The organism is Mesorhizobium sp. CNPSo 4688, from assembly GCF_057784295.1.
Window position 1 is genome coordinate 227470 of the sequence record NZ_JBWLUY010000004.1, and the last position, 56988, is coordinate 284457.

Sequence of the window (56988 nt, forward strand, 5' to 3'; positions counted from 1 at the left end):
GAGCAGGCGCGCAACAGCCGCCGCATCGCTCGGCTGCAGGCGGCCGAGTAGTCTTGGCCGCGCGCCGCAAAGCGACGACGCAGACCTCGCGGCTGGCGCACCGCGCCAGCGGCACGACCTCGGCCAACCGAATGGTGCCGGAGGAGACGCCGGTGGCGTTCTCGTTCGCCGGCACCACCCATGCGGTGATGATGGCGAGCCCGGCCGATTTCGAGGATTTCGCGCTCGGCTTCTCGCTGACCGAAGGCATCATCGCAGATCCCCAGGAGATCGAGGCGATCGAGGTCGAGGACCATGGCGCCGGCATCGACATCCAGATCCGGCTGAAGGATCAGGCCAACACCCGCTTCGAGGCGCGGCGCCGGCGCTTGGCCGGGCCGGTCGGCTGCGGGCTGTGCGGCATCGAATCCATCGAGGAAGCGATGCGCTCGGTCGACAAGGTTGGTGCGTCAAAACTTACGCTTGCGACTGACGATATCGTTCGCTCGGTCAGGCTGTTGTCCAAGGTGCAGCCACTGCATTCGGAAACCGGCGCCGTGCATGCCGCGGGCTTCTATGTACCGGGCAAAGGCGTCGTCATGGCGCGCGAGGATGTCGGCCGCCACAATGCCCTGGACAAGCTGGCCGGCGCGCTGGCCAAGGCCGGCATCGGCGGCGCCACCGGCGCTGTTGTCGTGACCAGCCGCGTTTCGGTCGAGATGGTGCAGAAAACGGCGGCCATCGGCTCGGCTTTCATCATGGCCGTCTCTGCGCCGACAGCACTTGCCATCCGCACAGCGGAAGAGGCAGGAATGACGCTGGTGGCGCTGGTGCGCGGCGACGATTTCGATGTTTTCACCCACCCGGAACGGGTGGTCTTGGGAGTTGCCCAGCATGTCGCATGACGAAGACCACATCACGAGCACCAGGGAAAAGCTGGTGCGGATGGCCAATCAGATCGCCGCCTTCTTCCATTCAAGGCCGCGCGAGGAAGGCTTGGCGGGTGTGGCCGAGCACATCAACAAGTTCTGGGAGCCCAGGATGCGCCGCCAGCTCTTTGAGCTGTTGGACAGCGGCGACGAAAATTTCGACGAGCTCGTCGTCGAGGCCTCGGCTAGGATCAAGCGGCCAAAGACCGAGGAGCAGGCCGATATGAGCATAGGCTACGTCCAGCCCACGGGTGCAGAGAGCGCCGCTCCCCAGAAATAGGCTGTCCCGAGAAGGGGCCGGGCGAAAGCGGTTCGGACCGCAAGGCTGTATTCCTGTTTTCTAAAGTTTGACTGCCGCATCCGGCAGGCGTCTGCTATGGTCAGCGATCAGATATCGTCTGGCCGGGCGGGATGAAGTCGTGAGGCCGATCGAGACGCGATATGCCCTCAGCGGCGACGTGCGGATCGCCTATCAGGTGGTCGGCCAGGGATCGTTCGACCTGGTTTTCGTGCCCGGCTTCATTTCCAATCTCGACCTGCATTGGGAAGACGAGGGTTATACCAGGCTGTTGAAACGGCTCTCGGCGTTCTCGCGGCTGATCCTGTTCGACAAGCGCGGCACCGGCCTGTCCGACCGCGTCGACCCACGCCATCTGCCCAGCTTGGAGACCCGCATGGACGATGTGCGCGCGGTCATGGATGCCACCGGCAGCGGCCGTGCCGCCCTGCTCGGCGCCTCGGAAGGCGCGCCGCTGGCAATGCTGTTTGCCGCCACTTATCCGGAACGGACGCGGGCGCTGGCGCTCTATGGCGGCTATGCGCATTTCCACAAATGGGTGATGCCGCCGGACCGCCTGGAGGCCTTCATCGCGACGGCCGGCACCGAGTGGGGCACCGGCGCCACTTTGCCCAACTTCGCGCCGGGCCGGGTCGATGACCCGCATTTCACCCAGTGGTGGGCGCGCTTCGAACGGCTGTCGGCCAGCCCGACGGCAGCGGCGGCCCTGGCCCGGATGAATGCTGACATCGACGTGCGCGATGTGCTTTCGGCGATCGGCGCACCGACGCTGCTCATCCATCGCCGCAACGATGTGCGGGTCGACCCCGCTGCCAGCCGCTTCCTGTCGAAAAAGATCGCGAATGCGCGACTGGTCGAAATCCCCGGCCGCGATCACCCGATCTGGACCGGCGATGTCGACCGGGTGGCCGACCTGATCGAAGAGTTCCTGACCGGCGAGCGCGCCGTGGCCGAAGCGGAACGCGTGCTTGCCGCTCTTCTGGCGACACGTATCTACGACACGGCGCGGGTGGGCGACCGCATGTGGAACGAACGCAGCCAGCGCTTCCAGGAGACCTGGCGGCAGCTGGTCGGCCGTCATGGCGGACGCATCGCCGGCATCCAGGGCGAGTTGATGATCTCGCGCTTCGACGGGCCGGCGCGGGCCATACGCTGCGCGGCGGCGCTGCGCGATGCGGCGCAGCATATGGGCATTGCAAGCGCCCAGGGCGCGCATGTCGGCGAGGTCGAAATGCGCGGACCGCCGGTCGGGCTGATGGCCCGGGTGACGATGCAGATCGCCGCCCATGCCGGGCGCGGCGATATTCTGGCGTCGCAGCTGGTCGCCGACCTGGCGGCTGGTTCCGGTCTGCATTTCATCGATGCCGGGCGTGTCACGGTGGACGAGCTGGACGAGCCGCTGGCGCTGGTCCAGGCGACGTCGGAACAGCATCTCGAGCCGGCCTGTCGTCACAAGGCCAGGCCTGCCGAGCCGGCTCAACTGACGGCGCGCGAAAGCGAGGTGGTTGGCCTGATCGCCGACGGCAAGAGTAATGCCGCAATCGCTGCCGAGTTGAGGCTGAGCGAGCATACGGTCAAGCGTCATGTGGCCAACATATTGCTGAAGCTCGACCTGCCGTCACGGGCGGCGGCAGCTGCATTTTCCGCCAGGCACACTGGCCCGGACGGGCCATAGCAGCCATGGCGCTTTCGGGCGAAGCGGCCAAGGCAGCCTCGGCGCTACCAATTCTCTCCATGCAGCCCAGGCGAATGTCGCCGGGAAGGCGCTGCGAACGGAGGATGCAATGCTGAAGTCAAACAGGTCGATCAAATCGCTGGTGATAGCGGCAGGCGTTGGCGCGCTGTTCACCATCGCCCCTGCCAAGGCCGAGGATGCCGCGGCGGCCGCTGCTTACAAGGACATCGAGGCGACGCTGGGCTCGGTGCCGGACATGTTCAAGACGCTGCCGGATGTCGCGATTGCCGGCGCCTGGGCCGAGATCAAGGGCGTGCAACTCAACCCCAAGACCGCGCTCGACGGCAAGACCAAGGAGCTGATGGGGCTGGCCGTCGCCTCGCAGATCCCCTGCCAGTACTGCATCTATTTCCACACCGAGGCGGCCAAGCTCAATGGCGCGACCGATGAGGAGATCAAGGAGGCGATCGCGATGGCGGCCATCGTGCGCCACTGGTCGACGATGCTCAACGGCAGCCAGGTCGATTTCGCGACCTTCAAACAGCAGACCGACGGCGTGTTCGCGGCCGTCAAAGCCAAGTCGCAGTGAAAGACCCTGCCCGGCGCTCATCGCCGGGCAGTGCTTCCGATCATCAACCGCCCGACCAACGGGCCATGGAGGAAAAAATGCTGACCAAGACGCAAAGCGTGGACGGCGCGGCGATCAAGAAAGCGATCGAAGGACGGGACGGCAGGATGCTGGCGAGCTTCTATGCCGACGATGCGCTGGTGCGAGTGATCGATCGCAACAACCCGCCGAGCAAGCCGCGCGAGATCCGCGGCCGGGCTGCGATCAGCACGTTCTGGGACGATATCTGCAGCCGGGCAATGACCCACAAGGTCGACACCACCATCGCCGATGGCGACAACCTCGCCTTCACCCAGGCCTGCGCCTATCCGGACGGAACGAAAGTGTTCTGCGCAGCGATGCTGGAGTTGAAGAACGGCCGCATTGCACGACAGACCGTCGTGCAAGCCTGGGACGAGTGAGGAGGCCGACATGTTCAGCGCCAGATGGCAGATCGACGCCAAATTCGGGCACAAGCAGACCGTGCTTGAACTGCTCAAGAAATGGGAGCGCGAAATCGGCTCTCAGGTCGGCATCGCCGACCTCAAGTTCCAGATCATGACCGGCTCGATCGGCGCGCGGGAGGCGACGGTCGAGTCGCATCACCAGGTCGAGAGCCTGGCCCAGTTGGAGGCGTTCTTCGCCAAGATCGGCAAGATCGATGCGCACGCCAAATGGGGCAAGGAGATGGAGCCCTATGTCGTGTCAGGCACCAGCCTCTGGAACATCTACCGCATCGTGGAGTAGTGGCTGACGCCCTTCTCCCCGGCAACGAAGGGGCCCACCCCTAACCCTTTCCCACAAGGGGAGAGACTTCCGTTGGCGCTGACATCGGCAGATTGCCGACGTTTTGACGCCGAGTAAGAGCGCGGCAGCATTCCCTCCCCATTGTGGGGAGGGTTAGGGTGGGGGGTCTATCTTCGTAAGAATCCATATGCGATCGCCCCGCCGGCAACGGGGAGAAGGGAAGCGGCGCTGCTACATAAGGCCAAGCTGCTTGTAGAAGCCGAGCGCGTCGTAATAGTCGCTCTGGGTCGCGATCTTGCCGTCCTTGACCGAAAACATCGAGGCACCGGTGAAGGAGAACTTCTTGCCGGTGGCGGCGGTGCCGTCGGCCCAGGCGCCGGTATTGGTGCCGGCAAACTCCCATTCGAACGAGACGCGATCGCCCTCCACGACGGGCGCACCCTTCATCGTCCAGACGGCATCTGGAACGGCCTTGAGGAAATTGTCGATGACGCCGGTCTTGGCGGCCTCCTTGCCTTTGACCGGTTTGCCGACCGAGGCGTCGTAATAGGTGACGTCGTCGGCGAAGTAGCCGGCGGCCTTGGCCGAGTCATGCGCATTCCAGGCGGCGAGATAGGCTTCGACCACCGATTGCGCAGTATCGGCGGCTAAGGACGGCGCCGTGGCGAAAAGCGTCGCGGCGATGGCTGCAGTTGTCAGAAACTGGCGGCGATGCATGGTTATTTCCTCCCTGGTTGAATGCTTGTATTGCGCGCTCAAGCGCTAGCCGTGGGCTACCATCACATGCCGCACGGCGGTGTAGTCCTCCAGCGCATAGAGCGACATGTCCTTGCCGTAGCCTGATTGCTTCAATCCGCCATGCGGCATCTCGTTGGTCAGCATGAAATGGGTGTTGATCCAGGTGCAGCCATATTGCAGGCGGGCGGCCGTCGCCATGGCGCGTGATACGTCCTTGGTCCACACGGATGACGCCAAGCCGTAGTCGCTGTCATTGGCCCAGTTCACCGCTTCATCGACTTCCGTGAAACGCGTGATCGAGACGACCGGCCCGAACACTTCGCGGCGCACGATCTCGTCCTCCTGCAGCGCTCCGGCAACGACGGTCGGCTGATAGTAGAAACCGGAGCCCTCGCCCGGCTTGCCGCCGGTGGTGATCTCGATGTGCTTCAGTTCAGAGGCGCGCTCGACGAAGCTCGACACGCGGTCGCGCTGGCGACGCGAGATCAGCGGCCCGATCTCGTTTTCCGTGTCATCCGGACGATTGTACTTGATGGTCGAGACGGCCGACGACAGGTCGGCGACGAGCTTGTCGTAGATCTTCTTGCCGGCATAGATGCGGCAGGCGGCGGTGCAGTCCTGGCCGGCATTGTAGTAGCCGAAGGCGCGCAACCCGTTGACCACCGCACCGAGGTCGGCATCGTCGAAGACGATGACCGGCGCCTTGCCGCCAAGTTCGAGATGCGTGCGCTTGACCGATTTGGCGGCCGCCTGCAGCACCTTCTTGCCGGTGGCGACGTCGCCGGTGATCGAGATCATGTTGACCTTGGGATGGTTGATCAGCGTGTTGCCGACGCTGTCGCCACGGCCGAGCACGACATTGACGACGCCTTCGGGAAGGATGTCGGCAAGGATCTTCGCCAGCTTGAGCGAAGTCAGCGGCGTCTGTTCCGACGGCTTGAAGACGACGGTGTTGCCGCCGGCGATCGCCGGCGCCAGCTTCCAGGCCATCATCATCAGCGGATAGTTCCACGGCGCGATCGAGGCGACGATGCCGATTGCATCCCGGCGCACCATCGAGGTGTGGCCGGGAATGTATTCGCCTGCAACGACGCCCGGCATCGAGCGGACGGCGCCAGCAAAGAAGCGGTAGCAGTCGACGATCGCCGGGATCTCGTCATTGAGCACGGCATTGATCGGCTTGCCGCAGTTGAGCGCCTCGAGCGTGGCGAACTCCTTGGCATCGGCCTCAATGCGGTCGGCGATCTTCAGGAGATAGCCGGAGCGCTGAGCCGGCGTGGTGCGCGACCAGGTGACGAACGCCTTCTCGGCCGCGAACACCGCCGCCTCGATCTGCGCCTGGCTGGCTTCGGGCAGGTTGAGGATCGTCGCTCCGGTCTTCGGATTGAGGATCGGCTCCTCGGTTTCGGTACCCTTCTCGAATTTCGAGCCGATTAGCATCTGGGTGTCCATGGAAGTCTCTCCCTTGGGAACTCTTGAAATCATTTGCCCGAACCGGCGATCTGGTCGCCGTCGCGGGTCAGGTAATAGGCGGCGAGGATGGGCAGCAGCGTCACCAGCACGACGACCATGGCCACGACATTGGTGACCGGGCGCTGGCGCGGCCGGATCAGTTCCTCCAGCATCCAGATCGGCACGGTCTGCTGCTGGCCGGCGGTGAAGGTGGTGACGATGACCTCATCGAAGGACAGCGCGAAGGCGAGCATGCCGCCGGCAAGCAGTGCAGTGGCGATGTTGGGCAGCACGACGTGCCTGAAAGTCTGGAAACCGTCGGCGCCGAGATCCATCGAAGCCTCGATCATCGAGCCGGAGGTGCGACGAAAGCGGGCGACCGCATTGTTGTAGACGACGACCACGCAGAAGGTGGCGTGGCCGAGCACGATCGTCCAGAACGAGAACGGTATGTCGGCCAGTGAGAAGGCCGAGCGCAGCGCGATGCCGGTGATGATGCCGGGCAGCGCGATCGGCAAGATGACCAGCAGCGAGATGGTCTCGCGGCCGAAGAATTTTGTCCGCGACACGGCGGCGGCGCACAGCGTGCCCAGCACCAGCGCAATCGCCGTCGAGATCGCGGCGACACGGACAGAGAGCGACAGCGCCTGCCAGACATCCGGCCGGTTCCAGGTGACGGCGAACCATTGCGTGGTCAGCCCGGGCGGCGGCCAGACGAAGCTCTTTTCCTCCGTGGTGAAGGCGTAGACGAAGATCAGCAGGATCGGCAGATGCAGGAAGAGCAGGCCGCAAGCTGCTGCGATCTTGAGGCCAGGCGGGGCGGATTGCGAGCCGTCAGAGCGCATCGAACGCCCCCATGCGCTTGGCGCCCCAGAGGTAGAAACCCATGATGATTATGGGCACGACGGTGAAGGCGGCGGCGAGCGGGATGTTGCCGGCGGTGCCCTGCTGCGAATAGACGGCCTGGCCGATGAACAGCCGCGACGTGCCGATGATCTGCGGGATGATGTAGTCGCCCAGCGTCAGCGAGAAGGTGAAGATCGAGCCGGCGACGATGCCGGGCAGTGCCAGCGGGAACAGCACGTTGCGGAAGGTCTGGCCCGGCGACGCCCCAAGATCGGAAGACGCCTCGACCAGATTGCCGGGCACGCGCTCCAATGCCGCCTGCACCGGCAGGATCATGAAGGGTAGCCAGACATAAACGAAGACGATGAAGGTGCCGGTGGCCGAGACGGACAGCGAATTGCCGCCGACGACGGGCAGCGACAGCCAGCCATCGAGCACCCAGAGCAGGTGCAATTTGGCGAGCAGCCAGGTCAGAATGCCTTCCTTGGCCAGGATCAGCTTCCAGGCATAGATCTTGACCAGGTAGCTCGACCACAGCGGCAGCATGACACCGAGATAGAACAGCGCCTTCCAGCGGCCACGGGCATAGCGCGCCGCGTAGTAGGCGATTGGGAAGGCGATGATGGCCGAGGCTAGCGTGACCAGCGCCGCCATCGTCACCGTGCGCAGGATGATGTCGAGATTGGCGGCCTGGAACAGGTCGCCATAGGTCTTCAGCGTGAACTCACGGTTGATGAGGCCGGAGAATTCGTCGATCGAGAAAAAGCTCTGTGCCAGCAGCGCGAACAGCGAGCCGATATAGACGACGCCCAGCCACAGCACCGGCGGCAACAGCATGAGGAAGAGCAGCAATTGCGGCCGACGCCAGAAAAGGTCCGACAGCGCACCGCGCATACCGCCGCTGCCGGGCAGGATGGCGGGTGCGGTGGCGCGCGGTATGGCGGCGTCGATGCTCATGCCGGCTCGTCCATCAGATGCAGATGCTCGCGGTTGAAGGTCAGCACCACCGCTTCGCCTTCCGCCGGCAATTTTGTGCCGGCCGGCACGATGGCGTGCAGCCGCAACCCATCGGCATCTAGCGCCAGTCTTGTGGTGGCGCCGAGATAGTTGGTTCCGACCAGGCGGGCAGCAACGCCATCGCCTTTCGCAGCGCGGCCTATGCGGATGGATTCAGGGCGCAAGCTGCCCCAGCGGTGCTGGCCGGAGTAACGCTGGACGAAATCCGGCGGCAGCACGTTGGACGAGCCGACGAAATCAGCGACGAAACGGGTCTTCGGACGCTGGTAGATGTCTTCCGGCGTACCGATCTGCATGATCTTGCCGTCATTGAAGACGGCGACGCGGTCGGCCATCGACAGCGCTTCGCCCTGGTCATGGGTGACGAAGACGAAGGTGATGCCGAGCGCCTTCTGCAGCGACTTCAGCTCTTCCTGCATGTTCTCGCGCAATTTGAGGTCGAGCGCACCGAGCGGCTCGTCGAGCAAAAGTACCTTGGGCTGGTTGACCAGCGCACGGGCAAGCGCGACGCGCTGGCGCTGGCCGCCGGAGAGCTGGCCGGGACGACGGGCGCCATAGCCGGGAAGCCGCACCAGCGACAGCGCCTCTTCCGCCGCCTTCTGCCTTTCGGCCTTGCCGACGCCCTTGACCATCAGCCCGTAGGCAACGTTGTCGAGCACGTTCAGATGCGGGAACAGCGCGTAGTCCTGGAACACGGTGTTGACGTTGCGACGATAGGGCGGCACGCCCTCGGCGCGCTCGCCGAAGATCGAGATCGAGCCCGACGTCGGCTGCTCGAAACCGGCGATGAGGCGCAGGCACGTCGTCTTGCCGGACCCGGACGGGCCGAGCATGGCGAAGAACTCGCCCGGCACGATGTCGAGATCGACCGCATCGACGGCACGCACGCTGCCGAAATGGCGAGACACTTTCTGGAAGGAAACGGCCGAGGTCATGGGTTTTGCCAGTCTGTTGCCTGGTTGATCTTCTGATGTCGCGCGCGACCCTACCTCCCCCTCGATGGGGGAGGTCGCGGCGAAGCCGCGGGTGGGGGTGATTAGCACCAATGTCCGCGCCGCCCCCACCCCGACGCTACGCGTCGACCCTCCCCACAAGGGGGAGGGTAAGGGAGCTCAACGCCCGCCGATGACGCCGATATAGTCCGACACCCAGCGGTAATAGGGCACGCACTGGTCGTTCTGAGTGGCGCACTTCGAGACCGGGGTCTTCCAGAACTTGATCTTGTCGAAGTTGTCGTAGCCGTTGGTCTTGCAGCCCTCGTCGGTCAGAAGCTCGTTGCCCTTGCAGGCAGCGGGGACGACCGGCAACGAACCAAACCAGGCCGAGACATCGCCCTGCACCTTGGGCGACAGCGAATGTTCGAGCCACATATAGGCGCAGTTCGGGTGCGCGGCGTCGGCCTCCATCATGGTGGTGTCGGCCCAGCCGGTGACGCCTTCTTCCGGCACCGTCGAGGCGACCGGCTTCTTGGCGGCGACCAGCGTGTTGACCTGGTAGGGCCACGAACCGGAGGCGACGACGCCTTCGTTCTGGAAGTCGTCGACCTGGATAGCGGCGTCATGCCAATAGCGGCCGACCAGCGTGCGCTGGACGCGCAGCAATTCGAGCGCCGCCTTGTACTGGTCTTCGTTCAGCTCGTAGGGGTCCTTGATGCCTAGCTCCGGCTTGTGGAACATCAGATAGTTGGCGGCATCGGCGATGTGGATCGGGCCGTCATAGGCCTGGACGCGGCCTTTGTTCGACTTGCCGTCAGGCAGGTTCATTTCCTCGAAGACGACGTTCCAGCTCTTGGGCGCTTCCTTGAAGACATCGGTGTTGTACATCAGGATGTTCGGACCCCACTGATAGGGGACGCCGTAGTGCACCTTGTCGACGGTGAACCAGGGCGCATCCTTCAGCCGGTCGTCGACAGTCTTCCAGCTCGGGATGAGATCGGTGTTGATCGGCTGCACACGCTTGCCGGCGACGAGGCGCAGCGAAGCGTCACCCGAAGCGGTGACGAGGTCGAAGCCACCCTCATTCATCAGCGAGACCATCTCGTCGGACGTATTGGCGGTCTTGACGTTGACCTTGCAGCCACTCTCCTTCTCGAAGGAGGTCACCCAGTCATAGCCCTTGTCGGTTTCGCCGCGCTCGATATAGCCGGGCCAGGCAACGATGCTGACCTCGCCTTCGCCCTTGCCAAGCTCCTTGACCTGGGCGACGGCCTGACCGGAAAAGGTCAGCGCGACCGTCAAAGCCGTCCACGTCTTCAGAAATGAATTCATCGTCAATCTCCCATTTTGGCGCCTGACTGCGAAGCCGGTCTTCGCTGCGGTCAGCCGCAGGCTGAAAAGTGTCAGTTCGTCCGATGGACGCTTACCGCTCTAGCGGCGGTTCGGTCCCTGAAATGAAAAGTGCTTGGAAAATTCCGGTTTCGCAAATTGATTTATCAGAAACACGATATCGGTTTTTCCGATAGATGGCGCACATCCGATCAACGCTGCTGGCGTACCGTCCGCTGCGATTGGGCAAGGCCGATGAAGTCGCGCGCCGCCTGCGGCAGGCCGGAGCCGCGGCGCCAGACCATGCCGACCTGGACCACCGGCAAAGTGCCGGAAATATCACGCGACTCTATGCGGTCGCCTTCCAGCGACCAGGGCCGATAGACGAGGTCGGGCAGCAGCGCCACGCCGGCGCCGGTGGCGACGAGGCTGCGCACCGCTTCGACCGAGCGGGTGCGGAAGGCGACATGCGGCTTGGCGCCAATCGCCGCCAGAAGCTTGCCGGTGCTTTCCTCGATCTCGTCGACGGTGAGCATGATCAGCGGTTCGCCGGCAATATCGCCAATGCCGATAATGTCGGCGCTGGCCAGTTTGTGGCCGAGCGGCACCCACAACCGGTAGGCCGAGACTTCGAGGATTTCCGACTGCAGCGCCGTGCGGTCGCGCAAATTGGAGGTGACCATGACGGCGATATCGAGCTTGCCGCCGATCAGGAGGTGCTCGAGATAGTCGCCATTGTCCTCGATGGCCGAGACATCGACGCCGGGATAGGCGCGGCGGTAGCGCGCCAGAAGGTCGGACAGCACATAGCCGGCGACCAATGAGGTGACGCCGAGCTGCAGGCGTCCGCCGGCCACCACCTGATCGTCGGAGAAAGCGCGGCGTGCATCGGAAACGTCGGCCAGGATCTTGGTGGCATGGCGCAGAAACTGGTGGCCTTTGTGGGTGATGTTGAGGCCGCGTGGATGGCGCTCGAACAGTTCGACGCCAAGATCGCTTTCCAGTTCCTTGATCGCTTCGGTGACCGAGGATTGCGAGATGGAGAGGTTTTGTGCCGCGCCAGACACCGTGCCTTGCTCGGCGACGGCAATGAAGAACTGCAACTGGCGGATGGTGAAGGCCATGGCCGGACTAAACACCGGCGCAGCAGGGAAGGAAAGCCGGTGCCGGGCTTGTCCCTGGCAGGATATCTGGCGCCGCGCGCTCAGCCGAGCAACAGCCTGATGCGCCGCCGCCACGCCGGGCCATAACGCAAGGCAAGCATGAAGGTCGCTTCCAGCGCCACCACGATGACGATGATGCGAAAGCCGATGGCATAGGAATCCCTGCCGCTGCCGCGCATGAGGTAGCCGGTGATGAGAAAGCCGGTGTTCCACAAAGTGGCGCCGAGGAGCGTCGCCGCCGCGAAGGGCAAGAGCGGCAGGCGCAGCGCGCCGGCCGCGATCGGCAGGTAGTTGCGAACCGTCGGAATGAACTGCGCCAGCAAGGAGACCCGCACGTGATGGCGGCGATAGGCCTCGCCGAGCCTGGAATAGGTCGCATAGCGCAGGCAGACATATTTGCCGAAACGCTCGACCAGCCTGTCAGCGCGATCCAATCCAATCCGCCGTCCCACTCCATACCAGACAAGGCAGCCTGTAATGGCGGACAGCGTCGTCACCAGGAGCAGGACCGCCAGCCTCGATAGATCAGGCGCTGCCGTCATACCGAGAAAGAGCAGCAGCACATGCGAGGGCGGCAGCGGCAGGATCTTTTCGGTAAAGGCGAGGCAGGCGACGCCGAGCAGGCCGAGGCCCAGGATCGCCGACAGCGGATCGGTCATGAGAAGCGCCAGTCATAGGTTTTGAGGTTCTTGATCCTGGACACCTTATACACCACATGGGTTTGACACCGCGCCACGCAACATATGCGCCCGCATGATGCACAACATGGCCTTTGCGGTATCGGGCGGCGGCATGGCCGGGATCGCGACGCACCAGTCGCTGGTGTTTGGCTAGAACTGGTCCACTGGAATTGCGCTAGGCCGCCGCGATGCTGAGGCGCGCTCCCGCCTCGGCGAGTGCTGCGGCAATGTCGCGCGGCGGCGGCTGGTCTGTGGCGAGTTCGGAAAAACCGTCAAAGCCGCAGACCTGGACCAGACCCTGGCGGCCGAATTTGGTGTGGTCGGTGATGACCAGCGAGCGCTGGCCGCGCGACAGCACCATGCGGGCGAACTCCGCCTCTTCCAGGTCATAGTCCGCCAGCCCCGCGGCGGCGTCCACCGCGCCGATCGAAATCACCGCGTGGCTGACCGAGAAGCGGCTGACGAAGTCGATCGCCGAGACGCCGAAGGCTGCCCCGGAATCGCTGCGCAGCTCTCCGCCCGCCATATAGACCTTGTTGCCGTTGACGGTGGCTAGCGTGCGGGCGATGTCGGACGAGTTGGTGACAACTGTCAGCCGCCGGTGGCCAAGCAACTCGCGGGCCAGGAACGAAGTCGTGGTGCCGGTGTCCAGCATCACCGACTCGCCGTCGCGGATGGTGGCGGCGACCATGCGGGCAATCAGCCGCTTGGCATCGGCATTGTCGCGCATGCGCCGCTCGAACGGCGCTTCGCCGCTCATCGACGGCAGGCCGATGGCGCCATGCATCTTCAGCACCGAGCCGTTGCCGGTGAGCGGCTTGACATCACGGCGCACGGTTTCAAGCGAGACCCCCAGCCGGTCGGCCAGGCTGGCGATGGTGACGGTGCCCTCTTCCTTCAGGAGGCGGAGGATTTCGCCATGCCGTTTCGAATGGATCATGTGGCCTCTCGAATTCAGCGATCTGCCCGATTTTAGGGCAATACAGACGTTTTTAAAGGAATTGCAGGCGGTTTCGGGCAAAACACCCAAAAAAAGTCACAACATTTGATTGACACCCGGGCGGCACTGGCGTGACATTGATGGCGTGACAGGCTTCGGAACTGCCACGGGAGGGTGATGGCAGAGCCGCAATTCACGGACCGGACCGTCTGGCCAGACCGTCTGGGATTGATCTGGCACAAAGGCTTTTCAAATCCGCGGGGGCGGAGACCGGGTATCAAAACCTGGCCAAAGGGGCTCGTCGGTGCGGCGCGGGACGAGAGAGTCCCGGCGTCCCGCACCGACGAGATTTTTGCGTTCCCCCAACCCTCTTTGCGCGGCGCGCCGCCTTGTCGAAGCTCCGCCAAATCAGGGGTGGCCAGTGACTGCTGAAGATCGCATCCGCGCCCTGCCCTGCTGGAACGGCAGCGTCGATATTGCACCGCTGCCGGGCGGGCTCAGCAACGCAAACTACCTGGTCAAGGACGCGGCCGGGCGGCACGTCGTACGCTTCGGCCAGGACTATCCGTTCCACCACGTCTTTCGCGACCGCGAGGTGATGACATCGCGGGCTGCGCATGAAGCGGGCTTCGCGCCGGCGGTTCTATACTCCGAGCCCGGCATCATGGTCACGGAATTCCTCGGCGCAAAAACCTATGTCGCCGAAGACGTGCGCGCCAATATCGGCCGGGTGGCAGCGCTGATGCGCGGGTTCCATCGCGAGATGCCCAATCACATCTCCGGCGCCGGCTTCATGTTCTGGGTCTTCCATGTCATCCGCGACTATGCGCGCACACTGAGCGAAGGCGGCAGCCGCAAGCGCGACGAGCTGCCACGGCTGCTGGCGCTGGCCGACGAGTTGGAGCGGGCGCAGAAGCTGCTGCCGATCGTGTTCGGCCATAACGATCTTTTGCCGGCAAATATTCTTGACGACGGTGACAGGTTATGGCTGATCGACTTCGAATATGCCGGCTTCAACACCGCGATGTTCGATCTTGCCGGCGTTGCCTCCAATGCCGAGATGAGCGACGCCGAGTCCTTCGCCTTCCTCACCGCCTATTTCATGCGCGAGCCGGATGAGGCGATCCGTCGTTCTCATGCGGCCATGCAATGTGCATCACTGTTGCGCGAGGCGATGTGGAGCATGGTTTCCGAGCTTTATCTCGATGCGCCGGGCATCGACTACGTCGCCTATACCGCAGAGAACCTGACGCGGCTCGACGCAGCGCTGGACAATTACCGCACGAAATACGGAACACGGCCATGACCTTGCCAACGCAAGCCGGCATCGTCGTCATCGGCGGCGGCATTATCGGCTGTTCGACGGCCTATCATCTGGCGCGCGACCACAAGGCCGATGTCGTGCTGCTGGAGCAGGGCAAGCTGACCTCCGGCTCGACCTGGCATGCGGCCGGGCTGGTCGGACAGCTGCGCTCGTCGGCCTCGATCACCCGGGTGCTCAAATATTCGGTCGAGCTATACAAGGGGCTGGAGGCCGAGACCGGGCTCGCCACCGGCTGGAAGATGACCGGGTGCCTCAGGCTTGCCACCAACGCCGACCGCTGGACCGAATACAAAAGGCTGGCGACGACAGCAAAAAGCTTCGGCATGGACATGCAGTTGCTGTCACCGGCTGAGGTGAAAAGGATGTGGCCGCTGCTGGAGACCAGCGACCTCGTCGGCGCGAGTTGGCTGCCGACCGACGGCCAGGCCAGCCCCTCCGACATCACGCAGTCGCTGGCCAAGGGCGCGCGCATGCATGGCGCGAAGCTGTTCGAGGATGTCCGCGTGACCGGCTTCGAGATGAAGGAAGGGCGCATCACCACTGTGAAGACCAACAAGGGCGACATCGCCTGCGACAAGGTGGTGAACTGCGCCGGGCAATGGGCGCGCCAGGTCGGCGCCATGGCCGGCATTTCCGTGCCGTTGCAGCCGGTCAAGCACCAATACATCATCACCGAAAAGATCGAAGGGTTGGCGACCGACGCGCCAACCATCCGCGACCCCGACCGCCGCACCTATTTCAAGGAAGAGGTCGGCGGGCTGGTGATGGGTGGCTATGAGCCGAACCCTCAGGCCTGGGCGACCGGCCTGCCCGGCGGCGATGTGCCTGACGAGTGGGAATTTCGCCTGTTCGACGACGATTACGATCACTTCGAGCAGCACATGAGCCAGGCGATCGCGCGCGTGCCGGCGCTGGAGCGGGCCGGCGTCAAGCAGATGATCAACGGACCGGAAAGTTTTACGCCGGATGGCAATTTCATCCTCGGCGTCGCGCCCGAATGCGCCAACATGTTCGTCGGCGCCGGCTTCAACGCCTTCGGTATTGCCTCGGGTGGCGGCGCCGGCTGGGTGCTGGCGCAATGGGTGGTCGACGGGGAAGCGCCACTCGATTTGTGGGTGGTCGACATCAGGCGCTTTTCCGGCCTGCACCGCGACCGGCAATGGGTCAGCGACCGCACGCTGGAGGCCTATGGCAAGCACTACACGATCGGCTTTCCGCATGAGGAGTACCTATCGGGCCGGCCGCGTATTGTCTCACCGCTCTATGAGCGGTTGAAGCAGCATCGCGCCGTGTTCGGCTCCAAACTCGGCTGGGAGCGTCCGAACTGGTTCGCGCCCGAGGGCACCGAGCCTGAAGACATCTATTCGATGGGCCGTCAGAACTGGTTCGCTCCCGTCGGCGATGAGCACCGGCATGTGCGCGAAAAGGTCGGCATCTTCGACCAGTCGTCCTTCGCTAAGTATGAGATGACGGGCGCCGATGCAGCTAAGGCGCTGGACTGGATCTGCGCCAACGATGTCGCCAAGCCGGTGGGACGGCTGACCTACACGCAGCTTCTCAACACGCGCGGCGGCATCGAAGCCGACCTGACGGTGGCAAGGCTTGCCGAAGACAAATTCTACATCGTCACCGGCACCGGCTTCCGCACGCACGATCTCTCCTGGATCGGCGACCATGTCGGCAAGGAACTCGACGTGACGTTGAAAGATGTCACCGAGGATTTCGGCACGCTGTCGCTGATGGGGCCGCAAGCGCGCAACGTGCTGGCAGCGGTCACCGAGGCGGATGTCTCGAATGCCGCCTTCCCGTTCGGCCATGTGCGCGAGATCGCGATCGCTGATCACACAATCCGGGCGCTGCGTGTCACCTATGTCGGCGAGCTTGGCTGGGAGCTGCATGTGCCGATCGCCGCCACCGGCGAAATCTTCGATGCGCTGATGGCGGCGGGCGAGCCGCACGGCATCCGCCCGGTCGGCTACCGGGCGCTGGAATCGCTGCGGCTGGAGAAGGGTTACCGCGCCTGGGGCTCCGACATCACGCCCAACGACACGCCGCAGGAGGCCGGCCTCGGCTGGGCGGTGAAGCTGAGGAAGAACACCGATTTCGTCGGCCGCCGCGCGCTCGAACAGGTCAATGGCGCGACGTTAAAGAAACGCTTTGCCGGCTTCACCGTCGACGACCCCGATATCGTGCTGGTCGGGCGCGAGACGATTCTGCGCAATGGCGAACCGGTCGGGTACCTCACCAGCGGCGGTTATGGCTACACGGTGGCTAAGAACATCGGCTATGGCTATGTGCGCAATGCCGATGGCGTGAGCGACGATTTCCTCAGCTCAGGCGACTATGAGCTGGTGGTGGCGATGGAGCGGACGCCGGCCGAAATCCATCTCGAGCCGATGTACGATCCGGCGATGAGCAAGATCAAGGCATAGGCCGAGCCAGAATCAATTCACCCGCAGGACAAGACCCCGGCTGGGCACGGTGTCGGCTTCGCCCGGCATAGAGACATAGGGCGCAGTCTCCTCGGCGCGGACCACCCTGCCCTCGGCCTCCAGTGCTGCGATGCGCTCGGCAAAGCCGGCGTTCCACAGCGTGTTCTTGACCGTCAGCACGATGACGCCGCCCGGCCGGCAGATGCGGATCAGTTCGTCCAGCCCCTCGGCGCCGACATGGCCGGAGGTGAAGACGCCGGCCGAAACGATACTGGCATAGGCATTGTCGGCAAAGGGCAGCGGGCCGCCGAGCGCCAGGCAATGCAGCGCCGAATAGACGCCCTTTGCCGCCGCCTTGGTGAGCATGCCCTGCGAAATGTCGAGCGCCTCGACCTGGGGGTACCCGGTAATGGCCAGCCATTCGCCGATCAGCCCGGTGCCTGCGCCAGCATCGAGCAGCGGGGCGGCGCCACGCGGCAAATGGCGGGCGAGCAGGGCCAGGCAGATCGTTGGGTGGCGGTAGCCGGCGGCCGACATGTCGGCATCGTAGGTTTCCGACCAGTTGTCATAGATCGCGGCCACGTCCTCGGGCCGTTGCGCCGCATAGGCGGCGCCGAGCCCGCCATGATCCTTGTTTCCCGCCATCGCTGTTTCTCCGCCAGCTCGATGCTCACCCTCGAACCGATGATAGCCAAACGGCGAAAACTGTGGAACCGTTATCGAAAGAAATAACACGCCAGGGGCAACAGGCATGGGGACCGACGAGGCACGCGCAACACTTGCGGCGATTCCGGCATTGGCCGGCTATGACGGACCGCTGGAGCGGTTGGGGGGCATGACCAATCTCGTCTTCCGGGCCGGCGATGTCTGCCTGCGTATCCCCGGCAAAGGCACTGAAGAATACATCAACCGCGCCAATGAAGCCGTGGCGGCAAGCGAGGCGGCCAAAGCCGGCGTCAGTCCAGAAGTGCTGCATGTCGACCCCAAGACGGGCGTGATGGTGAGCCGCTTCGTTGCCGGCGCCGAGACGATGTCGCCGGAAAAATTCAAGCTGCGTGCCGGCAGCCCGGCCCGCGCCGGTGAGGCCTTCCGCAAGCTGCACACGTCCGGCGCAGTGTTTCCGTTCCGCTTCGAGCTGTTTGCGATGATCGACGACTACCTCAAGGTCTTGTCGACCAAGGACGTGGCCTTGCCTCCCGGCTACCACGATGTCGTGCGCGAATCTGAAACCGTGCGTTCTGCCCTTGCAGCTCACAAGCTGCCGCTGGCGGCCTGCCATTGCGACCCGCTGTGCGAGAATTTTCTCGATACGGGCGAGCGGATGTGGATCGTCGACTGGGAATATGCAGGGATGAACGATCCGCTCTGGGATCTCGGCGACCTCTCGGTCGAAGGCAGGTTCGATGCAGCGCAAGAGGAAGAGCTTATGCGCGCCTATTTCGGCGGCGAGGCAAAACCGGCCGAACGCGGCCGTGTCGTCATCTACAAGGCGATGTGCGACCTGTTGTGGACGCTGTGGGGGTTGATCCAGCTTGCCAACAACAATCCGGTCGAAGATTTCCGCGCCTATGCCGACGGCCGTTTCGCTCGCTGCAAGGCGCTGATGGAGACGCCGGAGTTTTCACGGCACCTGGCGGCCGTGCGCAGAGGCTGACGCAGAGCGCTCAGCTCCTTTGCCGGTTATTTGAAAACCCGCTCTATTTCACTCATCGTCACTGTGTCGTCGGACTTTTTGCAGTACCAGACGATCAGCGCGATGGTGCCGATGGGAAACAATCCCGCAAGGAGCTGATGCCAACCGCTTCTGTTGATGTCGTGCAGCCGGCGCGCGGTCATGGCAAGTGTCGGCAGAAGAACGGCAAGATTCCAGAGCGAGGAGATGATTTCATTGTTCACAACAAGGTCAATTACCGAGGCAATCACAGCGACAATGATGAGAAAAAGATAGGAATACCAGAACTCGGAGCGGCTGGCCCTGCCGGAAAAATTCACATAATTTTGGAAAAAGCTCGAAATAGCTTCCGTAAAACTCATCGGGGGCGGCATGTCTCCGAAACGATTGCTACCAGCCGGCGGGGCTCTTAAAACAAATATCAATGGCAGGCCAATAAGGACCAAAACGATCAGCCAATGCCATATAGAAAAGCTACCCATTGTCCCCCCAATCACAGTTTCCCCGGAGATATTGGTCTTGGCCTATCCCACCAAGAATCAATCCGAGATTGCGCCCGGCAGGAAATTTACTCCGCGAAATATCGATGTAAATACCGAAATTTTTTGACAGAACACTTCAGTGATTCTGCGCGATAATCGTATTGTTATCAGATGCTAAAGCGTCTCGCTTCAAAACGGTACCGTTCGACCCGCTTTACGCTTGCCGCTTCAGTTCACGCCCTTCGGCACGTTCTCCGGCGGCACCACGGTTTCCACCACCTTCTGGCGGTGGAAGATGAACAGGCCGGCGAGGACGACGATGGCCGAGCCGATCAGGATGCGCGGGCCCGGCACATCGCCGAAGAAGGCCAGGCCGAAGATCACCGCCCACAAAAGCAGGCTGTAGTGCAGCGGCGCCAGCGTCGAGGCCGGCGCCAGCTTCAGCGCCCTGGTGATCATCAGATGGGCGCTGCAGGAGACGATGCCGAGCAGGAGCATGGCGCCGAAATCGAGTGCCGACGGTGTCTGCCAGGCACCGATGGTCATCACGCCGCCGACCAAAAGCGTTCCGATCGTCTGCCAGGTGACCAGTGTGGTGTCGCTGGTGCCGCGCAGGCGGCGGCTGAGAATGATGGCGAAAGCGAAGGCAATGCTGCCGACCAGCGCGAACATCGAGGAGAGCGAAAACGCTGCCGAGGACGGCTTCAGTATGATCAGCACGCCGCAGAAGCCGACCAGGATGGCAGCCCAGCGGCGCCATCCGACCTTTTCGCCGAGCAGAAAATGCGACAGCGCCGCCACATAGATCGGCCCGGCCATGTAGAAACTCATCACGTCGGCAAGCGGCAGATAGACAACCGCTGCATAGAACAGAGCGGTATCGACCGTTGTCGCAACCACGCGCAGAGACTGGAGGACAGGCCGCTCCATCTGGAACAGCTTCGCAGTGCCCTGGTTGGCGATCATCGGGCCAAGCACGATGAAGGCGCCGATCGAGCGGATCAGCACCACCTGGCCGACGGAGAAGCTGGCGACCAGCCATTTGCCCATCGCGTCGTTCAGCGCAAACATGAAGTCGCCGGCCAGCATCAAGAGAATGCCGGCCAGAAGCACGTTCCTGATCGTAAAGTTGCGAGCGAGCGACTGGGCCATGCGGCTCCCTAGCTCCAAGTCGCCGCTTTGACGAGGCAAATCGGTAAGACCAGCGGCCGAAATCGGCTGTCTCTATGCCTTCCTGGCTATCCGCAACCTTGCTGCGAAAGCCGGCTATTTGGGCCGCGGACGGATGATTATCGGGCGATAGATGGTCGGCCTGTCCCAGGGATCGAAAGCCGAAACCCTTCTGAGTTCGGCGCGCCGATCGAGGTCGATGCGTTGCAGGCACTCGGCAAAGGCGTCGTTCGTCTTGGTGAAGCAGATGCAATGGCCTGTTGGGCCGGCCTGCTTGCCTACGACGCCGACGCACTTGCGGCATTATGCCGGCGGTTCACCTGGCCCGGCCGCCCGGCAATCGACAGCCGCGTCTCCTGCTTCGTGCGCTCGGCCACCACCTTGCCCCTGGCAACGACGCAGAGCCGTTCGGCGCGCAGGCGCAAGGCCTCTATCGGGTTGCCGGCGTCGAGGATGACGAAGCTGGCGCGCTTGCCCACGGCAAGGCCCAGATGATCGAGGCCCATGATGGCGGCGTTGACATTGGTAACCATGTCGAAGCAGCGTGCCATGTCGGCCGGGCTCGACATTTGCGCGACGTGCAGGCCCATGAAGGCGACGTCGAGCATGTCGGCGGTGCCGAGCGAATACCAGGGGTCGAGCACGCAATCCTGGCCCCAGCCGACACGGATGCCGAGCGCCAGCATCTCTTTCACCCGGGTCAGGCCACGGCGCTTGGGAAACGTATCGTGGCGGCCCTGCAGCATGATGTTGATCAGCGGATTGGGGATCGCCGACACACCGGCCTCGGCGATCAGCGGCAGGAGCTTTGAGACATAATAATTGTCCATCGAATGCATGGAGGTGAGGTGCGAGCCGGCCACTCTGCCCTGCAGGCCGAGGCGCTGCGTCTCATAGGCAAGCTGCTCGATATGGCGTGACAGCGGATCGTCGGTCTCGTCGCAATGCAGGTCGATCATCAGCCCGCGCTTTGCCGCAATTTCGCAAAGTTCGGTCACCGAGCGCGTGCCGTCGGCCATGGTGCGTTCGAAATGCGGGATGCCGCCGACGATGTCGACGCCCATGTCGAGCGCGCGCAGCGTGTTCTGCCGCGCCGTCGGCGAGCGGTAGAAGCCGTCCTGCGGGAAAGCGACCAGTTGCAAGTCGATATAGGGCGCGACAATCTTCTTGACGTCGAGCAGCGCCTCGACCGCCAGCAAGCGGTCGTCGCAGACATCGACATGAGTGCGGATGGCGAGCAGCCCCATCGAGACCGCCCAGTCGCAATAGGCGAGCGCCCGCTCACGCACGGCATCATGCGTCAGCAGCGGCTTCAGTTCGCCCCACAGCGAAATTCCTTCGAGCAGCGTGCCCGAGGCGTTGATGCGCGGAATGCCGTAGGACAGCGTCGCATCCATGTGGAAATGCGGGTCGACGAAGGGCGGCGAGATCAGATTGCCATGGGCGTCGATCGACGTGCCGGCGCTGACGTTCAACTTTGGCTCGATGGCGACGATCGTCTCGCCGACAATGCCGAGGTCGGCGATAGTGCCATCAGGCAGCGTTCCGCCGCGCACAACAAGGTCGAAATCCATCTGTCGTCATCTCCCTGCAGATTGAGCGCCTATCGTCGCGATGGGGACCCCTCTTTTCCAAAGGTTCCATCCGGCGGCAACTCGCTCTATAAGCCGCCAGTCGCCCCCGTGGCGAATCCGAAATTCGTCTCAGTCAGGCATGGGATCAACCATTGTTTCGCTTCTTCCGTTCGACGGAAAACCAGCGCCTCATCGCGAGGCTGGTCAGGGAATCCTTCCAAGAGCACAAGTTTGGCTATGCCGCCGCGATCGCGTCGATGCTGGTGGTGGCCGCCATGACGGGCGCCAGCGCCTGGATCCTGCGCGAGATCACCAATGAATTCGTGATCTACAAGAGGCTCGACCGCGTCAACCTGATCGCCGGGGGCGTCGCGGCGATCTTCGTCTTTAAAGGCATCGCCAACTTCGTCCAGGCCTATTTCATGAGCCGGGTCGGCAACGCCATCATCGCCGACCGGCAGCGCAAGATCTATGACCGCATCCTGGCGCAAGGCATCGAATTTTACCATTCGACCTCGTCGTCCGACCTGATCACCCGCATGACCAACAATGCGCAAGCGGCGCGCAGCGTGCTCGACCTCGTCGTCACATCCTATGTGCGCGATCTGGTGACGATGGTTGTGCTGGTCGGAGTCATGGTCTGGCAGCAACCGGGGCTGTCGCTGATCTGCTTCGTCATCGGGCCTGTCGCCATTTACGGCGTCAACCACATATTGAAGCGTGTGCGCAAGATTGCGAAGCAGGAATTCCGCTCGCTCGGCCAGATCGTGCAGGTGATGCAGGAAACGGCAATCGGCGTGCGCGTGGTGAAGTCCTTCGGTCTCGAAGGCGCGATGCGCAAGCGCATGTACAAGGCGGTGTCGGACGTGGAGACCCGCGCCAACAACATCGCCACGCTGGAAGCCGCCACCAGTCCGGTGATGGAAACGCTGGCGGGGCTGGCCATTGCCGGGTCGGTCCTGGTCAGCGGGCTTCTGGTACTGGAGGGCGGCCAGATGCCGGGCAACATCATGGCCTTCATCGCGGCGCTGCTTTTGGCCTATGAGCCGGCAAAGCGCCTGGCGCGCGTCCGTATCTCGCTGGAGAGCGGCATCGTCGGCGTGCGCATGATGTTCGAGCTCGCCGACCGGCCGCTGACCTTGGCCGAAAAGCCGGATGCAAAGCCGTTGCTGGCCGGGCCGGGCGAAATCCATTTCGACAAGGTCAGCTTCGCTTATCCGGAAAGCCCGCCGGTGTTCGAAGGACTGGATCTGACGCTTGCGGCCGGCAAGATGACGGCGCTGGTCGGGCCCTCGGGCAGCGGCAAGTCGACCATCCTCAATCTGATCATGCGCATGTATGACCCGCAGAGCGGCAAAGTGCTGTTCGATGGTCAGGACATCGCCGGCGCCACGCTTGCCTCGGTCCGGGAAAAGATCGCGTATGTCAGCCAGGACACGTTCCTGTTTGCCGGCACGGTGATGCACAATATCCGCCTCGGCCGTCAGGACGCGACCGACGAAGAGGTGATCGCCGCCGCCAAGGCCGCCAATGCGCATGACTTCATCAGCGCCATGGCCAAGGGTTATGAGACGGAGGTCGGCGAAAACGGCGCGCTGCTTTCAGGCGGCCAGCGCCAGCGCATCTCGATCGCGCGCGCCATGCTGCGCAATGCGGAGATCCTGCTGCTCGACGAAGCGACCAGCGCGCTCGACGCCGAATCCGAGGCGCTGTTCCGCGATGCGCTGCAGCAGCTGACGGTCGGGCGCACCACCATCGTCATCGCCCACCGCCTGTCGACGGTGCACCAGGCCGACACGATCGTGGTGCTGGAAGCCGGCAAGGTGGTGGAAAGCGGCGCGCATCGCACGCTGCTCAACCAGGGCGGGCTGTATCAGAAGCTTTATGAGTATCAGTTGATGCCGTGAGCCTTACCCTCCCCCTTGTGGGGAGGGTCGCTGCGAAGCAGCGGGGCGGGGGTCGGCGCCGCACCCCCACCCGGACCTTCGGTCCGACCTCCCCACAAGGGGGAGGTACTAACTTACTCCGGCACGTGCCGCACTGCGCCCTTGTCGGCGCTGGTGGCGAAGGCGGCGTAGGCGCGCAGCGCCGTCGTCACCTTGCGCTTGCGCTTTTCCTCGGGCTTCCAGGCTAAGGCGCCCTTGGCCTCCATCGCCACTCGCCGAGCATCGAGTTCAGCATCGCTGACCGCCAGGTGGATGATGCGGTTCGGGATGTCGATCTCGATCGTATCGCCTTCCTGCACCAGTCCGATCAGCCCGCCTTCCGCCGCTTCCGGCGAGGCATGGCCGATCGACAGGCCTGACGTGCCGCCGGAGAAGCGGCCGTCGGTGACCAGCGCGCAGGCCTTGCCCAGCCCTTTCGACTTCAGATAGCTCGTGGGATAGAGCATTTCCTGCATGCCGGGGCCGCCGCGCGGCCCTTCATAGCGGATGACGACGACGTCGCCGGCCTTGATCTCGTTCGACAGGATCGCTTTCACCGAAGCGTCCTGGCTTTCGAACACCCGCGCCGGGCCGGTGAATTTCAGGATCGACTCGTCGACGCCGGCCGTCTTCACGATGCAGCCGTCGAGCGCCAGATTGCCCTTCAGCACCGCAAGGCCACCGTCCTTCGAGAACGGCGCCTCGGCCGACCGGATGACACCTTTCTCGCGGTCAAGATCGAGCTCGTCCCAGCGGCGGTCCTGGCTGAAGGCGACTTGCGTCGGCACGCCGCCGGGGGCGGCAAGGAAGAAGTCGCGAACGTTCTGGCTCGTGGTGCGGGAAATATCCCAATGGTCGAGCGCTTCGCCAAGGCTCGCCGTATGCACCGTCGGCAGGTCGCGGTTGAGCAGCCCGGCATTGTCGAGCTGGCCGAGGATGGCCATGATGCCGCCGGCGCGGTGGACGTCTTCCATATGCACGTCGGATTTGGCCGGTGCGACCTTGCACAGCACCGGAACCCGCCGCGACAGCCGGTCGATGTCTTCCATGGTGAAGTCGACCTCGCCCTCATGCGCGGCCGCCAGGATGTGTAGCACGGTGTTGGTCGAGCCGCCCATGGCGATGTCGAGCGTCATGGCGTTTTCGAAGGCGCCCTTGGAGGCGATGCTGCGCGGCAATGCCGTCTCGTCATCCTGCTCATAATAGCGCTGGGCGAGATCGACGATGAGATGGCCCGCCTCGACGAACAGGCGCTTGCGGTCGGCGTGGGTGGCCAGCGTCGAGCCGTTGCCCGGAAGCGACAGGCCGAGCGCCTCGGTCAAACAATTCATCGAATTGGCGGTGAACATGCCCGAGCAGGAACCGCAGGTCGGGCAGGCCGAACGTTCGATGACCTTGACGTCCTCGTCGGAGATCTTGTCGTCGGCGGCGGCAACCATGGCGTCGACGAGGTCGAGCGCCTGCGTCTTGCCGGCCAGCACCACCTTGCCGGCTTCCATCGGGCCGCCTGACACAAAGACGGTGGGGATGTTGAGGCGTAGCGAGGCCATCAGCATGCCAGGCGTGATCTTGTCGCAATTGGAGATGCAGACCATGGCGTCGGCGCAGTGCGCATTGACCATGTATTCGACGGAATCGGCGATCAGCTCGCGCGACGGCAGCGAATAGAGCATGCCGTCATGGCCCATGGCGATGCCGTCATCGACGGCGATGGTGTTGAATTCCTTGGCGACGCCTCCGGCCTTCTCGATCTCGCGCGCCACCAGCTGGCCAAGGTCCTTGAGATGGACATGGCCCGGCACGAACTGGGTGAAGGAGTTGACCACCGCGATGATCGGCTTGCCGAAATCCGAATCCTTCATGCCTGTAGCGCGCCACAGGCCGCGGGCGCCGGCCATGTTGCGGCCATGGGTGGTGGTGCGGGAACGATAGGCTGGCATGGATATTCCTTAGCTGGCTGGCTGCGCCCAGTGCGGAGCGTGGCGGCGCTGAATTTGGATCGCAGGGTTTATAGACCGCCAAGTATGGTCTGGCCACATTTTTGCAATGCGCCAGATTCTCGTAAAAATCGGAGTTTGCGAAAAAAATTGCGGCCAGTGTCGGATCGTCTGCTGGACGCGCGTCCTTGGGTCAACGGCAAGGGAATGGCACCATTTCTAGAGTCAGCCGTTTCATCCGTAACCGCAACCAAAACACCCCGAGGAGCGAGACATGCAAAAGATCACCACCTGCCTGTGGTTCGACGGCCAGGCCGAAGAGGCGATGAATTTCTACGTCTCCATCTTCAAGAATTCGAAGGTTACGAGCGTCCTGCGCTGGCCCGAAGGCCACGCCGATGCGGGCAAAGTGCTGTTGACCACGTTCGAGCTCGACGGCGTGCCGTTCCAGGCGCTCAATGGCGGCCCGCAATTCAAGTTCAACGAGGCGATGTCACAGTCGATCGATTGCAAAACGCAGGAAGAGGTCGATTATTTCTGGGAGAAGCTCACCGAGGGCGGCGAGCCCGGAGCCTGCAGCTGGCTGAAAGACAAGTTCGGCGTCTCCTGGCAGGTCGTGCCGGAGCAACTGCCGCGCCTGCTTCTGGATCCGGACCGGGCCAAGGCCGGGCGGGTGATGTCGGCAATGATGCAGATGGGCAAGATCGACATCGCGAAGATCGAAGCGGCGGCCAAGGGGTGAGAACTGCACGATCTTCCCTTCTCCCCCTGTGGGAGAAGGAAGAACCTACGCCGCTCTGTCGCGAACCTGGTAGTCCTTGATGGTGGCGAAGCGGATAGCTTTCCAGCGCTCGGCTTCGTAGTTCAGGGAAAAGGCGTGCTGGGCGAGGAACACCGGGTCATTGTCGAGGTCGCGGGCGATATCGCCGCGATGCGCCTCGATGAAGCGAAGCGTCTCGGCCTTGTCGTCGGCCGAAATCCAGCGGCAGACGGAAAAGCGCGACATCTCGAATTCGACCGGCAGCGTGTATTCGAAATTCAGCCGTTCCTTCAAAACGTCGAGCTGCAGGGCGCCGACCACACCGACGATTGCCGGCGAGCCATCCTCGGGCGAAAACAGCTGCACGACGCCTTCCTCGGCCATCTGGTGCAGTGCTTCCTTGAGCTTCTTGGCCTTCATCGCATCGCCGAGGCGGACGCGGCGCAGGATTTCCGGGGCGAAATTCGGTACGCCCCTGAAGAGAATTTCCTCACCCTCGGTCAACGTGTCACCAATGCGCAGCGTGCCGTGGTTGGGGATGCCGACGACATCGCCGGCAAAGGCCTCGTCGGCGGTGACGCGGGTGCGGGCGAAGAAGAATTGTGGCGCCGACAGGCTCATCGGCTTGCCGGTGCGCACCAGCTTGGCCTTCATGCCGCGCTCGAGTTTGCCCGAGCAGACGCGGACAAAAGCGATGCGGTCGCGATGGTTGGGATCCATGTTGGCCTGAATCTTGAAGACGAAGGAGGTCATTTTCTCCTCGGTCGCTTCGACCTTGCGGGTGTCGGCCTCCTGCGCGCGCGGCGGCGGCCCGAAGGCGCCGAGCGCCTCGATCAGGTCGCGCACCCCATAATTGCGCAGCGCCGAGCCGAAATAGACCGGCGTCAGATGGCCTTCGCGGAATGCATCGATATCGAGCGGGCGGCAGGCTTCGCGCGCGAGTTCCAGCTCCTCGATGAAGGCCTCGCGCTCGTTTTCCGGCAACAGGCCGGCGACGCGGTTGGAATCGGGACCATTGACCGGCGTGCGGTCTTTCTCCGCGTCGCCCTTGCGCACCGCATTCAGCGCCAAATGATAGGTGCCGGCAAACGTCTTGCCGCGGCCGATCGGCCAGGTGATGGGGGCGGTATCCAGCGCCAGCTTCTGCTCGATCTCGTCCAAAATCTCAAACGGGTCGCGGCTTTCGCGGTCCATCTTGTTGACAAAAGTGATGATCGGAATGTCGCGCAGCCGGCAGACTTCGAACAGTTTCAGCGTGCGCGGCTCGATGCCCTTGGCCGCGTCGATCACCATCACGGCGCTATCGACAGCCGAGAGCGTGCGATAGGTGTCGTCGGCGAAATCCTCGTGGCCGGGCGTGTCGAGCAGGTTGAAGACATTGTCTTCATATTCGAAGGTCATCACCGAGGTGACGACCGAAATGCCACGCTCGCGCTCGATCTTCATCCAGTCGGACCGGGTCTGGATGCGGTCCTTCTTGGCCTTGACCTCGCCGGCAAGCTGAATGGCGCCGCCGAACAGCAGCAGCTTTTCGGTGAGCGTCGTCTTGCCGGCGTCGGGGTGGGCGATGATCGCGAAAGTGCGGCGGCGCGATACCGCCTGTTCGATGTCTTCAGCCAATTTGTGGAATCCTGTCTGTGGCGCGGGCTTCTAGCAGCGCTTTCCCGGCCTGTCGACAGTTTCGGGCCGGTGGACCCTGAGCGCACTTGAGCTTGAGCCGCCGCAATGGCATCACGGATGCCAGTTTGAAGAGGACCGGCATGAGCAATCCGAAACAAGTCATCGTCATCGGCGCCGGCATTATTGGCGCGTCCATTGCCTGGCACCTGACTAAGGCGGGCGCGCAGGTGACGGTGATCTCCGAGAGCGGCGCAGGTGGGGTCGCCACACCCAATTCCTTTGCCTGGATCAATGCCAGTTGGGGCAATCCCGAGGTGTATTTCCGGCTGCGAACCCGCGCCATGGCCGAGTGGAAACGGCTGGCAAACGAGTTGCCCGGCCTGCCGCTCGCCTGGTGCGGCGGGCTGTGTTGGGATCTGCCTGCCGGCAGGCTTGAAGCCTATGCCACCGAGCACTCCTCATGGGGTTACGGCATCGAACGCGTGGGCCGCGAACGGGCGGCGCAAATCGAGCCCAATCTGGTCGAGCCGCCTGAATTCGCTGTCTATGTCGCTGAGGAAGGCGTGGCCGAGCCGGTTACGGCGGCCAAGGCGCTGCTGGCCGATGCTGAACGGCACGGCGCGAGGGTGGTTGCGGGCACAGTCGACAGGCTCGCTCTAGTCAACGGCAAGGTGACCGGCGTGGTTGTTTCGGGCGAGACGATTGTCGCCGACGAAGTGGTGATCGCGGCCGGCACCGGCGCCCCAGCCATTGCCGCCACCGCCGGCATCAAACTGCCGATCGAGACGCCGCCCGGCCTGATTGTCCACTCGCGGCCATACAAAAAACTGCTCAACGGGCTGGTGCATGCCGAAAAGCTGCATATGCGCCAGACCGCCGAGGGCCGCATCATCGCCGGCTCGGATTTCGCCGGCGGCGATCCGGGCGACAACCCTGACGCAACAGCGCGCGAACTGTTTGCGGCAGCGAAGGCAGCCTTGCGTGGTGGCGACGGGCTGGAGCTTGATTTCCACACGGTCGGCTACCGGCCGACGCCGACCGATGGCTTTCCGATCGTCAGCCACGCCGAGGGCATGGATGGCCTTTACGTTGCGGTCATGCATTCGGGCATCACGCTGGCGCCGGCGGTTGGACTTTTCGCCACACGCGAAATCCTCGATGGCGAGCGCGACCCGCTGCTGGCGCCCTATGGTATGGAGCGTTTCGCTCAATAGCCCGGCGGCCGGCGAAAGCCACCGGTGAGCGGTTCGATTGCTCTGGCGATACCGAGCAGCCGCGCTTCCGACCAGCGCGCGCCGACCAGCTGCAGGCCAATGAGCAGGCCGTCGCGGTCCTGCCCGCAAGGCAGCGAAAGGGCCGGATGGCCTGGGTAATTGAAGGCCGCGCCATAGGCCGGGAGCATCCAGTAGCTTTGCTCCTTGCCGTCGACCTTGATCGATGTGCCGGGTTCGCAATGCGGGAAGGCCGTGGTCATGGCGACCGGGCACAGCAACGCATCGCAATTTTCGAAGAACCTGTCCCAGGCGAGGATGGACCTGTCACGGCGGGCGAGCACGTCGAACCAGCGCGCGACCGGAGTCGGCTGTTCAGGCGGTTCGGGTTGCGCGGCCTCCAGCATCATGCCGATCAGCGCGCCGCCCTGCTCCAGATCGTTGAGCAGATCGATCTCAGGTAGTTTTGCCGGCTCGACGGTCGCACCCGCCGCCTGAATTCGCTTCGCCAGAGCGTCGACGGCAGCGCTGATGTCTCGGGCCACAGGAAAACCGGGAAAGGACGGCGCCACATTGATGCGCAATGTCTTGAGATTGATTTTTGGCATGGCCTCGACTGGCACCGGCGCGAGATCGGTGTCGACGCCATCCGGGCCGGCGATGATTTTGTAGATCAGCGCCAGATCGTCCACGGAGCGCGCCAGCGGGCCGAGGCAGGACATAAGTCGCACGCTGCGTGCCGCACCGCCCGGGTCGGGAAAAGCGCCGGCCAACGACACACGATGCTCGGTCGGCTTTAAGCCATAGACGCCACAGAAGCTGGCCGGCAACCGGATCGAAGCCTGCATGTCGGTGCCGACATCGAACGGTGTCATGCCCGTCGCCACCGCTGCCGCGGCGCCACCGCTCGAGCCGCCGGCTGTGCGGTCGAGGTTCCATGGATTGCTGGTGCGGCCGAACAGCGGATTGTCCGACTGCCAGTCGCCCAGCATGGTCGCGACATTGGTCTTGGCCGTGAGAATGCCGCCGGCAGCCTTCAATCGGGCGACGACCGGGCTGTCTGCTTTTGCCACATAGTCGGCGAACGGTGGAAAGCCTACGGTGGTCTTCATGCCTGCCGTTTCGTGCATGTCCTTCAAGGTGAAGGGCACGCCATGCAGCGGGCCGAGAGCGTCGCCGCGCGCCTGCGTCGCGTCGGCCTCTTTTGCGCGCTCACGAGCCCCTTCACGGTCGAGATTTATGACGGCGTTGACAGCTTCGTTGTGCCGGTCGATCTGCGCCAGATGCGCGTCAAACGCTTCAACGGCGGATATTTTTCGCGCAGCGATTGCGGCGGCGAGGTCGGTGGTCGAGGAGAAGACGAGGCCCATGACGAATGCTCCGGCAGCTGTCCCGTTATGACGGCTTGAAGCCAAGTTCAGCACTTCTAGGACAGGTAGCGCTTGATCGGAATTGCGCTAGCCGTTCGGTCGAGGGGCGCGAAGGAATGCGGCCTAGATTGGCTTAGACGACCAGCGCCAACCTTGCCGACGCCGGAACAAACGGCCGAATCGCCATGCCATCACCTGTAATGGTGACGAAACTCGCCGGCGGGATCGCTTGCCAGTCGCCGCCTTCGCGGTCGAAGGGCTCCGACACGATGCAGCGGCCGCCATTGCGGACCGAGGTGTAGAGCGTCGGCGCGTGGACGTCGCTCGCGTAGCGCACGGCATACAGCGCCAGCCCATCGGAAAAGGCGGCAGTGAGTTTCAGGGTCGGCTCAAGGCCGGCGCGGCGTGAAGCCTCGATGACGCGGGCGGTGGCGCGCGACACGGCACCTTGCGGGTCACTGGTGAGACCCTCGTCGATCATCAGCAGGAAAAACAGTTCGGAATCGGTGGTGCCTTCGCGTTGGTCGAAGACGGCGTCGGAAAGCGAATTTTCCAGCGCGCGACGGATTTTCTCGAAGCCGCCGATCTGGCCGTTGTGCATAAACGACCAGTTGCCGGAGATGAAGGGATGGCAGTTCATGCGGCTGGTGGCGCCGCCGGTCGACGCCCTGACATGGGCGAGGAACAGGCCGGATTTGATCTGCCGACACAGGCTTTTCAGATTGGGATCCGACCAGGCCGGCAGGATGTCACGGTAAAGGCCGGGCTCGGGCCGGTCGCCATACCAGGCGAGGCCGAAACCATCGCCATTGGTCGGCGACTTGGCTTCCTGGGCGCAATGGCTCTGGGCGATCAGCGAATGACAGGGCGCGGTGACGATGTCTTCGAGGAAGACTGCTTCACCAAGATAGGCCGCCCATCGGCACATCGCTTTTGACCGTTCCTAGGCGCGATCCAAGAGAGCCTGGGGCTCTTTGACCGCGTGTGAGCCTCTGTTGTGCGTCCGTTTATAGAGTTCGCGAACGATTCGGCTTGCCGTAGTCTCGAAGAGAAATGGCAAGAAAGCGTGAACAAGCGCAGCTCCGGCAGCCATCAGGAGGCGCGAGGAGAACCAGGCGGCAAAAGCCATGTGGCTGAAATAGGTTTCGCCGACCTTGGCCGGGTGCGAGGTGAAAAGCTTCGAAAACAGCGTCGTCATGGTGATCCCTCCAGCCGGGATAAGCCCCGATGCTGGGTATCTTGCCATAGGGGAAAGGTTCATCGGTCTCAATTTGTCCTTGCCTAACGGTGTAGTTCGGGACATTCATCCCAACATGGCGCTTGAATTCGATGAAATAGACCGAAGATTGCTGGCCGAGCTGCAACGCGACGGCACGCTGTCGGTCGACCAGCTCTCGGAAAAAGTGTCGCTGTCGCGCAACGCCTGCTGGCGGCGCGTCAAGCGGCTGGAGGAGGACGGCGTCATCACCGGCCGGGTGGCGCTGGTCGATGCCGACAAGCTCGGGCTCGGGCTTTCGGTGTTCATCCTGATCCGCACCTCCAACCACGATCCGGACTGGCTGCAGAAATTCCGGGCGGCGGTGACCGGTTTCTCAGAGATTACCGGGGTCTACCGTATGTCCGGCGATCTCGACTATGTGCTGCGCGCCCGCGTCGCCGATGTGAAGGCCTATGACCGGCTCTACCAGCGGCTGATCGCCAAGGTGGCGCTGTCCGATGTTTCGGCTTCATTCGTCATGGAAGAGATCAAGGAGACGACGGTCGTGCCCGTGGAACTGCGCTAGGTCATCGTGACGCCGCAAAGAAAGCCGTTGATAGCGTGGCGGGCGAGTTGACCGAATCGCGGTTCGCGCCGATAGGATCGATTTTATGCGCGCAGCCCTCCACACCTCCTCCGTCATTGGTCCCACTGTCGGCTTCGTTCGGTTGCCGCATGGTGAAGGACTTCCCCTCCCCGCCTATGAAAGCACCGGTGCCGCCGGCATGGATTTGCGCGCCGCGGTCCCGGACGACCGGCCGCTGCTGATCCTTCCGGGCAAGCGCGCCCTGGTGCCAACCGGGCTGATCCTGGAGATCCCCGAGGGGATGGAAGGCCAGGTGCGGCCGCGTTCCGGCCTTGCCTTCAAGCACGGGCTGACCGTCCTCAATTCACCAGGCACGGTCGACAGCGACTATCGCGGCGAGGTCAAGGTGCTGCTGGTCAATCTTGGCGACGAGGATTTCGCGGTGACGCGCGGCATGCGCATTGCCCAGATCGTGTTTGCCACGGTGACACAGGCGACGGTCGAGGAACGCAGCCTGGCCGGCGGCACAGCGCGCGGCGCGGGCGGATTCGGGTCGACCGGCACCGCCTGAATGCTGGGCCTTCCAAAACTGGTCATCTTCGACTGCGACGGGATTCTGGTCGACACCGAGAACCTTGCCAACCGGCGGCTCGCCGAGTGGCTAACTGTCGCCGGTTATCCCGCCACATTCGAATATTGCCGCAAGCATTTCTCCGGCCGCAGCATGATCTCGGTACAGAAAGAGATCGAAGCTTCGACCGAAGCCCGGCTCGGCGTCGATTTCGTCGATCGCTGGAATGCCGGCCTGCCCGATCTGTTCGCGCATGGCGTCGAGGCGATCCCATACGTCCGCGACTTCATCGAAGTGGTGCGCACTGCCGGCATCGCCTATTGCGTCGCCACGTCGGCACGCATCTCGAAGATGCACATCACGCTCGGCCAGACCGGGCTGCTGCCGCTGTTCGAGCATGCAATGTTCTCGGCAACCATGGTCAGCCGCGGCAAGCCGTTCCCGGACCTGTTCTTGCATGCGGCAAAGACCATGGGTTTTGCGCCGGCCGACTGCATCGTCATCGAAGACAGCGTCGCCGGGACACAGGCCGGTATTGCCGCCGGAATGCGCGTCTATTCCTATCATGGCGATCCCTATTCCGACCGCGATGGCCTGGCCGATGCCGGCGGCGTCCTGTTCGATGACATGCGCGCACTGGCGGGGCTGGTGCCGATCCACTGATCTGATTTCAGCGCAGTGGGCCGGCTGTGCGATTCAGTTGCCCGTGCTAGCGTGCCCGCCTCGAGGGGCGCCACTTCATGACTTCCAATTTGCTTCGCCTGATCCTTGCTTGCCTGCTACTGCCATGGTTTTTGGTGGCGGCAAGCGCGCAGGCTGTCAGCTTTCCCGAGCTGGACAGTGCCGTTCCCGGTCATCAGAACGTCACCTATCTCGACCTTGCAAAGCTGGTCATTCCCGACCTGGCGTTGAACGCAGACGGCTTTTATCACGGCGGCTTGCCGATCGAGATGCGCCACATCGAGGGGCCCGACAGCGGCGGCTCACCGCCCGAAACATCGAGTCTGCCCAACGCTGCCGTGCTTCCCATCAGGACCGGCGGCAAGGACCGGCTGGTGATGCTCTACGACCTCGGCGACTCTCCCGACAGCGCCGAAGGCTATGCCGTGCTGGCGCTCTACGACGTCACCGGAAAGCCGAAACTGCTCGACGCGGTTAATGTCGCCGTCGACCGCAGCACCTATTTCCGCGAGCCCGGCAAGCTTTCTGTCGGCGCCGGCGACGATGTCCTCATCACCATGAGCACGCATTTCAATTCAAGCCAGGGCTATGTGATCACGCCGCTGATCATGGTGCGCGATGACAAGTTCGAGCTGGTCGACATGATCTACACGTTCGACGAGAACCTCTGCGCCTACAGGCGCACGCAGGATGTGGCGTTCCAGACGATCGACGACGGGCAGCCTTATGCCGCGATCAAGGTGACGGTCACCGACGCCACCGCGCCGAACGGTGAAAGCTGCGATGACCCGTCGCCCGAGCCTGAATCTCACGCGATTTCCGTCACCTATCATTGGGACAAGAAGACGTCGCGCTATGTCAAGGATTCCGATGCGCTGGACAAATTGGCAGGAGAGAACGCCAAACGCTTCTGAGCCAACCGCATTCGTTTGCCCGGTGCAAATCGGCACGATAGAATCCGCAGACAGTTCCGCACATGAAGGGAAGCACCATGGACAAGGGCAAGATCTTTCGCGACCTGCACGCCTCGACCTTCGTCATGCCCAATCCATGGGATGTCGGCACGACCAAGCTTCTGGCCTCCTTCGGCTTCAAGGCGCTGGCGACGACCAGCGCCGGTTTTGCCTTTTCGCGCGGTCTGCCCGACGGGGCGGTGACGTTCGAGGCGATGATCCATCATTGCCGCGAGGTGACGGCTGCGACCAGCCTGCCGGTATCGGCCGATCTCGAGAAGGGCAAGGGCGACAGCGCCGAGCAGGCGGGCGAGACCATTTTCGCCGCTGAGGCCGCCGGCCTCGCCGGCTGCTCGATCGAGGACCATACGGGCGATCCGGACAAGCCGATCTATGAGTTTTCGCACGCCGTCGAGCGCGTCGCCGCGGCGGCGGAGGCGGCGCGCGCGCTCAAGCATGATTTCGTCTTCACCGCCCGGGCCGAGAATTTCCTGTGGGACAGACCAGACCTCGACGACACGATCAAGCGGCTGCAGGCCTTCGAGAAGGCCGGCGCCGATGTGCTCTATGCGCCTGGCCTCAGTGATGTCGAAACGATCCGGAAAGTCTGCTCGGCGGTGAGCCGGCCGGTCAATGTCATGGCACTGCCTGGTTTCACCATCGCCGACCTCGCCATGGCCGGGGTCAAGCGCATCTCGCTTGGGCCGTGGCTGACCAATTTCGCCTTCGGCATGCTGGAAACAGCGGCGCGCGAGATCCAGCAGGACGGCACGTTCGGCTTCACCCGCACCGCCATGCCGTTCAGCAAGCTGCAGGCGCTGTTTGCCAAATCCTCAAGCTAAGGGTCCATGCCGCATGACGCTCACCGTCATCGACATGCACACCGGCGGCGAGCCGCTCAGGATCATCACCAGCGGCTATCCCGAAATCCCCAAGGGTACGATCCTGGAAAAGCGCGCCTATGTGCGCGACCATCTCGACCATTTGCGCAAGCTGCTGATCTTCGAGCCGCGCGGCCATTACGACATGTATGGCGCGCTGCTGGTGGAGCCCGACCTGCCCGGCGCCGACCTCGCCGTGCTGTTCATGCACAATGAGGGCTACTCGACGATGTGCGGCCACGCCATCATCGCGCTCGGCCGTTATGCCGTCGACCAAGGCCTGGTGGCGAAACAGGAGCCAATCACGACCGTCAACATCGAGGCGCCATGCGGCCTGGTCGTCGCCTCAGTCGAGGTCAGGGATGGCAAGGCGGGCGCCGTGTCGTTCGAAAGCGTGCCGGCCTTCCTGTTTGCCCGCGACCAGAGAATCGAATTGGCAGGATACGGCAATATCCGTTTCGACGTTGCCTATGGCGGCGCCTTCTATGCGCTGGCCGATTGCCATCAATTCGGGCTGGAATTCGGCCGCGACCGGGTGCGCGACTTCGTCGATGCGGCAACCACGCTGACCGAGCGGCTGAAAGTGGAGTTCCCTCTATCGCATCCCGATCATCCCGATCTCGGTTTCCTGTACGGCACCATCCTGACCGACGGGCGCGATGCGTTTTCCGGCGAGGCGACGAAAAATGTCTGCGTCTTTGCCGATGCCGAGGTCGACCGTTCGCCGACCGGCTCCGGCGTCACCGCGCGGCTGGCGGCGATGTGCGCCAGGGGCAAGATCGGTCTTGGTCAGGAGCGGACCTTCGAAAGCATCGCCGGCTCGCGCTTCTCCGGCGCGGTGGCGCGCACGACCAAGGCCGGGCCGCATGAGGCGATCATCGCCCGCGTCGGCGGCCGCGCCTATTATTCCGGGCGAGCCGAGTTTACGGTCGAACCGGATGACGAATTGGGGCGCGGTTTTCTTCTGCGTTGAAAGGCCTATCGCCTGGCGCTCTCCCGCGCGCCGATCGCCTTGTGCAGATGGACCATCATGGCGGCGGCGAAGAGCGGCGTCAGAAGGTTGAGCAGCGGTACGGCGAGGAAGGCGGCGATGAGCAGTCCGGCCAGGAAAACAGTGCCGGCATATTTCCTGCGCAACGCCCTCGCCTCGTCCTCCGGGCGAAAGCGCATGGCGGCGAATTCGAAGAATTCGCGGCCCAGCAGATAGCCGTTGACGATGAAGAAGGCGGCGATGTTGATGCCCGGCACCAGCAGAAGCAGCAGGGCGACGATGTTGCCCAGGATGACGACGCCGAGGAACTTCACCGACAGCACCAGCGAGCGCAGCGCCGGCATGGCCCTGCCGGCCGGGTCGCCAGGAAAGTCGGTGCGCTCGACCACTTCTGCAATATCGTCGAGAAACAGGCCAGCTACGATTGCCGTCACCGGCGCGATCAGCAGCGCCATCCCAAAGGCAAGCGCGATGGCCGCGATGATGCCGCTCAGCCATCCGGCCCAGGACGGCAGGCCGGGTAAAAGGGAGTGAATCCATGGCAGGGCCAGCCAATCGACAAGCCCGGTGAGAGCAAACCAGACGGCCACGAGCGCCAGCACGGTCAAGCCCAGCGTCTTCAGGAAAACCGCGTGGAATTCGGGAGAGAACAGCCGGCTGAAGGCGGCGCGGGCAGCGTTGGAGATCACGGCGTTTCCCGGTAACAAACTGATATCTCCGACATAGGCGGAGACCCGGTCAGCCGCAAGTCTGCTGAAGCGGACGGCAATTCCGGGCGAAAACTAGCGCGCCAGCACGCGCGAACGGGCGGGGATGGTCATCGCCGCAACGCCGGCGACGACGCAGCCCATGCCCCAGAACGCCGTCGGCCCGAGGCTTTCGCCGAGGAACAGGACACCGATGCCGACGCCGATCGGCACGCGCAGATAGGCCTGTGACGTGGTGCCGACCGAACCCAGCGTGTGGATGAGGCGGAAGAAGATGCAGAAGGCCAGCGCCGTCGAGAACACCGACAAGGCCAGCAGGGCCAGGATGGAAGCCATTGAAGGCGACAGCGTCCACGGGCGGTCGAAGACCATACTCAAGGGTACGAGGATGACCGCGCCACACAGCATCGAGCCGGCGGCCGGCAGCATCGGGTCGAGTCCCCTGAAGCCGCGGCCGAAAATGGCGGCGCCGGCATAGCAGACCGTCGCCGCGACAACCGCAAGCTGCGCCCACAATTGATGGCCGAGCCCGCCAAGCGCCTGGGTGCCGACGATCAGGCAAATTCCGGCAATGCCGGCGCCGACGCCGAACAGCTTGCGTGCGGTCACCTGCTCGTGGCGGGTGATGAGCGCGGTCAGCAGGAAGGTGAAGATCGGCGACGTCGCGTTGAGGATTGTGGCGAGGCCGGCATCAATGGAGCGCTCGGCGGCGGCGATCAGCGTGAACGGCACCACGCTGTTGAGGCAGGCCTGGACCATGAAACGCCACCAGGTTGCACCGTCCTTCGGCATGGCGAGGCCGCGCCAGCGGATCAGCGCGAGCAAGATGCCGCCGGCGATCAAGGTTCTGGCTGCTATGAAGGTGATCGGCGGGATCGTCTCGACACCGATCTTGATGAACGTATAGGACGCGCCCCACAAAGCAGCCAGCACGCCAAGCAGCGCCAGTTCGGTGGTCATGTCGGTCTTTGCTTGCATGCCTGTGAGTGCCTTCAGCTGCTGTGATCGAAGTTCCTCTAATCCGCTGAGGGGAGGAAATGCTTCGATGACGACACAACTGTAGCCGCACATCACGACAGTGCGCATGGTCCAGTTCGATTTGACGGCTAGGCAAAACCCTTCCAAATCGAGAACCTGATCCGTCCCGATTACATCGGGACGCGGCTCTATTTTTGTTTGACCACGATCTTGTCCGAAAACCGGGTTCCACTTTTCGGGATCATGGTCTAGACCCGCGCCCGGCCGGCGTGGCAGAAAGCCGGCAGATTCCAAGGCGGAGACATTGATGCCGGATTATGACGTGCTTTGCATCGGCAATGCCATTGTCGACATCATCGCCCAGTGCGACGACGCTTTTCTCGAGACCAACGGCATCATCAAGGGTGCGATGAACCTCATCGACACCAGGCGCGCCGAGCTGCTCTACAGCCGCATGGGCCCGGCGATCGAGGCCTCCGGCGGCAGCGCCGGCAACACGGCGGCGGGCGTCGCCAGTTTCGGCGGCCGCGCCGCCTTCTTCGGCAAGGTGTCGAACGATCCGCTCGGCGAAATCTATGCCCATGACATCCATGCCCAGGGCGTTGCCTTCGACACCAAGCCGCTTGAAGGCCAGCCGCCGACGGCGCGCTCGATGATCTTCGTCACCCCCGACGGCGAGCGTTCGATGAACACCTATCTCGGCGCCTGCGTCGAACTCGGGCCGGAAGACGTCGAGGCCGATAAGGCATCCGGCGCCAAGGTGACCTATTTCGAGGGCTATCTGTGGGATCCGCCGCGCGCCAAGGAGGCGATCCGGCAGACGGCGAAGCTGGCGCACGCCGCCAGACGCGAAGTGTCGATGACGCTGTCGGACTCGTTCTGCGTCGACCGCTACCGGGACGAGTTCCTTGAGCTGATGCGCTCGGGCACCGTCGACATCGTCTTTGCCAACAGCCACGAGATCAAATCGCTCTACCAGACCAAGTCCTTCGACGAAGCGCTGGAGGCTATCCGCAAGGACTGCAAGATCGCCGCCGTCACCCGCTCCGAAAAGGGCTCGGTGATCGTGCGCGGCGACGAGACCGTCACCATCCAGGCGACGACGATCCGCGAACTGGTCGACACCACCGGCGCCGGCGACCTCTACGCCGCCGGCTTCCTCTACGGCTATACGGCCGGGCGCAGCCTGAAGGATTGCGGCGATCTCGGCTCGCTCGCTGCCGGGCTGGTGATCCAGCAACTCGGGCCCCGACCGCGGCAGAACTTGCGCAGCGCGGCCCAACTGGCCGGGCTGCTGTAGTCCCGCTGCGTCACCTCTGGCGAGGCGTCAAACGACGTCTCTGTCGTGCGCCCGTCACAGAGGCCTCCTACATGCACAGTGAGGCGTCTCGCGACTGACATTTCGAGGCGCCCCGCAGACAGTTGGGGTGTCCAAATGCAAGACAGCAACCGGTCAGGTCGCTGCGCCTGTCGTTACCGCGCTTTCCGCTTTCCGTTGTAGCCATTCAACAACCGGCCGCAGCCTGGGAGGAGAGCGCGTGGCCAGCAAGACAGATGCATGACCAGATTTCAGACCCCGACGGACGGAATCTCGCAGGAGGCCCTGGCAGGCCTCATGGCCGAGGCGGTGCAGCAGGCGCTGGTCCAGCACGGCATAGCCCTGGATCCGCAGGCATTGGCTTCGGCCGGCGCCGTTGCCGGCAGCATCGCCGCCGCCTTGACTTTCCTTTCGCAGACACAGCTGCTCGCCATCGATACCGTCAGAGGCGAATGGACCGCATTCGCTACCGAATTCGTCCAGTCGATGGTGGACAAGGCCGCGCGCCGAGCCACGGCGCCTCGCAATCCAGCCGCGGTTGACGAGCCAGCTCCTGCAGCCGATGCAGACAAGGCCGCATCCCCCCAACCCGGGGAGCGGATGCTTCAGTCGATGCTGATCGAGGACTGGGCGGGCGAAGTCGCCGGGTCGACCTATCTGGAGGAGAAGTTTCGCATCCCGCGCTCGACGCTGCATCGCTGGCAGCGGCGCAGCGAGGTCATTGCGCTGCGCAAGGGCGGCCGCAAGCATGTCTTCCCGCTGGCCCAGTTCGTCGATGGCAGGCCGGCGGCAGGTATCAGAGAGGTGCTGTCGGAGATCGTCAATCCGAGGCTTGCCTGGTTCTGGCTGACCCGCGCCGCGCCGGAACTTGGCGGCCGCGTTCCGATCGAGATGCTCAAGCAAGACATGGTGCAGGAAGTCGTGGTGGCCGCGCGCGGATTTGCGACGACCTGATTATCCACCTCGATCGAGAACGACCAGCTGTTCGCGCCTTTGGCAGTACTAAGCCAGGTAAATAAATTTCACAAAACAGTCATAGTTGAATTCGAAGGGCGCTCTGTGCCATATATCTCCATATATCTCCGTCTCCTATGTGCGGTTTGTGCCATTTGTGCCATATTGTCAAATATATGACGTGATAATTGCGCAACAATACTTTTCGAAGAGTCCAAAAACTGCGTTTCCGACACAATCTCTGTTGATCGCCGCCATGGCATAGGCCATGTCGAAGGCGAGAGCGCGGCGCGATGCGCGGCTTTCAATATGGGGTGAATCGGCAGGCCTTGGAGCCATGTCCGACCTGATTTTGAACCTTTGACTGGAGATTCAAGAAAATGAACATCAAGAGCCTTCTTCTCGGCTCCGCCGCGGCCCTGGTCGCGGTTTCGGGCGCGCGCGCCGCCGACGCGGTCGTCGTCGCCGAGCCGGAACCGGCCGAATACGTCAAGATCTGCGATGTCTACGGCGCCGGCTATTTCTACATCCCCGGCACCGAAACCTGCCTGCGCATCGGCGGCTATGTCCGTTACGACATCGGCGTCGGTGATTCCGGCTCGTTCGATGGCGCCAACCATGTCCCTGACCATCAGGATGGTGACACGCATTCGAGCTACTCCAAGAACGCCCGTTTCACGCTGAAGACCTGGACAGGCCAGGAAACCGAACTCGGCACCTTGAAGACTTACACCGAGACCCGTTTCAACTTCGGCAACAGCAACGGCGACTATCTTGATCAAGACGCTTCCAATGCCAACGACTGGCAGGGCCGCAACAAGTCGCTGTCGCTGCGCTACGCCTACATTCAACTTGGTGGCCTGCGCGTCGGTAAGGACGACACGGCTTTCGATACGTTCACGAACTATGCCGGCGCCGTCATCCAGGATACGCTGGTTCCGTACGGCGGACAGGAAAGCAACGTCGTTCAGTACTACTTCGATGCAGGCAACGGATTTTCCGGAGTGGTTTCGCTCGAAGAAGGTGCCGGCGCGGTTGGCACCATCGACAGTTACGTTTCGCATGTCGTCGGCGGCTTGAAGTACAAGGGCGACTGGGGTTCGCTTTCGGGCGTCGTCGCCTATGACAGCAACTACGAGGAAGTGGCGGGCAAGGTCCGTTTGGACGTCAATGTCAGCAAGGAGTTCTCGCTGTTCGTCATGGGCGGCTACGGCACCGACGACAACCTCACCGACGACGCGGGCAATGCCATCGACGCTCACGGTCGCGGCTTCTACAAGCAGTGGGGCGGCAACTGGGCCATCTGGGGCGGCGGCACCTACAAGTTCAACGAAAAGACTGCGTTCAACGCCCAGGTCTCCTATGACGACTGGAAGAATCTCGGTGTTGCCGCGAACGTTGCCTATACCGTTGTGCCTGGCTTCACCGTTACGGCCGAAGTTGATTACCTCAATGCCGGCAAATTCGGCGACGCAGACTTCAACAACTGGACCAAGGCCAACAAGAAGAGCAGCCTCGGCGGTATCCTCCGCTTCCAGCGCTCGTTCTGATTGATCGATCTCGACAAAAAAGGCCCGCAGCGCACGCTGCGGGCCTTTTTCATTCGAGCACCGGGCGTTGCTGTGTCGTCGCGATGAGCGCTTCGCTCAGGCGGATTGGCGAAGCTCCCCGGCTTCGGACCCCAAAGCGTCGGTGGTGACCAGCCGGTCGCGACCGTTTTTCTTGCCGATGTACATGAGCCGGTCGGCGAGCGCGACCAGCGCGTCCGGATCGGCAGCCTCCGTCGGATAGATCGCAACGCCGACAGTGCAGCCGACATGGATGTCGCCACCCGGAGCGGGAACCTTGATGCGCAGCCGCTCAAGCACGCGCTCCGCCACGCGCACGGCCTTCTCCCTGGCCTGCTCCGCGTTCCCCGAAAACAGGAAGGCGAACTCGTCGCCGCCAAGGCGCGCGACGAAATCAGCGCTGCGCAGGATGGCGCGAAGCTTGTCCGACACGCGCTGCAGCAACGCATCGCCGGCCTCGTGGCCGAGCGTGTCGTTGACCTCCTTGAAGCGATCGAGGTCGATGAACAGAAGGCCCGCCGCGTCGCCGGAGCCAGCGCAACGGTCGATCACCGATTTCAGCTCGTTGTGGAAGGCGCGCCGGTTGGGCAGGTCGGTCAACGCGTCGTGGTTGGCCGAATGGTCGCTCTGCTGCTTGGCGAGCTCGATCTCGCGCTTTTGCGCGGAGAGTTCCTCATTGGCGGCCTTCAGCTCCAAAAGCAGCTCGGCGTTGAGATCCTCGACGACCTTGCGGTCGCTGATGTCGACGACGAAGCCTTCCAGGAATTCCAGTTCGCCGGCCTCGTCCCAGACGCCGCCGCCGATCTCGCGGACCCAGAGCGGCTCGCCGACCTGAGGCACGATGCGGTAGTCGACGTTCCAGTTGCAGCGCGCCTCGAGCGCGGTGTCGACGGCGGCATAGACGGCGGCAAGATCATCCGGATGGATGGCCGAGACGTAGTCGCGCACCGCGTTGTGGATGAAATCGCTCGGCCGATAACCGCTGACGGTGAAGATGCCGTCGCTGATATAGAGCATGGTGTAGGACGCATCGTTGCGGCAACGGTAGAGATAACCGTCCATGCGGCCGGTGATGCTGAGCAGCGCGTCCAGCCGCTCGTCGTGGTAGACCCCCTGGCCAACCGCGGATGCAGAAACCCCGTCATGCTTCATGGCCGCACCCCCGTTAGCGGTCTGAGCGCGCCGTAGATGCCGTAACGGCAAGTCGGCGAGAGGGGTTCTATATCAGCTGAATCTTATCAATCTCTTATGGGACGGCGCGAATAGGCCATCGGTGCAAGCGTTCGGCGACACGAGCCGCTGCCAACGCCAGCGACTCTGCCCAAGCAGAAAAAGACAGTCCGCGGCGCGGAGCGCTCGTCAAGTCCCCGCCGTATAGGCCGCGATCGCCGCCATGTTGACGATGTCTGAGTCTTTGGCGTTCAGCGAAACGATCTGGACCGGCTTGTTGAGGCCGACCAGCAGTGGGCCGATGACGGTGGAGCCGCCGAGCTCCTGCAGCATCTTGGTCGAGATCGAGGCCGAGTGGAAGGCCGGCATGATCAGCACATTGGCAGGGCCGGTCAGCCGGATGAACGGATATTGCGACATGGCGCGCGCATTGAGCGCGACGTCGGCGGCCATTTCGCCATCATATTCGAAATCGACCCGGCGCTTGTCGAGGATGCGCACCGCTTCCTGCACCCGCTCGGAGCGTTCGCCCTGCGGGTGGCCGAAGGTGGAATAGGCGAGCATAGCGAGGCGCGGCTCATAGCCCATTCGGCGAGCGAAACCGGCCGCTTCCTCGGCGATGTCGGCGATCTGCTCGGCATTGGGCATGTCGTGCACGGCGGTGTCGGCAACCAGCACGGTCTTGCCCCGCGCCAGCACGATCGACACGCCGATGACGCGGTGGCCGGGCTTGGCGTCGATGATGCGGCGGATGTCGTCGAGCGCGGTCGAATAGTTGCGGGTGACACCGGTGACGATGCCGTCGGCATCGCCCAGCGCCACCATGCAGGCGGCAAAGTGGTTGCGATCGTTGTTGATCAGGCGCTGGCAGTCGCGAAACAGGAAGCCTTTGCGCTGCATGCGCTCGTAGAGAAAGTCGGTGTAGATGCCGTTGCGGCGCGACAGCCGGGCATTGATGATCTCGATGCCTTGCTTGTTCAAGTCGATGCCGGCGTGCCTGGCATTCTCCTTGATGACATCGTCGCGGCCAAGCAGGATTGCCGTGCCGAGCTTCTGGTTCACATAGGAGACGGCGGCGCGCATCACCTGCTCTTCCTCGCCCTCGGCAAAGACGATGCGCTTGGGTTGGCGCCGGACGCGATCGTAGATGCGCTGCAAGGTCGAGGCGATCGGGTCGCGGCGGGCGGACAGCTCCTGCGCATAGCGGTCGAGGTCGAGGATCGGCTTGCGGGCGACGCCTGACTCCATCGCCGCCTTGGCCACGGCGAGAGGAATGGCCGAGATCAGGCGCGGATCGAACGGAACCGGGATGATGTAGTTGGGACCAAATTTCGGCCGGTTGCCCTGATAGGCGGCGGCGACGTCGTCAGGCACGTCCTTGCGCGCCAGTTCGGCCAGTGCGCGAGCGGCAGCGATCTTCATGTCGTCATTGATGGTGGTGGCCCGCACATCCAGCGCGCCACGGAAGATGTAGGGGAAGCCGAGCACGTTGTTGACCTGGTTCGGATAGTCCGACCGTCCGGTGGCCATGATGGCGTCGGTGCGGATCTCGGCCACTTCCTCCGGCGTGATCTCCGGGTCGGGATTGGCCATGGCGAAGATGATCGGGTTCTTGGCCATCGACTGCACCATCTTGGTGGTCAGCGCGCCCTTGGCGGAAAGGCCGAGGAAGATGTCGGCGCCGTCGAGCGCCTCGGCGAGGCTGCGCGCCTCGGTCTTGATCGCATGCGCCGACTTCCACTGGTTCATGCCTTCGGTGCGGCCCTGAAAGACGACGCCCTTGGTATCGCACAAGGTGATGTTTTCCGGCGCGAAGCCCATTGCCTTCAGCAGCTCGATGCAGGCGATGCCGGCGGCACCGGCACCGTTGCAGACCATTTTCGTGGTCTTCATGTCGCGGCCGGTAACTTCCAGCGCGTTGATCAATCCGGCGGCTGAGATGATGGCGGTGCCGTGCTGGTCGTCATGGAAGACCGGGATGTCCATCAGCTCGCGCAGGCGTTGCTCGATGATGAAGCACTCCGGCGCCTTGATGTCCTCGAGGTTGATGCCGCCGAAGGAGGGGCCGAGGTAGCGCACGCAATTGATGAACTCGTCGGCATCCTCGGTGTCGACCTCGAGATCGATGGAATCGACGTCGGCGAAGCGCTTGAACAACACCGCCTTGCCCTCCATGACCGGCTTGGAGGCTAGCGCACCGAGATTGCCGAGGCCGAGAATGGCGGTGCCGTTGGAGATGACGGCGACCATGTTGCCGCGCGTCGTGTAATCGAAGGCGCGGCTGGGGTCCTCGGCGATGGCCAGGACCGGAACCGCGACGCCAGGCGAATAAGCGAGGCTCAAATCGCGCTGCGTCGCCATCGGCTTGGTGGCGACGACCTCCAGCTTGCCGGGGCGGCCCATGGCGTGGAATTCCAGCGCCTCCTGGGCGCTGACGGACGGGCCGCTGTTTTCGGTTTTCTTGGCCATGATGCTTTTGATTTCCTCACCGGTGCCGGACCCTTGAGACGGGTGCGTATTTTTGAACTTCCGGATTAAGGCTACACGCCACCGCTGTAAACCGCCAAGCGCGGCGAAGCTGCTTCAACGCGCACCAGATCGCTCGATGCCGATGCCGCGTTTCTACAGCGCTGCGATCTCCCGGGCATGCTGGCGCACCGTCGCCCACCGACGCAGCGTACCGGTCCCGGGGAAGGGCCATTCGGAAAGCGGCGGCTCCGTGCTTCCCATGCGTTCGCGCAACGCCGACAGGAAAGCCATGAGTTCCCGCCGCTGAGGCCACACCTTCGCCATTGTGCGTGCGCGAATCTCTTCGCGCGGAATGGCGCGGTCACGCAATTCTTCGACCGCGCGCCGGATCGCCGCCGGCTCAGGCTCGGCGATGATGCAATAGTCTGGGTCGAAATAGACATCGCGGCCGCCAAGGCTTGGCGTGCTCACCACCGGCAGTCCGGCCATCATATACTCCATGCTGGAACACATCGCCCCTTCCGCCGCCGACAGGCACAGCCCAACCGCGGCCTGGTTGTAGGCGCGATTGACCTGCTGCGGCGTTAGCCGGTCGGTCAGGCCATCGACGATCGGGTTGGCAATATGATGCAGAGGCGACTGAGCCTGCAGGCGTCGAATGAAGGCGCGATCGCCGGAGGCGGGCAATTCGCCGATCGACACAGTGATATGGAGCAATCTTTCGACGTCGAAGGCGAGATAATGACGCTTGGTGTACGAGATGCGGCCATTGTAGACGGCGTCGAATTCGACCGGAACCTCAGGCAAAGGTCGGAAAATGTCCTCCGAGACCATCAGATTGTGATTGGAAAAGATCGCCGTGCCTCCCACCGCGATGACACGTCGGCGTTCCTCTTCGGTGTTGCACAGAAAAATCAGCTCATGCAGCGGGAAGCGCTGGCGATACCAAGCGAGATCTCCGCCTATTTGTTCAACGATATGCGGTCGTTCGAGTGTCCAACTCGGCATCATGAGGAATGCGGCCCGCCGCGAGGCCAGCCGCCGGCCGATGGCGGCGATGGTGGCGAGCGGCCGCTGTCCGCCGATCGGTGTGTAGATGATCAGTGGATCGTGGCTGACCAGATGAATGGCCACCTGCACGTCGCCATCGAGATCGGACAGAGGGCCGCTTCGCGGAAGCAGAAAAGGCAAGCGCTTGTGTGCCGAACGCTTGAGGCGGTCAAGCGCCCGGCCGGCATGCTGCCTCATGCGATCGGTCGGCGAGCCGGTCGCCCCGAACGTTTCCTCAAACGATTTCCGGCCAACCCCGTCCATAATCCGCCTCACCAACCCCGATGGATGATTATGCCGACCACCAGCGCCTTGCAATGCCGGCGGCGCTGCCTGTCAATGGCAAGAGAGGCCCGGTCGTCCCCTGGTTTTCGAGCCGCCTGCATTAAACCCCGCACCTACATCTGCTAGCGTGCCGGCATGAACATGCACACTTCAGCTGAAACCGACGCCCCCGAGGTGACACCGCCGGCGCCCACTGCCGGCGCCACACCGATGATGGAGCAATATATCGAGATCAAGGCGGCGAACCCGGATTCGCTCTTGTTCTACCGCATGGGCGATTTCTACGAGCTGTTCTTCGACGATGCCGAGAAGGCGAGCCGGGCGCTGGGCATCGTCTTGACCAAGCGCGGCAAGCATCAGGGCCATGACATTCCGATGTGCGGCGTGCCGGTGCATGCGGCCGACGACTATCTGCAGAAGCTGATCGGTCAGGGTTTTCGTGTTGCCGTCTGCGAGCAGATCGAGGATCCGGCGGAAGCCAGAAAGCGCGGCGGCAAATCGGTGGTGCGCCGCGACGTGGTGCGGCTGGTCACACCTGGCACCATCACCGAGGACAAATTGCTGGCGCCGTCGGAATCGAGTTTCCTGATGGCGCTGGGACGGGTGAAGGGCGGCAGCAGCGATCACGCCTTTGCGCTCGCCTGGATCGAGATCTCGACCGGCGTTTTTCGCGTTGCCGAGACCACGGCCGATCGCTTGCTGGCCGATGTGTTTCGCGTCGATCCGCGCGAGCTGATTGTCGCCGAGCCGGTGTTTTACGATCCCGAGCTGAAACCGGTGTTCGACGTCATCGGCCGCGTCGCCAGTCCGCAGCCGCCGTCGCTGTTCGATTCGGCTTCGGCCGCGGGGCGCATCGCGCGTTTCTTCGAGGTGGCGACACCGGACAGTTTCGGCGCCTTCTCGCGCGCCGAACTGTCGGCGATCTCCGGCGCCATCGCCTATGTGGAAAAAACGCAGAAGGCCGAGCGGCCGCCGCTGTCACGCCCCGAACGCGAGGAGCAGGGCTCGACGCTGTTCATCGATCCGGCGACGCGCGGCAATCTGGAGCTGTTGCGCACGCTGTCCGGCAGCCGCGACGGCTCGCTGTTCAAGGCGATCGACCGCACGGTGACCGGCGGCGGCGCGAGATTGCTGGCCGACCGGCTGATGGCGCCGCTGACCGATCCGGCGGCGATCGGGGCGAGGCTCGATTCGGTGTCGTTCTTCCGTGCGGAGGCTCAGCTTTGCCAGGCGGTACGGTCAAGCCTGAAGAGCGTCGCCGACATGCCGCGGGCGTTGTCGCGGCTGGCGCTCAACCGCGGTGGCCCGCGCGACCTCGGCGCGCTGCGCGCCGGTTTCGAGGCGGCCGGCGCGATCGCCGAAATCTTCGCGACCACCGCCTTGCCGCATGAATTGGCGGAAGCCCTTGCTGCTATTCAAGCGCTGCCGAGCGCGCTGGCCCAGCATCTGACGCAAGCGCTCGGCGAGGAACTGCCGCTGCTCCGACGCGACGGCGGCTTCGTGCGCGGCGGCTACCATGCTGAGCTCGACGAGATGCGGGCGCTGCGCGATGAGTCGCGAAAGGTCATAGCCGGGCTGGAGCGCTCGCTGATCGAGGAGACCGGCATCCGCTCGCTAAAAATCCGGCACAACAATGTGCTGGGTTATTACATCGAGGTGACCGCCAACCACCATTCGATCATGACCGGCAGCGACGGCGCCAAGGCGCGCTTCATTCACCGCCAGACCATGGCCAACGCCATGCGTTTCACCACGACCGAGCTTGCCGAACTCGAGACCAAGATCGCCAATGCCGCCGACCGGGCCCTGAGCATCGAGCTTGCCGCTTTCGACACACTGACCGCTGAAGCTGTCGGCGAGGCGCAGAAGATCCGCGCCGGCGCCGATGCGCTCGCCGTGCTCGACGTGTCGGCAGCCCTTGCGCTGTTGTCGGAGAGCGAAGCCTGGTGCCGGCCGCTGGTCGATTCCAGCCTTGCCTTCGATATTGCAGGCGGACGCCATCCAGTGGTGGAACAGGCGCTGCGGCGTTCAGGCGAAGGGTCGTTCGTCGCCAATGATTGCGATCTGTCGCCGCAAGGCGGCGCCAAGGCCGGCGCCATCTGGCTGCTGACCGGCCCCAATATGGGCGGCAAGTCGACCTTCCTGCGGCAGAATGCGCTGATCGCAATCCTCGCCCAGACCGGCTCCTTCGTGCCGGCAACGTCGGCCCATATCGGCGTTGTCGACCGGCTGTTCTCGCGTGTCGGCGCCTCGGACGATCTGGCCCGCGGACGCTCGACTTTTATGGTTGAGATGGTCGAGACGGCGGCGATCCTCAACCAGGCCGGCGAACGGGCGCTGGTGATCCTGGATGAAATCGGCCGCGGCACCGCCACTTTCGATGGCCTGTCGATTGCCTGGGCGGCGGTCGAGTACCTGCACGAGAAGAACCGCTGCCGGGCGATCTTTGCCACCCATTTCCATGAGATGACGGCGCTGTCCGGCAAGCTGCCGCGACTGCACAATGTCACCATGCGGGTCAAGGAATGGGAAGGCGACGTGGTCTTCCTGCACGAGGTCGGCAAGGGTGCCGCCGACCGCTCCTATGGCGTACAGGTGGCGCGGCTGGCCGGCCTGCCGGAAGCAGTGGTCGGCCGCGCGAAGGAGGTGTTGCACCAGTTGGAGGAAGGCGAGGTTTCCGGCAAAGCCAACCGGCTGGTAGACGATCTGCCGCTGTTTTCGGTGGCGGCGAGGCGGGAAGCACCCAAGCCGGCGAAGAGCGATGCTCTGGGCGCTGCAATCAGCGAGATCAACCCCGATGAGATGACGCCGCGCGAGGCGCTGGAGGCGCTCTACCGGCTGAAGGGGCTGGCGGGCCGGTAATCAAAGCAATCGGAAGATCGGCGTCACCAGCCTTGCCGACTGGAGCCAGCCGAGCAATTCGACCGCCAGTATCGCCACAAGGAAGTAAGAGCTGTCGATAGCGGTCCGCTTCAGCACCGCCGAGTCGAACGTGACGGGAGACGGATCTAAGACGCCGTCGTAATCGCGCCGCAGACGGGGAAAGAAGGCCGGCACGCTTCGACGATAGCGCCGATAGGCCTCGCCAAAGATCGCATCCAGCGCGACCATTTCACGCGCCGCGACATAGGAAAAGACCAGCCAGGTGAAGGCAAAGAGAAACGCCGAAAGGATCAGCGACCCGAATGTCAGCCCAACGCCAGCCAGTCCAAGGGCCGAGAAGAGATAGAGGGGGTTGCGCGTATAGGCATAGGGGCCGGTTGTGACGAGTTCGCGGTTCTTGCGTCCGCCAACATACAGCGACGCCCAGCAGCGGCCGCCGATACAGATGAGGATCAGCACGGTACCCACAAATTCCAGCATTTCGCGAAAGGTGCTGCCTTGCGGCCACCCACTCTCCGCAAGCAGGGCCGGCGCCAGGAGGACGGGAGCAACCAGCCAAAGGAAACGCATCCTTCTGCCCTGTTGAAAAGCCGTTGGGGAAAGCGGCATCGGGGACTTCCTCTGCATTTGCGTCACCGCCTCAGTCGTCGCGCACTGCGGCACCCTTGTCGGTCCAGGCCGGCGGCAATCCCATCCGATCGCCGAGGAAGCCACGACTGACGTGAGCCTCGCGACAGGAACGCAGGCAAGCTGCCATGGATGCCTCTTGCATGGGTGCGCCCCGGCGGGGCGTGTGCGGTGAGCGTCAATAATTGCACTCAGTGCAATAAATTGATGGCGCCATTATGGCGAGGTGTGATGACGGGGCTTGAATGTGCACCAAATTTCTTGTCGCATTTGAGGAACGGTCATGGCAGGAGCGCTCCATGAACGATGCGCCAAAATCAGAAAGCCTGCGCGAACGGAAGCGGCGAGAAACGTCCCACCGCATCGCCGAAGCCGGCCTTAACGCTTTCCTGGCCAATGGCTACGACGCGACCACGCTTGACGAGATAGCTGCAGCCGCCGGCATCTCGCGCCGGACGTTCTTCCACTATTTCAAGAGCAAGGACGAGGTTCTGTTTGCGTCTCTGGGCAACTTCGCAAGCATGGTCAAAGCGTCGATCCTTGCCGAGCCACCAACCGAAGCAGCGATCGACATCGCCCGCGGCGCATTGCTCAATCTTGTCGGCAGCTTCCAGGCGTCAGAAATGATGGCGACGGCCAAGCTCATGCGGGAAAGCAAGACGCTACGCTCGCGCAGGCACGCGGGCTACCTGCAGTTTGAGCAAGCCATCTTCGACGGGTTATGCGAGTTGCGACCAGACCAGGCACGCGACAGTCTGCGACTGGTCTCCCTGGTGGCAGTCGTCGCGTTGCGCCTGGCCGTCGAAACATGGCAGCAGCAGAACGCCAAGCGTCCGCTGGCAGGATATGTCCGGGATGCCTTTGAAAAGCTGAAAGCCGAGATTCGATAAGTCCAGCCGCCAGAAGGCATCGCAAGAAACACAAGCCGTGTTGACTCATTGTACCAATCGGTACAATGTCGCTTATCGACGATCGAAAGTGACAGGAGATTTTCATGAGCCGTCCGCCATTGCCGCCGTTCACGGCCGAAACAGCGGCGCAAAAGGCGCGCCTCGCGGAAGACGCCTGGAACAGCCGCGACCCGGAACGGGTTTCGCTCGCCTATACCGAGGACAGCACATGGCGTAATCGCGCCGAGTTTGTTTCCGGCAGAAGCGAGATCGTCGGCTTCCTCAAGCGCAAATGGGCGCGCGAGCTGGACTACCGCCTGATCAAGGAAGTGTGGACCTGGAACGACAACCGCATCGCGGTGCGCTTTGCCTATGAATGGCGCGACGACAGCGGCCACTGGTTCCGCTCCTACGGCAATGAGAACTGGGAGTTCGACGAAGCCGGGCTGATGCGACGCCGCGTCGCCAGCATCAACGACCTGCCGATCGCCGAGAGCGATCGCAAGTATCATTGGCCGCTCGGCCGCCGGCCGGACGACCATCCGGGCCTGACCGAACTCGGGCTGTAAAGTCGCTAATGCGGCGCATCGCACCCGACCGCGACCAGCTGCTGGCGATGGTGGCTGAGGTCTTTCGCGAACACGGCTTTGAGGGCGCGAGCATCGCGCTGATCGGCGCGGCGACGGGGCTGGGCAAGGGAAGCCTTTACCACTTCTTCCCCAGCGGCAAGGAAGAGATGGCAGGGGCCGTCATCGCCCATATCGACGGCTGGTTCGAGGACAATGTCTTCGCACCCTTGTGCGACGGCCCCAATCCGCGAGCCGGGATCGAGCATATGTTCGAGGCGACCGACAGCTATTTCCGCTCCGGCCGCCGGGTGTGCCTGATCGGCGCCTTCGCGCTGGAGGAATCGCGCGATCTCTTCGCCAGCCAGATCAGGGACTATTTCGGCCGCTGGGTCGGGCACCTCGCCGATGCGCTGGCGCGAGACGGGCACGGAGCGACCGAGGCAGCCGAGCTTGCCGAAGAAGCCGTCGCCGCCATCCAGGGCGCGCTCACGCTTGCCCGCGCCGTCGACGATGCCGGCATGTTTTCGCGCGCGCTGCGCAGGACGCGCATGCGGTTGGGGCTGAAAGCAGGCGACGATATCTAGACAGGTTCGAAGCGGAAGCCTGTCTCGGTTCGAAAAACCCGGCCGACTCCCGGTGAATCGAGATGCGCTCCCGCAACGAAGCAGGCGTTGTCGGCGGCAAGGGCCAACAGTCGCAATCGGCTTGTGCGTGCCTGTTCCTGGTCGGCGTCGAATTCCCACGTGATCTCCGGGTTTTCGAACTGAAGCGACGGCACATGCACGATGTCGCCCCAGATCAACAGTGTTTCGCCGGCACCCGTCACGCGAAAGCACGTGTGCCCGACTTCATGGCCGGCGGCGGCGATGGTCTCGATGTTCGCGCCCAGACGCTGCCCGGCGTCGAAAGGCTGTGCTCGGTCGTGGAAGCGTTCCAGCCTCGCCACTTCCCGGAACATGCCGAGCTCAGCGCGCGGGACAAGCAGACGAGAGAGCTGCTGGAAGCCGTCCCGACCATCGGCAAGGATCAGCCCGTGGATATGGTCGAGATGGGTGTGGGTGAAGGCAACGGTCCGAATCCGATCGGTGGCCATCTTCGCCTCGCGCAGCGCCTCGGGCAGATGTCCCATTGTCGGGTGCCAGGCGTTCGAAGAGCCCGTGTCGATGAGCGTAATGTCGTTGCCGTCATCGATGGCAAACGCGTTGACCGATAGCCTGAGCGCACCGTCGACGAGTGATACCTGCGACGGCAGGTCATCGCCGAATGCAATGTCTCCCGGCTGGCGCAGCCGCCTGATCGGCATGTCGACGTAACCGTCACGCAGCGACGTGACCGTGATATGTCCGATCTTGTACGCGGTGTGATGAGGCCCAGCTGAAATTCGTTCCAATGCTTGCTCTCTGTTTCGCTGGAAAATCTCTTCCGAAAGCCTGTTTACTTAGAGCAGTTCGCCGCTTCGCGGAAACGCGGAATTGCTCTAGATCATCTCCAGCCCGCGCTTGCGGGTCGGCGGCGGGAAAGCGCGGTCGAGCTCGGTGAAATCCTCAGCCGTCAGCTTGATGTCGAGCGCGGCGACATTCTGGCGGACATGGTCCTGGCTGCTGGCCTTCGGGATGGCGATAACACCTGGCTGCGCCATCACCCAGGCAAGCGCGATCTGTGCCGCCGTGGCGTTGTGGCGGGCGGCGATGGTCTCCAGCCTGGCATTGCGCGCGAGTGCGCCCTGCTCGACCGGCGAATAGGCCATCAGCGGAATGCCGCGTTGCCGGCTCCATGGCCCGAGATCGAATTCCGGGCCGCGCCGCGACAGATTGTAGAGCACCTGATTGGTCTGGACATTGCCGCCCAAGCGCAGCCCGGTCAGTTCCTCCATCTCGTCGGTGTCGAAATTGCTGACGCCCCAGTGGCGGATCTTGCCGGCCCTCTTCAGCGCTTCGAAAGCCTCGACGGTTTCAGACAGAGGCACGCTGCCCGGCCAGTGCAGGAGATAGAGATCGATGCGGTCGGTGCGCAGGCGCTTCAGGCTGTTTTCGCAGGCCCGCGCCACGCCGGCGCGAAGGCGTTTGACGGCAGCACTTTCGAAACGAGAAAGAGGTCGTCGCGACGCCCGGCAATGGCCTCAGCCACCACCTCCTCGGCACCGCCGCTGGCATACATTTCGGCGGTGTCGATCAGCGTCATGCCGAGGTCCAGCCCGAGCTTCAGGGCGTTGACCTCGCCGGCACGGCGGCGGGAATCCTCGCCCATCTTCCATGTGCCCTGTCCCAGCACCTGGACGGCCTCGCCCGAAGGCAGCGTGGTGGTTCTGATCGTCGTGGGCATAGAGGCTCTATCTTTGTTTACGCAATTCCGAACGGAAAACCGCTCGCACTTTTCCTGGAATTGCTGGAGTGGCGGTCGGTGCGTATGCCATCACAGGCACAGGGAGAAATCCAGAATGGATCTCTCCCGCACGGCAACTGCTGCCCTACTTCACCGGATTGGCGGCGAGCCAAGCCTGCATTTGCTTGATCTCGGCTTCCTGGGCGGCGATCACGCCTTCGGCCAGTTTGCGGATTTCGGGATCCTTGCCATTGGCAAGTTCCACCTTGGCCATGTCGATCGCGCCCTGATGATGCGGGATCATGCCGCGCACAAAATCGACATCGGCATTGCCGGAATATTCGATCATCATGTCGGTGTGCATCTTGTCCATCGCCGCCTTGTAGCCGTCGGTCGAAGGGCCTGTTGCGCCCATGCCTGCCATGTCATGTTTCATCTCTTCGGATTGCGCCGGAACGCTTTCGAGGAAAACGGCAAGCAGCATTCCCGCCGCCATCAGCAAAAGCACGATCTTCTTAGCCAAGGTCATCCATGATCTCCTGTTGATTGGACTTCGTATTTGGGGGCTTCGCCTAGAGTTTCAACGTCCTCAACCGTAATGCGTTGGCTATCACCGAAACCGAGGACAGGCTCATCGCCGCCGCCGCCAGCATCGGCGACAAAAGTGTGCCGGTCAGCGGATAGAGCACGCCGGCGGCGACCGGCACGCCAAGCACATTGTAGAGGAAGGCGAAGAACAGATTCTGGCGGATGTTGCGGATCGTCCCCTGGGCCAGCGTTCGCGCCCGAACGATGCCGTTGAGGTCGCCCTTGACCAGGGTGATCCCCGCGCTTTCGACCGCAACGTCGGCGCCCGTGCCCATGGCGATGCCGACATCGGCGGCGGCAAGTGCGGGTGCGTCGTTGACGCCGTCGCCGGCCATGGCGACGCCGGTGCCCTTGGCGCGCAGTTCCTCGACCAATGCCGCCTTCTGCTCCGGCAGCAGGCCGGCGCGCACGTCGTCGATGCCGAGGCTTTTGGCGATGGCGCGTGCCGTGCGCTCATTGTCGCCGGTCGCCATGATGATCCTCAAGCCTCTGTCATGCAGCGCCCGGATCGCCTCTGCGGTGGTTGCCTTGACCGGATCGGCGACAGCGACGATGCCCGCCAATTTTCTGTCCACCGCAACGAACATCACGGTCTTGCCTTCGGCCTGCAGCCCCTCTGCCCTGGCAGACAGGGAGACGGTATCGATGCCGAGATCGGCCATCATGGCAGCGTTGCCGAGCGCGACTTTCCTGCCCGAAACCGTGCCGGAGACGCCCTTGCCGGTGACGGCTTCGAAGCCACTGGCCTCTTCGATTGTCAGGCCACGCTCACCGGCGCCGCCGACGATGGCCTCGGCCAGCGGATGCTCCGAGCCTTTTTCCAGGCCGGCGGCGAGCGCCAGCAATTCATTCTCCGACAGGCCTTCGACCGCGACGACATCGGTCAAGCGAGGCTTGCCTTCAGTCAAGGTGCCGGTCTTGTCGACAATGAGCGTATCGACCGAGGCGAAACGTTCCAGAGCGGCGGCTTCCTTGATCAGCACACCGGCGTGCGCCCCGCGTCCGGTCGCGGTCATGATCGACATCGGCGTCGCCAAGCCGAGCGCGCAGGGACAGGCGATGATCAGCACCGACACCGCCGAGACGATGGCGAAGATCAGGCTAGGCTCGGGGCCGTAGACCGCCCAGGCGGCAAAGGCAGCAAGCGCGACCAGCACGACCGCAGGCACGAAGTAGAAGGAGACGCGGTCGGCCAGGCCCTGGATTGGCGCGCGCGAACGCTGCGCCTTGGCCACCAGCTCGACGATGCGCGAAAGCGTGGTCTCGGCGCCGACCTTTTCGGCGCGCATGATCAGCGAACCGTTCTTGTTGAGCGTGCCGCCGGTCAAGGCATCGCCTTCGGTCTTTTCGGCCGGCATCGGCTCGCCCGATATCATCGATTCGTCGACCGAGGAGCGACCCTCAAGCACGATGCCGTCGACCGGCACGGCATCGCCCGGACGGATGCGCAGCCTGTCGCCGGCCTTGACGGCGTCGAGCGGCACGTCGGTCTCGGAGCCATCCGCTCCGATCAGCCGTGCCGTCTTCGGCGCCAGGTCGAGCAACGCGCGGATGGCCGAGCCGGTCTTTTCGCGCGCCCGCAATTCGAGGACCTGGCCGAGGAACACCAGCGCGACGATGACGGCGGCGGCCTCGAAATAGACCGGCACGGTGCCGCCATGACCGCGGAACTGATGCGGAAAGATGTCCGGAAACAGTGTGGCCACGACGCTGTAGAGATAGGCGGCACCCACACCGAGCGAAATCAGCGTCCACATGTTGGGACTGCGGTTGACCAGTGAATCCCATCCGCGATGGAAGAACGGAAAGGCCGCCCACAGCACCACGGGGCTCGCCAGCGCCAGTTCGAGCCAAACCATCGTGCGCTCGTCGACAAAGGCCTGGAAGGTCAGGCCGAGCATCGGCGCCATGGCGACGATCAGCAGCGGCGCGGACAG

53 protein-coding genes and 1 pseudogene (2 of these 54 cut by a window edge) are annotated in these 56988 nt (G+C 63.4%); 26 read left to right on the forward strand and 28 right to left on the reverse strand.

The window, feature by feature from the left end; all coding sequences use genetic code 11:
- The 7 genes from fdhF to AC04SH_RS09210 form a co-directional block, all read left to right on the forward strand.
- Nucleotides 1-51: the 3' end of a formate dehydrogenase subunit alpha gene (gene fdhF / locus AC04SH_RS09180; RefSeq protein WP_488574764.1), read on the forward strand. Its footprint begins 2862 nt before the window's first position; the window shows 51 of its 2913 coding nt (coding positions 2863-2913); its start codon lies off the left edge, out of view; its stop codon occupies nt 49-51.
- 2 nt (nt 52-53) lie between these two features.
- Entirely contained in the window at nt 54-884 is an 831-nt protein-coding gene (fdhD, locus tag AC04SH_RS09185) for a formate dehydrogenase accessory sulfurtransferase FdhD (RefSeq protein ID WP_488574765.1), read from the forward strand.
- A complete protein-coding gene (locus AC04SH_RS09190; RefSeq protein WP_488574766.1) occupies nt 874-1188 on the forward strand; it encodes a formate dehydrogenase subunit delta in 315 nt (104 codons plus the stop codon). Before fdhD ends, AC04SH_RS09190 begins: the two co-directional genes overlap by 11 nt.
- A gap of 139 nt (nt 1189-1327) precedes the next feature.
- On the forward strand, nt 1328-2881 hold the full coding sequence (locus tag AC04SH_RS09195; RefSeq protein WP_488574767.1) for an alpha/beta fold hydrolase: 1554 nt from the start codon (nt 1328-1330) through the stop codon (nt 2879-2881).
- Between the two features lie 109 nt (nt 2882-2990).
- Nucleotides 2991-3470: a carboxymuconolactone decarboxylase family protein gene (locus tag AC04SH_RS09200; RefSeq protein ID WP_488574768.1), complete on the forward strand. Its 480-nt coding sequence runs from the start codon at nt 2991-2993 to the stop codon at nt 3468-3470.
- 77 nt (nt 3471-3547) lie between these two features.
- A complete protein-coding gene (locus AC04SH_RS09205; protein WP_023688799.1) occupies nt 3548-3910 on the forward strand; it encodes a nuclear transport factor 2 family protein in 363 nt (120 codons plus the stop codon).
- 10 nt (nt 3911-3920) lie between these two features.
- Nucleotides 3921-4235 (forward strand): hypothetical protein, encoded by a 315-nt coding sequence (locus AC04SH_RS09210; RefSeq protein WP_192249776.1) that lies wholly within the window; start codon nt 3921-3923, stop codon nt 4233-4235.
- A gap of 231 nt (nt 4236-4466) precedes the next feature.
- Here the strand turns inward: AC04SH_RS09210 and AC04SH_RS09215 are convergent, their stop codons facing one another.
- From AC04SH_RS09215 to AC04SH_RS09255, 9 genes are all read right to left on the reverse strand, one after another.
- Nucleotides 4467-4952: an ester cyclase gene (locus AC04SH_RS09215; RefSeq protein WP_488574769.1), complete on the reverse strand. Its 486-nt coding sequence runs from the start codon at nt 4950-4952 to the stop codon at nt 4467-4469.
- Nucleotides 4953-4997: 45 nt separating this feature from the next.
- A complete protein-coding gene (locus AC04SH_RS09220) occupies nt 4998-6425 on the reverse strand; it encodes a gamma-aminobutyraldehyde dehydrogenase (protein WP_488574770.1) in 1428 nt (475 codons plus the stop codon).
- A 29-nt stretch (nt 6426-6454) separates the two neighbouring features.
- Nucleotides 6455-7270 carry an ABC transporter permease gene (locus AC04SH_RS09225; RefSeq protein WP_488574771.1) on the reverse strand — a complete coding sequence of 272 codons (816 nt, stop codon included), beginning with the start codon at nt 7268-7270 and terminating at the stop codon, nt 6455-6457.
- The gene (locus AC04SH_RS09230) at nt 7260-8228 is read right to left on the reverse strand and encodes an ABC transporter permease (protein ID WP_488574772.1); all 969 of its coding nucleotides are present in this window, start codon (nt 8226-8228) and stop codon (nt 7260-7262) included. Before AC04SH_RS09230 ends, AC04SH_RS09225 begins: the two co-directional genes overlap by 11 nt.
- Nucleotides 8225-9223, reverse strand: a complete 999-nt coding sequence (locus AC04SH_RS09235; RefSeq protein ID WP_488574773.1) for an ABC transporter ATP-binding protein — start codon at nt 9221-9223, stop codon at nt 8225-8227. Before AC04SH_RS09235 ends, AC04SH_RS09230 begins: the two co-directional genes overlap by 4 nt.
- Before the next feature lie 177 nt (nt 9224-9400).
- Entirely contained in the window at nt 9401-10555 is a 1155-nt protein-coding gene (locus AC04SH_RS09240) for an ABC transporter substrate-binding protein (protein ID WP_488574774.1), read from the reverse strand.
- A gap of 209 nt (nt 10556-10764) precedes the next feature.
- Nucleotides 10765-11676 (reverse strand): LysR family transcriptional regulator, encoded by a 912-nt coding sequence (locus tag AC04SH_RS09245; protein ID WP_488574775.1) that lies wholly within the window; start codon nt 11674-11676, stop codon nt 10765-10767.
- Nucleotides 11677-11756: 80 nt separating this feature from the next.
- Nucleotides 11757-12374: a DedA family protein gene (locus AC04SH_RS09250; protein WP_488574776.1), complete on the reverse strand. Its 618-nt coding sequence runs from the start codon at nt 12372-12374 to the stop codon at nt 11757-11759.
- Between the two features lie 196 nt (nt 12375-12570).
- On the reverse strand, nt 12571-13335 hold the full coding sequence (locus AC04SH_RS09255) for a DeoR/GlpR family DNA-binding transcription regulator (protein WP_488574777.1): 765 nt from the start codon (nt 13333-13335) through the stop codon (nt 12571-12573).
- A gap of 421 nt (nt 13336-13756) precedes the next feature.
- Between AC04SH_RS09255 and AC04SH_RS09260 the strand changes: the two genes are divergently transcribed.
- Nucleotides 13757-14641 carry a phosphotransferase gene (locus AC04SH_RS09260; protein ID WP_488574778.1) on the forward strand — a complete coding sequence of 295 codons (885 nt, stop codon included), beginning with the start codon at nt 13757-13759 and terminating at the stop codon, nt 14639-14641.
- Complete coding sequence (locus tag AC04SH_RS09265; RefSeq protein WP_488574779.1) at nt 14638-17091, forward strand: GcvT family protein; 2454 nt, start codon at nt 14638-14640, stop codon at nt 17089-17091. Before AC04SH_RS09260 ends, AC04SH_RS09265 begins: the two co-directional genes overlap by 4 nt.
- Before the next feature lie 12 nt (nt 17092-17103).
- On the opposite strand, the gene AC04SH_RS09270 is transcribed toward AC04SH_RS09265, so the two are convergent.
- Nucleotides 17104-17736, reverse strand: a complete 633-nt coding sequence (locus tag AC04SH_RS09270; RefSeq protein WP_488574780.1) for a class I SAM-dependent DNA methyltransferase — start codon at nt 17734-17736, stop codon at nt 17104-17106.
- Between the two features lie 106 nt (nt 17737-17842).
- Here AC04SH_RS09270 and AC04SH_RS09275 point away from each other — a divergent pair, with 106 nt between their 5' ends.
- Nucleotides 17843-18745: a phosphotransferase gene (locus AC04SH_RS09275; RefSeq protein ID WP_488574781.1), complete on the forward strand. Its 903-nt coding sequence runs from the start codon at nt 17843-17845 to the stop codon at nt 18743-18745.
- 26 nt (nt 18746-18771) lie between these two features.
- On the opposite strand, the gene AC04SH_RS09280 is transcribed toward AC04SH_RS09275, so the two are convergent.
- The 3 genes from AC04SH_RS09280 to AC04SH_RS09290 form a co-directional block, all read right to left on the reverse strand.
- Nucleotides 18772-19245 carry a DUF805 domain-containing protein gene (locus AC04SH_RS09280; protein ID WP_488574782.1) on the reverse strand — a complete coding sequence of 158 codons (474 nt, stop codon included), beginning with the start codon at nt 19243-19245 and terminating at the stop codon, nt 18772-18774.
- 228 nt (nt 19246-19473) lie between these two features.
- The gene (locus tag AC04SH_RS09285; protein WP_488574783.1) at nt 19474-20397 is read right to left on the reverse strand and encodes a DMT family transporter; all 924 of its coding nucleotides are present in this window, start codon (nt 20395-20397) and stop codon (nt 19474-19476) included.
- Nucleotides 20398-20693: 296 nt separating this feature from the next.
- On the reverse strand, nt 20694-21989 hold the full coding sequence (locus AC04SH_RS09290; protein WP_488574784.1) for an amidohydrolase family protein: 1296 nt from the start codon (nt 21987-21989) through the stop codon (nt 20694-20696).
- 152 nt (nt 21990-22141) lie between these two features.
- Between AC04SH_RS09290 and AC04SH_RS09295 the strand changes: the two genes are divergently transcribed.
- Nucleotides 22142-23896 (forward strand): ABC transporter ATP-binding protein, encoded by a 1755-nt coding sequence (locus AC04SH_RS09295; protein WP_488574785.1) that lies wholly within the window; start codon nt 22142-22144, stop codon nt 23894-23896.
- A gap of 113 nt (nt 23897-24009) precedes the next feature.
- Here the strand turns inward: AC04SH_RS09295 and ilvD are convergent, their stop codons facing one another.
- The gene (gene ilvD, locus AC04SH_RS09300; protein WP_477233552.1) at nt 24010-25854 is read right to left on the reverse strand and encodes a dihydroxy-acid dehydratase; all 1845 of its coding nucleotides are present in this window, start codon (nt 25852-25854) and stop codon (nt 24010-24012) included.
- A gap of 271 nt (nt 25855-26125) precedes the next feature.
- Between ilvD and AC04SH_RS09305 the strand changes: the two genes are divergently transcribed.
- A complete protein-coding gene (locus AC04SH_RS09305) occupies nt 26126-26593 on the forward strand; it encodes a VOC family protein (protein WP_477233551.1) in 468 nt (155 codons plus the stop codon).
- A 45-nt stretch (nt 26594-26638) separates the two neighbouring features.
- Here the strand turns inward: AC04SH_RS09305 and AC04SH_RS09310 are convergent, their stop codons facing one another.
- Entirely contained in the window at nt 26639-28231 is a 1593-nt protein-coding gene (locus tag AC04SH_RS09310; protein ID WP_477233550.1) for a peptide chain release factor 3, read from the reverse strand.
- Between the two features lie 140 nt (nt 28232-28371).
- Here AC04SH_RS09310 and AC04SH_RS09315 point away from each other — a divergent pair, with 140 nt between their 5' ends.
- Complete coding sequence (locus AC04SH_RS09315; RefSeq protein WP_477233549.1) at nt 28372-29445, forward strand: NAD(P)/FAD-dependent oxidoreductase; 1074 nt, start codon at nt 28372-28374, stop codon at nt 29443-29445.
- On the opposite strand, the gene AC04SH_RS09320 is transcribed toward AC04SH_RS09315, so the two are convergent.
- The 3 genes from AC04SH_RS09320 to AC04SH_RS09330 all read right to left on the reverse strand — a co-directional run bounded on the left by AC04SH_RS09320 (nt 29439) and on the right by AC04SH_RS09330 (nt 32010).
- Complete coding sequence (locus tag AC04SH_RS09320; protein WP_488574786.1) at nt 29439-30812, reverse strand: amidase; 1374 nt, start codon at nt 30810-30812, stop codon at nt 29439-29441. The genes AC04SH_RS09315 and AC04SH_RS09320 overlap by 7 nt on opposite strands.
- 133 nt (nt 30813-30945) lie before the next feature.
- Nucleotides 30946-31740 carry a class II glutamine amidotransferase gene (locus tag AC04SH_RS09325; RefSeq protein ID WP_477233547.1) on the reverse strand — a complete coding sequence of 265 codons (795 nt, stop codon included), beginning with the start codon at nt 31738-31740 and terminating at the stop codon, nt 30946-30948.
- A 15-nt stretch (nt 31741-31755) separates the two neighbouring features.
- Nucleotides 31756-32010 carry a DUF6356 family protein gene (locus AC04SH_RS09330; protein ID WP_477233546.1) on the reverse strand — a complete coding sequence of 85 codons (255 nt, stop codon included), beginning with the start codon at nt 32008-32010 and terminating at the stop codon, nt 31756-31758.
- Between the two features lie 115 nt (nt 32011-32125).
- Between AC04SH_RS09330 and AC04SH_RS09335 the strand changes: the two genes are divergently transcribed.
- From AC04SH_RS09335 to AC04SH_RS09360, 6 genes are all read left to right on the forward strand, one after another.
- Entirely contained in the window at nt 32126-32596 is a 471-nt protein-coding gene (locus AC04SH_RS09335; protein ID WP_477233545.1) for an Lrp/AsnC family transcriptional regulator, read from the forward strand.
- Between the two features lie 85 nt (nt 32597-32681).
- On the forward strand, nt 32682-33167 hold the full coding sequence (gene dut / locus AC04SH_RS09340) for a dUTP diphosphatase (RefSeq protein ID WP_112560621.1): 486 nt from the start codon (nt 32682-32684) through the stop codon (nt 33165-33167).
- A 3-nt stretch (nt 33168-33170) separates the two neighbouring features.
- Nucleotides 33171-33830 carry an HAD family hydrolase gene (locus tag AC04SH_RS09345; RefSeq protein WP_477233739.1) on the forward strand — a complete coding sequence of 220 codons (660 nt, stop codon included), beginning with the start codon at nt 33171-33173 and terminating at the stop codon, nt 33828-33830.
- Nucleotides 33831-33907: 77 nt separating this feature from the next.
- Entirely contained in the window at nt 33908-34762 is an 855-nt protein-coding gene (locus AC04SH_RS09350; RefSeq protein ID WP_477233544.1) for a hypothetical protein, read from the forward strand.
- A 77-nt stretch (nt 34763-34839) separates the two neighbouring features.
- Entirely contained in the window at nt 34840-35643 is an 804-nt protein-coding gene (locus tag AC04SH_RS09355; protein WP_477233543.1) for an isocitrate lyase/PEP mutase family protein, read from the forward strand.
- 13 nt (nt 35644-35656) lie between these two features.
- Nucleotides 35657-36655 carry a proline racemase family protein gene (locus AC04SH_RS09360; RefSeq protein ID WP_477233542.1) on the forward strand — a complete coding sequence of 333 codons (999 nt, stop codon included), beginning with the start codon at nt 35657-35659 and terminating at the stop codon, nt 36653-36655.
- Nucleotides 36656-36660: 5 nt separating this feature from the next.
- Here AC04SH_RS09360 and AC04SH_RS09365 read toward each other — a convergent pair whose 3' ends face one another.
- Both AC04SH_RS09365 and AC04SH_RS09370 read right to left on the reverse strand, forming a co-directional pair.
- On the reverse strand, nt 36661-37362 hold the full coding sequence (locus AC04SH_RS09365; RefSeq protein WP_477233541.1) for a sulfate transporter family protein: 702 nt from the start codon (nt 37360-37362) through the stop codon (nt 36661-36663).
- A gap of 93 nt (nt 37363-37455) precedes the next feature.
- Complete coding sequence (locus tag AC04SH_RS09370; protein ID WP_477233540.1) at nt 37456-38358, reverse strand: DMT family transporter; 903 nt, start codon at nt 38356-38358, stop codon at nt 37456-37458.
- Nucleotides 38359-38665: 307 nt separating this feature from the next.
- Here AC04SH_RS09370 and AC04SH_RS09375 point away from each other — a divergent pair, with 307 nt between their 5' ends.
- The 3 genes from AC04SH_RS09375 to AC04SH_RS09385 all read left to right on the forward strand — a co-directional run bounded on the left by AC04SH_RS09375 (nt 38666) and on the right by AC04SH_RS09385 (nt 42180).
- Nucleotides 38666-39658 carry an adenosine kinase gene (locus tag AC04SH_RS09375; protein WP_477233539.1) on the forward strand — a complete coding sequence of 331 codons (993 nt, stop codon included), beginning with the start codon at nt 38666-38668 and terminating at the stop codon, nt 39656-39658.
- Nucleotides 39659-39916: 258 nt separating this feature from the next.
- Nucleotides 39917-40630: an antitoxin Xre/MbcA/ParS-like domain-containing protein gene (locus tag AC04SH_RS09380; protein ID WP_488574787.1), complete on the forward strand. Its 714-nt coding sequence runs from the start codon at nt 39917-39919 to the stop codon at nt 40628-40630.
- 380 nt (nt 40631-41010) lie between these two features.
- On the forward strand, nt 41011-42180 hold the full coding sequence (locus tag AC04SH_RS09385) for a porin (RefSeq protein ID WP_488574788.1): 1170 nt from the start codon (nt 41011-41013) through the stop codon (nt 42178-42180).
- A gap of 96 nt (nt 42181-42276) precedes the next feature.
- Here the strand turns inward: AC04SH_RS09385 and AC04SH_RS09390 are convergent, their stop codons facing one another.
- From AC04SH_RS09390 to AC04SH_RS09400, 3 genes are all read right to left on the reverse strand, one after another.
- A complete protein-coding gene (locus AC04SH_RS09390; protein WP_203277755.1) occupies nt 42277-43350 on the reverse strand; it encodes a sensor domain-containing diguanylate cyclase in 1074 nt (357 codons plus the stop codon).
- A 207-nt stretch (nt 43351-43557) separates the two neighbouring features.
- Nucleotides 43558-45837 (reverse strand): NADP-dependent malic enzyme, encoded by a 2280-nt coding sequence (locus AC04SH_RS09395; RefSeq protein ID WP_488574789.1) that lies wholly within the window; start codon nt 45835-45837, stop codon nt 43558-43560.
- A gap of 153 nt (nt 45838-45990) precedes the next feature.
- A complete protein-coding gene (locus AC04SH_RS09400; RefSeq protein WP_488574790.1) occupies nt 45991-47085 on the reverse strand; it encodes a glycosyltransferase in 1095 nt (364 codons plus the stop codon).
- 222 nt (nt 47086-47307) lie between these two features.
- On the opposite strand from AC04SH_RS09400, the gene mutS reads away from it, so the two are divergent.
- Nucleotides 47308-50034, forward strand: coding sequence for a DNA mismatch repair protein MutS (gene mutS, locus AC04SH_RS09405; protein ID WP_488574791.1), 2727 nt, complete (start codon nt 47308-47310; stop codon nt 50032-50034).
- On the opposite strand, the gene AC04SH_RS09410 is transcribed toward mutS, so the two are convergent.
- Nucleotides 50035-50625 carry a methyltransferase family protein gene (locus AC04SH_RS09410; RefSeq protein WP_488574792.1) on the reverse strand — a complete coding sequence of 197 codons (591 nt, stop codon included), beginning with the start codon at nt 50623-50625 and terminating at the stop codon, nt 50035-50037. It lies immediately after the preceding gene.
- A 356-nt stretch (nt 50626-50981) separates the two neighbouring features.
- On the opposite strand from AC04SH_RS09410, the gene AC04SH_RS09415 reads away from it, so the two are divergent.
- From AC04SH_RS09415 to AC04SH_RS09425, 3 genes are all read left to right on the forward strand, one after another.
- The gene (locus AC04SH_RS09415) at nt 50982-51572 is read left to right on the forward strand and encodes a TetR/AcrR family transcriptional regulator (protein ID WP_488574793.1); all 591 of its coding nucleotides are present in this window, start codon (nt 50982-50984) and stop codon (nt 51570-51572) included.
- Nucleotides 51573-51676: 104 nt separating this feature from the next.
- A complete protein-coding gene (locus tag AC04SH_RS09420; protein ID WP_488574794.1) occupies nt 51677-52141 on the forward strand; it encodes a nuclear transport factor 2 family protein in 465 nt (154 codons plus the stop codon).
- 8 nt (nt 52142-52149) lie between these two features.
- Entirely contained in the window at nt 52150-52725 is a 576-nt protein-coding gene (locus tag AC04SH_RS09425; RefSeq protein WP_488574795.1) for a TetR/AcrR family transcriptional regulator, read from the forward strand.
- Here the strand turns inward: AC04SH_RS09425 and AC04SH_RS09430 are convergent.
- The 4 genes and pseudogenes from AC04SH_RS09430 to AC04SH_RS09445 all read right to left on the reverse strand — a co-directional run.
- The gene (locus AC04SH_RS09430) at nt 52722-53531 is read right to left on the reverse strand and encodes an MBL fold metallo-hydrolase (protein WP_488574796.1); all 810 of its coding nucleotides are present in this window, start codon (nt 53529-53531) and stop codon (nt 52722-52724) included. The genes AC04SH_RS09425 and AC04SH_RS09430 overlap by 4 nt on opposite strands.
- 87 nt (nt 53532-53618) lie before the next feature.
- A pseudogene (locus AC04SH_RS09435) lies at nt 53619-54463 on the reverse strand (aldo/keto reductase).
- Nucleotides 54464-54608: 145 nt separating this feature from the next.
- On the reverse strand, nt 54609-54992 hold the full coding sequence (gene copM / locus AC04SH_RS09440) for a CopM family metallochaperone (protein WP_488574797.1): 384 nt from the start codon (nt 54990-54992) through the stop codon (nt 54609-54611).
- Nucleotides 54993-55035: 43 nt separating this feature from the next.
- A protein-coding gene (locus AC04SH_RS09445; protein ID WP_488574914.1) for a heavy metal translocating P-type ATPase crosses the window boundary here: on the reverse strand, nt 55036-56988 show its 3' portion. 546 nt of this gene lie beyond the right edge of the window; only the last 1953 of its 2499 coding nucleotides appear in the window; its start codon lies beyond the right edge, outside the window; it ends in the stop codon at nt 55036-55038.

Bases quoted from the DNA above. Each gene is read 5' to 3' on its own strand.
- AC04SH_RS09190 (WP_488574766.1), top strand. From the start codon at position 874: ATGTCGCATGACGAAGACCACATCACGAGCACCAGGGAAAAGCTGGTG.
- AC04SH_RS09200 (WP_488574768.1), top strand. From the start codon at position 2,991: ATGCTGAAGTCAAACAGGTCGATCAAATCGCTGGTGATAGCGGCAGGC.
- AC04SH_RS09205 (WP_023688799.1), top strand. From the start codon at position 3,548: ATGCTGACCAAGACGCAAAGCGTGGACGGCGCGGCGATCAAGAAAGCG.
- AC04SH_RS09210 (WP_192249776.1), top strand. From the start codon at position 3,921: ATGTTCAGCGCCAGATGGCAGATCGACGCCAAATTCGGGCACAAGCAG.
- AC04SH_RS09215 (WP_488574769.1), bottom strand. From the start codon at position 4,952: ATGCATCGCCGCCAGTTTCTGACAACTGCAGCCATCGCCGCGACGCTT.
- AC04SH_RS09220 (WP_488574770.1), bottom strand. From the start codon at position 6,425: ATGGACACCCAGATGCTAATCGGCTCGAAATTCGAGAAGGGTACCGAA.
- AC04SH_RS09225 (WP_488574771.1), bottom strand. From the start codon at position 7,270: ATGCGCTCTGACGGCTCGCAATCCGCCCCGCCTGGCCTCAAGATCGCA.
- AC04SH_RS09230 (WP_488574772.1), bottom strand. From the start codon at position 8,228: ATGAGCATCGACGCCGCCATACCGCGCGCCACCGCACCCGCCATCCTG.
- AC04SH_RS09235 (WP_488574773.1), bottom strand. From the start codon at position 9,223: ATGACCTCGGCCGTTTCCTTCCAGAAAGTGTCTCGCCATTTCGGCAGC.
- AC04SH_RS09240 (WP_488574774.1), bottom strand. From the start codon at position 10,555: ATGAATTCATTTCTGAAGACGTGGACGGCTTTGACGGTCGCGCTGACC.
- AC04SH_RS09245 (WP_488574775.1), bottom strand. From the start codon at position 11,676: ATGGCCTTCACCATCCGCCAGTTGCAGTTCTTCATTGCCGTCGCCGAG.
- AC04SH_RS09250 (WP_488574776.1), bottom strand. From the start codon at position 12,374: ATGACCGATCCGCTGTCGGCGATCCTGGGCCTCGGCCTGCTCGGCGTC.
- AC04SH_RS09255 (WP_488574777.1), bottom strand. From the start codon at position 13,335: ATGATCCATTCGAAACGGCATGGCGAAATCCTCCGCCTCCTGAAGGAA.
- AC04SH_RS09265 (WP_488574779.1), top strand. From the start codon at position 14,638: ATGACCTTGCCAACGCAAGCCGGCATCGTCGTCATCGGCGGCGGCATT.
- AC04SH_RS09270 (WP_488574780.1), bottom strand. From the start codon at position 17,736: ATGGCGGGAAACAAGGATCATGGCGGGCTCGGCGCCGCCTATGCGGCG.
- AC04SH_RS09275 (WP_488574781.1), top strand. From the start codon at position 17,843: ATGGGGACCGACGAGGCACGCGCAACACTTGCGGCGATTCCGGCATTG.
- AC04SH_RS09280 (WP_488574782.1), bottom strand. From the start codon at position 19,245: ATGGGTAGCTTTTCTATATGGCATTGGCTGATCGTTTTGGTCCTTATT.
- AC04SH_RS09285 (WP_488574783.1), bottom strand. From the start codon at position 20,397: ATGGCCCAGTCGCTCGCTCGCAACTTTACGATCAGGAACGTGCTTCTG.
- AC04SH_RS09290 (WP_488574784.1), bottom strand. From the start codon at position 21,989: ATGGATTTCGACCTTGTTGTGCGCGGCGGAACGCTGCCTGATGGCACT.
- ilvD (WP_477233552.1), bottom strand. From the start codon at position 25,854: ATGCCAGCCTATCGTTCCCGCACCACCACCCATGGCCGCAACATGGCC.
- AC04SH_RS09305 (WP_477233551.1), top strand. From the start codon at position 26,126: ATGCAAAAGATCACCACCTGCCTGTGGTTCGACGGCCAGGCCGAAGAG.
- AC04SH_RS09315 (WP_477233549.1), top strand. From the start codon at position 28,372: ATGAGCAATCCGAAACAAGTCATCGTCATCGGCGCCGGCATTATTGGC.
- AC04SH_RS09320 (WP_488574786.1), bottom strand. From the start codon at position 30,812: ATGGGCCTCGTCTTCTCCTCGACCACCGACCTCGCCGCCGCAATCGCT.
- AC04SH_RS09325 (WP_477233547.1), bottom strand. From the start codon at position 31,740: ATGTGCCGATGGGCGGCCTATCTTGGTGAAGCAGTCTTCCTCGAAGAC.
- AC04SH_RS09330 (WP_477233546.1), bottom strand. From the start codon at position 32,010: ATGACGACGCTGTTTTCGAAGCTTTTCACCTCGCACCCGGCCAAGGTC.
- AC04SH_RS09335 (WP_477233545.1), top strand. From the start codon at position 32,126: ATGGCGCTTGAATTCGATGAAATAGACCGAAGATTGCTGGCCGAGCTG.
- dut (WP_112560621.1), top strand. From the start codon at position 32,682: ATGCGCGCAGCCCTCCACACCTCCTCCGTCATTGGTCCCACTGTCGGC.
- AC04SH_RS09350 (WP_477233544.1), top strand. From the start codon at position 33,908: ATGACTTCCAATTTGCTTCGCCTGATCCTTGCTTGCCTGCTACTGCCA.
- AC04SH_RS09355 (WP_477233543.1), top strand. From the start codon at position 34,840: ATGGACAAGGGCAAGATCTTTCGCGACCTGCACGCCTCGACCTTCGTC.
- AC04SH_RS09360 (WP_477233542.1), top strand. From the start codon at position 35,657: ATGACGCTCACCGTCATCGACATGCACACCGGCGGCGAGCCGCTCAGG.
- AC04SH_RS09370 (WP_477233540.1), bottom strand. From the start codon at position 38,358: ATGCAAGCAAAGACCGACATGACCACCGAACTGGCGCTGCTTGGCGTG.
- AC04SH_RS09375 (WP_477233539.1), top strand. From the start codon at position 38,666: ATGCCGGATTATGACGTGCTTTGCATCGGCAATGCCATTGTCGACATC.
- AC04SH_RS09380 (WP_488574787.1), top strand. From the start codon at position 39,917: ATGACCAGATTTCAGACCCCGACGGACGGAATCTCGCAGGAGGCCCTG.
- AC04SH_RS09385 (WP_488574788.1), top strand. From the start codon at position 41,011: ATGAACATCAAGAGCCTTCTTCTCGGCTCCGCCGCGGCCCTGGTCGCG.
- AC04SH_RS09390 (WP_203277755.1), bottom strand. From the start codon at position 43,350: ATGAAGCATGACGGGGTTTCTGCATCCGCGGTTGGCCAGGGGGTCTAC.
- AC04SH_RS09395 (WP_488574789.1), bottom strand. From the start codon at position 45,837: ATGGCCAAGAAAACCGAAAACAGCGGCCCGTCCGTCAGCGCCCAGGAG.
- AC04SH_RS09400 (WP_488574790.1), bottom strand. From the start codon at position 47,085: ATGAGGCAGCATGCCGGCCGGGCGCTTGACCGCCTCAAGCGTTCGGCA.
- mutS (WP_488574791.1), top strand. From the start codon at position 47,308: ATGAACATGCACACTTCAGCTGAAACCGACGCCCCCGAGGTGACACCG.
- AC04SH_RS09410 (WP_488574792.1), bottom strand. From the start codon at position 50,625: ATGCGTTTCCTTTGGCTGGTTGCTCCCGTCCTCCTGGCGCCGGCCCTG.
- AC04SH_RS09415 (WP_488574793.1), top strand. From the start codon at position 50,982: ATGAACGATGCGCCAAAATCAGAAAGCCTGCGCGAACGGAAGCGGCGA.
- AC04SH_RS09420 (WP_488574794.1), top strand. From the start codon at position 51,677: ATGAGCCGTCCGCCATTGCCGCCGTTCACGGCCGAAACAGCGGCGCAA.
- AC04SH_RS09425 (WP_488574795.1), top strand. From the start codon at position 52,150: ATGCGGCGCATCGCACCCGACCGCGACCAGCTGCTGGCGATGGTGGCT.
- copM (WP_488574797.1), bottom strand. From the start codon at position 54,992: ATGACCTTGGCTAAGAAGATCGTGCTTTTGCTGATGGCGGCGGGAATG.